Raw genomic sequence first — 57671 nt, 5'->3', positions numbered from 1 at the left:
AGGGCGTCGAGCCGGTCGTGCCGTCTGTCCTCGAGCCCTCGTGCTGCGAGCCACCGGACGCTGGCCCCGGCATGCGAGGGGCGGCGGGCCTGCGCCAGCGCTGCTGCCACCACGTCCAGGACCCGGGGGACGTCGGTGCCCTGGAGCGCGCCCGGCGCGTCGACGAGCGCGGTGACCCGGCGAAGGCGCCCCACCGAGGTAGTGGTGGTCCCGTCCTCGTCGACCAGCTCAACGGTGCCGGTGGGTTCGGGGTGACGGCCGGAGACCGTCAGCGCCAGCGCCGTGTGCCCCGGCCCCGGCGCCCCGGCCATCAGGACGCACTCCCCCGTGGCGAGCCGCAGGGGTGCCAGCGGGGTCTCCGCGGACCGGGCCTCCGCGGACTGTTGGCCGGACACCCGCAGGCCGGTCACCGTGAGCTGCACGTGCCATCACTCCCCCGCCGGGTCCGGTCGATACCGCGTCGCGGGCGCACGAGGCCCCGGCTAGGTCCGCTTGAGGAAGGAGAAGGAGGCGCCCACCACCAGCAGCACCCAGGTGGGGAGGATGTAGGGCCAGGTGTAGTGAGGGAACGTCGTCGCGTCGTTCATCAGGAGGGTGACGACCGCGGTGACGACCGCACCGAAGGCGGCGTAGAGCCACGACGCCGTGCTGGAGTGGTGGAAGGTCACGGCCAGCGCGATGGCGGTCAGCACACCGGCGTACCCGGCCAGGCCGGCGTCGAGGGTGGCGTTGGTCTCGCCCATGGCGAAGGCGCACAGGGTGCCGATCACGCTGCCCATCAGCGCCGCGAGCCCGACCTTCCAGGAGGAGATGAACAGCCCGATCAGGATCAGCGCGCCGCCCCAGGCGCTGTTGACCAGCACCACCTCGGAGACGTTGCTCAGGATCGAGCGCCAGAACGCCTCCCCCGTGCCGTCGGTGACGTGCTTGGCGGTGGAGTCCAGGTGCACGCTCGTCGAGGCTGCGTACATGATCGAGGCTGCCGTGCAGAACGGCGCCGTGGTGTAGGGCAGGTTGTAGGCCTTGAGCCCGTCCGAGGCGAGGAGCCAGGCGAAGAACGCGGTCAGCAGCGCAGCCACCACGGAGCCCACCGCCGTCAGCAGGTACGCCCAGCCCTGGGTGCCCAGCGCCGCGAACATCGCCGCACCCAGCAGGCACCCGTTGAACCCCTGCATGCCCAGCGCGACGTTGTCCGCGCTGAACCGCAGCACGCACCCGGAGAGGGTGGAGACGACGGTGCCGATCGCGGCCAGGACCGCCATCTGCCAGTCGGCCACCAGGAACGCCGCCATGATCAGCAGACCGGTCCACGGACTGCGCTGGAAGAAGATCTGGGCGGGTCCCCGGCAAAGCGCGCGCCACGTCACCGCCTCGAGACGGTCGGAGACCTCTCTGGTCACCCACATCCCGCATCCCTTCGCTCGGCCCGCGCGCCGGCGAGCCCCGTGGTCGATCGGCCGTGTGGAGGAGCTGTCCCCGGTGCCGCTCCTGCACGCCGCCCCGGCGCACCTCAGACCGGTGTCCGCACGTCGGCGGGTCCTGGCCCACCTCCGATCCTGCGGCCTCTCCCCCGCCGTGCCCATGGTCAAACGACCCTGTTCATCTCGGCTACCCATCCGCCGCGCTGGGCGCCTGTGTGCCCTGTCGTGCCGGGAGGCCCGGAGCTACGCTCGGCGGCATGACTGCCGACGGCTTCTCCTCCAGCCCGGGGCGACGAGGCGCGCCGATCGACCACGGCCCCGCCGACCACGAGCCACCGCGGCTGCACCGGCGGCCGGACTACCTGCACCTGCCCGCCATCGGCCTGGTGATGGTCGGCGGTTTCGTCGGGGTGGCGGCCCGCGAGGGGTTCGAACTGTGGATCCCCGACGTCGACGGCCTCCAGCTGATGGTGCCCGTAGTCAACGTGCTCTCCAGCTTCATCCTCGGCTTCCTGTACGAGCTCCTCGCCCGCACCGCCCCCGCGCCCCGGGTGGTCGGCCGCTACAAGCTCCTGATTGGCGCCGGCTTCTGCGGGGGACTCTCCACGTACGGCCGGTTGACCGCCGACACGGCGGTCCTCCTGAACGACTCGCGTCCCGCGGACGCCATCCTCTACGCGCTCGGCACTGTCGTTCTGGGCGCCTGTGCCGCGTTCCTGGGGATCGTGGCCGCCCATATTGGCTCTGGACGACCCGGCAGCAGGGCGGAGACCACCTCGCCATGACGTTCTGGCTCTTCATGCTCGTAGTCCTGGCGGGGGGAGCGGGTGCCGTCACAAGGCTCGTTCTGGACGGACTGCTCCGGCAGCACTTCACGTCGCCCTTCGCCTGGTCGACGGCGATCATCAACTTGTCCAGCTCCCTGATGCTCGGTGCGGTGACCGGACTCGTCGCCAACTACTGGGTCGCGACCGACGTCGGCGCGGTCGTCTCCACGGGATACCTCGGGGGCTACGGGACGTTCAGCACCGCCAGCTACGAGACTGTCGAGCTGATCCGGCAACGGCACTACGGCACGGCCGTGGCCTACGGTTTCGGCGTGCTGGTCGGCGGCGTGCTGCTGGCGTTCCTGGGCTACCGGTGGGGACTCGCCGTCTGACTGCTGGTGCGCATGCAGGGTCCCGACGCACACGCAGGCAGCGATCGGGCGCCGGGACCTCTCGGGGACGGGCAGGGGGGACGGCACGGGCGTCCCGTGCCGTCCCCGATCGTCCGCCGGGCTGCCCCCGGCGCCCCCTCCGAGTCAGCCGTGCGTCTCCTGGGTGGCGCCCTCGCGCTCGCCGTCGCCCTCGTCCTCGAGCATCTCCCGCAGCTTCGCCTCCTGCTCGGACGACAGGTTGGTCTCGATCAGCTCGCCGTGGATGCCCTGCTCCTTCAACGACTCGTGCACCCGGTCGAGCACCGCGCCCGAGGTCATCACGAAGAGCGCGGAGGTGCCCGGGGTGACCTTCGCCCGGATCTCCTTGATGAAGTCGTCGTCGATCCCGACGTCGGTCAGGGCGCCGACCAGCGCACCCGAGGCCGCGCCGACCACCAGCCCGATCAGCGGGATGAAGAAGATCACCCCGAACAGCAGACCCCAGAACATGCCGCCCAGGGTGGCGGGGGCCAGCAGGCTGTTGGCCTGTCGCGTCCTGGGCTTCTTCTTGCCCTCGGGCCACGACACCGTGGCCGCGTCGAGGACCTGGATGAGCTCCTTCTTCGCCAGGTCCGCCAGGGCGTCCTCGGCCTGCTGCGCCCCGTCGGGGGTGTCGAACTTCCATACGGTCAGAGTTGCCACGTCGTGCTCCTACGGTCGGGGTGTGGTCGCGAGGACCCGGGCCCCTCGCAGGGCCCGACGACACTGACGCTAGGAGCGCCATCCGGGCGGGCACAGAGGCCTTCGACCCGTCGCCGCGTGACGTTGGGGTCTTGCCCCGAGCCCACCCGCGAAGGGGCACGGGGGTCAGCCCAGGAACTGGTCCGGCGTCACCGGGATGGACCGGACCCGGACCCCGGTGGCGTGGTACGTCGCGTTGGCGACGGCCGCCGCGGTCCCGACGATGCCGATCTCCCCGATCCCCCGTGACCCCATCGGGTTGAAGGCCTCGTCGGACTCCTCCAGCCACTCGGCCTCGATGCCGAGCACGTCCGCGTGGGAGGCCACGTGGTAGGCGGCCAGGTCCTGGGTGACCACGTGCCCGAACCGCGGGTCCCGGTAGGACTCCTCGTGCAGGGCCGCGGAGAGCCCCATCACCAGTCCCCCGAGCAGCTGGGAACGCGCGGTCGTCGGGTTGATCACCCGCCCCACCGAGTAGACCCCCAGCAGCCGGGGCACCCGGATCTCCCCGGTCCAGCGGTGCACCCGGGCCTCGGCGAAGACGGCTCCGAAGGAGTGGAACGCGTACTTCTCGCCCTTCGGGTTGTCCGCCGCGGCCGCGGTCGTCTCCGCGCCCGCCGCCGGTGCGGCGCCGTGCTCCTGGCGGAACCGCTGCGCGGCCGCCACGATCGCGGTCCCCCACGAGCTCGTCCCGGAGGAGCCACCGGCCACCGACGCGGCCGGGAGCCGGGTGTCGGCGATCGCCAGGTCGATGCAGTCCGGCGGGACGCCGAGGGAGTCCGCGGCGATCTGGGTGAGCACGGTGCGCGCCCCGGTGCCGATGTCCACGGCACCGATGGAGACCCCGTAACGCCCCTCCCCCAGCGCCCGCACCCGGGCCGCGTTGCCCGGCATCCGGCCCGCCGGGTAGGTCGCCGAGGCGACCCCGGTCCCCACCCACCAGTCGCCGTCCCGGGTCGCCCGGGGGCCGGCGGGACGCTGGGACCAGCCGAAGCGGTCGGCGCCGCGACGCAGGCAGTCGGTCAGCCGCCGGTCGTTGAACGGCTTGCCGGTCTCCGGGTCCAGCTCGGGCTCGTTGCGCACGCGCAGCTCGACCGGGTCGAGTCCGCAGGCCACGGCGAGCTCGTCCATCGCCACCTCGTGGGCGTACATCCCCGGCATCTCGCCGGGCGCCCGCATCCAGGACGGCACCGCGACGTCGAGGACCGCGAGCCGGTGGCTGGTGCGGCGGTTCGCCGCGGCGTACATCATCCGGGTGGGCGAGGCGGTCTGCTCGGCGTACTCCCGCAGCGTGGAGGTCTGCTCCTGCACCCGGTGCTCGATCGCGGTCAGCCGGCCGTCCCGGTCGGCTGCGAGCCGCAGGTGCGAGATGGTCGCGGTCCGGTATCCCGTCAGGGCGAACATCTGCTGGCGGGTGACCGCCAGGCGCACCGGACGCCCCTGCGTCGTCCGGGCGGCGAGGGCCGCGGCCATCACGTGCGCGTGCGCCTCGCCCTTGCTGCCGAACCCGCCGCCCACGTACGGCGCCTGGACCCGCACCTGGTCTGCCTCGAGCCCCAGCATCGGGGCGAGTGCCTGGACCACCCCGTGCACCCCCTGGGTCGAGTCCACCAGCGAGAGCACCTCGGCACCCTCGCCGGCCTCCCGCCACGAGGCCAGCGTGGCGTGCGGCTCCAGCGGGTTGTTGTGCTCGTAGGCGGTGCGGTAGGTCTGCGAGACGACGACCGGGGCCGCGGCGATCGCCGCGTCCACGTCGCCTTCGTCGGTGTCGGTCTCCATGTCGGGGTTGACCGACTCGGGCCGGTGGGTGGCGTTGTCCTCGCGCAGCTCGGCCTCGTGGGCCTCCACGTCGTAGGTCACCTCCACCAGGGCAGCGCCCTCGCGCGCCGCCTCGCTGCTCTCGGCCAGCACGACGCCGACGATCTGGCCGCGGAAGTGCACCCCCGGGTCCTGGAGGATGGCGAGCTCGGCGTTCTCGGTGTCCGCGAGCCGGGGGGCGTTGGTGTGGTCGAGCACCGAGACCACCCCCGGATGCGCGAGCGCCGGCCCGGCGGCCAGCGCGCGGACGCGGCCCTTCGCCACGGTCGACTGGACCAGCCAGGCGTGCAGCAGGTCCTCGGGTGCGTGCTCCGCGGCGTACTGAGCTCGTCCGGTGACCTTCTCCACGCCGTCGACCCGCTCGAGCGGGGTGCCGACCGCGCGCGGAACCAGCGGCTCAGGGCGCTGCTCGGGGGGATCCTGCGTCTGTGTCATCGGTCCTCCCCGGCCAGGCTCAGGAGCGTGTGGATGGTCAGGTTGCGCACCAGGGGCACCTTGAAGGCCGACTCCTCCGCCACCCGGGCGGCTGCCAGCTCCTGCTCGGCCGCCTCGCGCACGGTCTCCTCGTCGAGCGTCCGCCCGAGGAGCGCGGCCTCGGCCCGCGCGGCCCGCCAGGGCTTGTGGGCCACCCCGCCCCAGGCCAGCCGGACCTCCCGGACCACCCCGTCCTCGACCACCAGGCCGGCCGCCACGGAGGCGAGCGCGAACGCGTACGACGCCCGGTCCCGCGCCTTGAGGTAGGTCGAGCGCACGGCGACGGCCTGCTCGGGCAGCTCGACCGCGATGATCAGCTCGCCGTGCGCCAGGGTCGTGTCGAGCTCCGGCTGGTCCCCCGGCAGCCGGTGCAGCTCACCGAGGGGAAGCCGACGCTCGCCCTCTGGACCCAGCACCACGACGGTGGCGTCGAGAGCGGCAAGGGCGACCGCGAGGTCCGAGGGGTGGGTGGCCACGCAGGACTCGCTCGCACCCAGCACCGCCTGGTAGCGCCCGTACCCGCCGATCGCGGAGCAGCCGCTTCCGGGCTCGCGCTTGTTGCACGGCGTGGTCACGTCCTGGAAGTAGACGCACCGGGTGCGCTGGAGCAGGTTGCCGCCCGTGGTCGCCTGGTGCCGCAGCTGGCCCGAGGCGCCCGAGAGCAGCGCCCGGGAGACCGCAGGGTATGACGTCCGGACCTCCGGGTGGGCGGCCAGGTCACTGTTCCGCACGTTCGCGCCGATCCGCAGGCCGCGGCCGTGCTCGTCGTCGTAGGCCTCCACCCGGTCCAGCGGCAGCCGGCTCACGTCGACCAGCCGCTCCGGGGTCGCGACCCGGAGCTTGAGGTGGTCGACCAGGTTCGTCCCGCCGGCGAGGAACCTCGCCCCCGGGTCACCCGCCACCAGCGCGACGGCCTCCTCGGGACTCTCGGCGCGGACGTAGTCGAAGGGCTTCATGCGCCCGCCCCCGTGGTCGGCTCCGTGGTCGGCTCCTGGGGCCGGGCGACGTCCCGGACGGCGTCGAGGATTCCTCGGTAGGCGCCGCACCGGCACAGGTTGCCGCTCATCCGCTCGCGGATCTCGTCGTCGGTCAGCTCGACGTCGGCGGCCAGGTCCTCGGTGACGTGACTGGGGTGTCCCTGTCCCGCCTCCTCCAGCATGCCGACCGCGGAGCAGATCTGCCCTGGCGTGCAGTACCCGCACTGGAGACCGTCGCGGTCCAGGAACGCCCGTTGCACGGGGTGCAGCGCCTGCTCGACAGCCACGCTCCCCGGCATCGAGTCCGCCCGCGCTGCCAGTCGCCCCAGCCCCTCGGCGGTGACCACCTCGGCCCCGTCGTGGGCCACGGCCAGCGTGAGGCACGTCAGGTGGCGGCGTCCGTCGAGGAGCACCGTGCAGGAGCCGCACTGCCCGTGGTCGCAGCCCTTCTTGGGCGAGGTCACGCCCACGCGTTCACGCAGAGCGTCCAGCAAGGTGGTCCGCACGTCGACCGCCACCGTGTGCTCGGTGCCGTCGACCCGGAGTCGGAGGGTCGCGTCCATGGCCACCGCGTACCCACGGCCACCTCAGGCCACACAGCTCAGCCGCGAGACGTCCCTGAACGCACGCGCTAACGTGCCGACAACGGCTCGCCAGGAGGTCCCGATGCTCGACCCGAGGTCTGCCGGCGGGGCCGACCAGGAACCGCCGCCGGAGGCTCCCGTCGCGTGGGTGCTGCACGTCGACATGGACCAGTTCCTGGCCGCGGTCGAGCTGCTCCGGCGACCGGAGCTGGCCGGGCTCCCCCTGGTGGTGGGCGGACGCGGTGACCCCACGGAACGCGCCGTGGTCTCGACCGCCTCCTACGAGGCCCGCGAGCACGGCATCCGCTCCGGCATGCCGCTGCGCACCGCACGCAAACGCTGCCCCGAGGCGGTCTTCCTGCCCGTCGACCGGCCGGTCTACGAGGCGGCCTCGGACGTGGTGATGGAGACCCTGCGGTCCTACCCCGGTGCCGTGGTGGAGGTGCTCGGCTGGGACGAGGCGTTCGTCGGGCTCCGCACGAGCGACCCCGAGGCCACCGCCCGCGAGCTCCAGGCGGGGGTGCTGAGAGCGACCGGGCTGCACTGCTCGGTGGGGATCGGCGACACCCTGCTGCGGGCCAAGATCGCCACCGACTTCGGCAAGCCCCGCGGCACCTTCCGGCTGGTCGAGGAGAACTGGTTCGAGGTGATGGGAGACCGACCTCCCACCGCGCTCTGGGGGGTGGGCCCACGGATCGGGTCGCGCCTGGCCGCGCTGGGCATCACCACCGTGCGGGAGCTGGCGCAGGCCCCGGTGGACCTGCTGGTGGCCGAGTTCGGCCCACGGATGGGACCCCACTACCTCCAGGTGGGCCAGGGGCGGGGCAGGTCCGTCGTGGACGACACCCCCTGGGTCCCCCGGGCGCACGGCCGCGAGACGACCTACCAGCAGGACCTGGTCACACCCGAGGAGGTCGCCGCCGCGATCCGGGTCCTGGCCGGCCAGGTCGTCGCGGACATCCGGGCCGAGGGCCGCGCGTGCGCCCGGGTCGGGCTCAAGGTCCGGTTCGTGCCGTTCTTCACCACCACCAGGATGCGCAAGCTCACCGAGCCCACGTACGACGCCGAGACGATCGCGCGGACCGCGCTGGCCCTGCTGGCCGACCTGGACGACGACCGGCCGATCCGGCTGCTCGGCGTCCGGGCGGAGATGGTGCCGCCCGCGGAGTGACCGGTCCCCGCCCGGGCTGCCTCGTCGCACGGACCCCACCGTCGCCGAGGTGACTCAGACGGGGCGCGGTACCGCCCCCAGGGGCATCGTGCCGAGCAGATCCTTGAGGCCCCGCGCCAGCGCGGGAGGCCCTTGCACGGTGAGCTCGTCCGCCCGCTCGGCGTCCCGCCAGGCACGGTCGCCCCGCCACAGCTCGACCATCGTCCGCAGTGACGTGAGCACGACCAGGTCGACGTCGAAGCCCGGGTCGACGTCGCACGCGTCGACCTCGCCCGACCCCACGCACAGCCACCAGCGGGCCGCCCGCGCGGGCACGTCGTGGAACCGGAACTCCACCACCGTCCGTCCAGGCGGCCACCGGGAGGCCGTCACTGTGCGCTTGACGTCCCACATGAGCAGGTGCGGGTCGAGGTCCTCGGCGCCGAGCTGGCCGATCCACCGCATCCCCCACGCGCCGAGCCCCTCGACGACCGGGCGCAGCTCCTCGCCGCACGAGGTCAGCCGGTAGCTGCCGCGGCCGTGCTCGTCCACCAGCCGGTCGACGACACCGACCCGTTCGAGGGTGCGCAGCCGGGTGGCCAGCAGCGCCGAGGACATCTTGGGGTTGCCCCGGCGCAGCTCGTTGAACCGCGTGCTCCCCGCGAGCAGCTCGCGCACCACCAGCAGGGTCCACCGCTCGTCGAGGATCTCCATCGCCTTGGCGACCGGGCAGAACTGGCCGTAGGACGTCATGATGCCTCCCGCTGCGTGGGCGCTCTCCCCGCTCCTCACAGTAGACCCCTGAACCCGCCCGGGGGCCGCCCGTCGACGGGGCCCTGTGCCAGCGGACGCGGTTCAGATCTGGAACTGGAGCCGCGCGGTGTCCCCGCGCAGGCTGGTCGGGACGACGCCGGAGGTCGGCGTCGACCCACCGGACGGAGGCACCACCATGTCAACGGACTCACACACCTCGACGAGCTCGACACCCGCCGCGACCCAGGAGCTGAAGCAGCGGCACCGGGCGATGTGGGCACTCGGCGACTACCCCTCGGTGGCCGCCGAGGTGATCGGGAGCCTCGGACAGACCCTGGTCGACGCCGTCGGGATCCGACCCGGGGAGCGCGTCCTCGACGTCGCCGCGGGCTCGGGGAACGCCTCCCTGCCGGCGGCACGGGCGGGCGCGGAGGTCGTGGCCAGCGACCTCACGCCGGAGCTGCTCGAGGTGGGGCGTCGCCTGGCCGCTGCGGACGGCCTCGAGCTCGCCTGGGACGAGGGCGACGCCGAGGACCTGCCGTACCCGGACGCGTCGTTCGACGTCGTCCTGTCCTGCGTCGGCGTGATGTTCGCGCCCTTCCACGAGCGCAGCGCGTCGGAGCTGCTGCGGGTCCTGCGCCCCGGTGGACGGGTCGGGCTGATCTCGTGGACGCCCGAGGGCTTCATCGGGCAGATGTTCGCCACGATGAGGCCTTTCGCCCCCGCTCCGCCACCGGGGGCGACGCCTCCTGTGCGCTGGGGGGACGAGACCCACCTGCGCCACCTCCTGGGCGACGCGGTCGAGTGGGACGCCGTACGCCGCGACCGGCTGGGGGTGGACACCTTCGACCGGGCGGAGGCGTTCCGCGACTTCTTCAAGGAGCGCTACGGCCCGACGGTGGCCGCCTACCGGTCGATCGCCGACGAACCGGAGCGGGTGCAGGCTCTCGACGACGCGCTGGCCGGCCTCGCCGGCGAGCACCTGACCCCTGAGGGGACCATGGACTGGGAGTACCTGGTGGCGACGGGGCGCCGCACTCACGACTGAGGCTGCCCTTACGCCCGACCGGCGAGACAGCCCAATGGTCCCCCGGGACCAGGGACGGAGTGCTCTGACGCGGCCGGCGGCGACCCGCGCACGGTGGTGGTGACCCCTTCACCGCAGGGACGAGGAGACCGATGTCCACCGTGGCCGAGTCCACCCCGTATCCGGTCCGGGTCGAGGCGACCCTCGACCCGAACCTCAGCCGAGGACTCTGGCTGGTCAAGTGGCTCCTGCTGGTGCCGCACCTGGTCGTCCTGGCGTTCCTGTGGTGCGCCGCCGCGGTGTGCACCGTGCTGGCCTTCTTCAGCATCCTGATCACCGCGCACTACCCGCGGGTGCTCTTCGACTTCAACGTCGGAGTCATGCGCTGGACCTGGCGGGTCTCCTTCTACTCCTACAACGCGCTGGGCACCGACCGATACCCGCCGTTCAGCCTGCAGGACGTCCCCGACTACCCCGCCCACCTGAGCGTCGACTACCCGCCGCGTCTCTCCCGCGGGCTGGTGCTGGTCAAGTGGTGGCTGCTGGCCATCCCGCACTACCTCGTGCTCGGACTCCTGCTCGGCGGCGGTGGCTACGCGGTGAGCGGGAGCGACGGGGTGGGCCTCGCCGGTTCCCTGGGGCTGATCGGCCTGCTGGTCCTGTTCGCGGGGGTGGCCCTGCTCTGCACCCGGCGCTACCCCCCGCGGCTCTTCGACCTCGTCCTGGGCCTGGACCGCTGGTGGCTGCGGGTCTCGGCGTACACCGCCCTGATGACGGACCGCTATCCTCCCTTCCAGCTCGACCAGGGTGGCCAGGAGCCGCTCGCGGAGACCACCCGGGACGCGGCGCTGCCTGAGGGGCCGGGCCACGGGCGGTCGGTCTGGTCCGGCGGGCGGGTGACCACGCTGGTGGTGGGGTCCGTGCTGGTGTTCAGCGCCCTGGGCCTGCTGGTCGTGGGCCTGCTCGGGGCTGTGCTGGACCAGGAAGAACGCGACGCCGACGGGTTCTTCATGACCCCGTCGCTGGCCCTGAGCACCGACTCGTACGCCATCGCCTCCGAGCGGCTCGACCTGCACACCGAGTCCGCCACCGACGTGGTGCCCGACCAGCTCCTGGGAGACGTCCGGCTGCGGGCCGACCCGCGGAGCAGCGAGCAGGTCTTCATCGGCATCGGCCCGACCTCGGCCGTCCGTGACTACCTCAGCGGCGTCGGGCACGTCGTCCTGGTGGACCTGCGCGACGGAGACCCCGTCTACCGCACCAGCCCGCGGGAGACACCCGGCAGTGCACCCGCGGAGGCACCAGGTCTGCAGGACTTCTGGGCGGCCAGCGCCAGCGGAGGGCAGGACACCACGCTGACCTGGACCCCCGAGGACGGCGAGTGGACCGCCGTGGTGATGAATGCGGATGCGGCCCCCGGGGTGGCCGCGCGGGTCTCGGTGGGCACCAAGCTGCCCGCTCTCCAGGTCGTGCTCGGCACCCTGCTGCTGCTGGCCGGGGCGCTCTTCGTGGTGGGCGCGCTGCTGGTGCTGCTCGCGATCCTCTCCGCGGCCCGAGCCGACCGGGCCGCGAGGAGCAGGTCGTGAAAGCAGCGGTCGTCCCGGCGCTGGGGGCGCCACTGCAGATCCGCGACGTCCCGGTGCCCGAGCCCGGCCCCGGTCAGGTGCTGGTCCGTATCGAGACCTGCGGCCTGTGCCACACCGACATCCACGCGGCCCGGGGCGAGTGGCCGGTGAAGCCCAAGATCCCGCTGATCCCCGGGCACGAGGGGGTCGGCGTCGTGGTCTCCGTGGGGCCTCCCCTCGGCGATCACGAGCCACCGGTCCGGCTCGGACAGCGGGTGGCGCTGCCCTGGCTCGGGCACGCGTGCGGGATGTGCCGCTACTGCATCGACGGCTGGGAGACCTACTGCACGGCACCGGAGTACACCGGCTACACCATGGACGGCAGCTACGCGGAGTATGCGGTTGCCTACGCCAACCACGTCGTCCCCGTGCCGCACGGCGTCACCTCGATGGACGCCTCGCCGCTGACCTGCGCCGGGGTGACGACCTACAAGGCGCTCAAGGTCGCCGAGCCGCAACCCGACGAGACGGTGATGGTGGTCGGCGTCGGAGGACTCGGGCACCTCGGTCTCCAGTACGCCCGGGTCTTCGGCGCGCGGACCGTGGCGGTCGACATGTACGACGCCAAGCTCCAGCTCGCCGCCGATCTCGGAGCCGACCACGTGGTCGACGCGCGCGGGGACCAGCAGGCGGCGCTGGCCGCGCTCGGCGGCGTCGACGTAGCCCTGGTCACCGTGCCCTCGACGCACGCCATGCGGGCCGCCCACGCGGCGCTCAACCCCCGCGGCCGGATGGTCCTGGTCGGCATCCCGGCGGACAACCGGCTCGAGCTCCCGGTCTTCGAGACGGTGCTGCGCGGCAGGTCGGTGCTGGGCTCCCTGGTGGGCACCCGCAACGACCTGGCCGACGTCTTCGACCTGCACGCCCGCGGCCTGACTCGGGTGATCACCGCGGCCCGGCGGCTCGAGGACGTCAACGCCTGCTTCGACGAGGTGCTCGCCGGCAAGGTACCGGCCCGCCTGGTCTTCCAGATGTGACCGCTCGGCGGCCCACGTCTCAGGACTGCGGCCCGCTGGACCGCCCCCGGGCCCTGGTCCTGGTCCTGAGCACGAGCTTGCGCAGCTCCTCGACCCACAGCACCGAGGACGCGACCGCGACCGCGATCCCCCACTGGGCGAGCGTCAGGTCGGTGGTGTCGAACGGTCCCCGACCGGCTTCGAGGTGGACCACCGCGACCTGGAGCACCACGATCACCACCAGCGCTGCCCACAGTCTCGCGTTGGTGGCCGTGTAGCGGCTGAACACCGACTTCGTGGCGTCCCGGACGTTGAGCAGGTTGAAGACCTGGAACAGCACGAACGTGGTGAACGCGAGCGTGCCCGTGACGGTCGGCTCTCCCGCGACCGCCTCGTCGGGACCCAGCAGCAGGACGCCGAGGGTGCCGACGGCCATCACCACCGCAGCCAGCATGATCCGCGCCATCCGGGTGCGGGTCAGGATCGGCTCGCCGACCCGTCGCGGCGGTCGTCGCATGACCCCTTCGTCGGGCCGGTCGAAGCCGAGCGTCATCGCCGGCGGTCCGTCCATGATGATGTTGACCCACAGCACCTGCAGGGGGGTGAACGGCGCACCCGAGGCGATGCCGAACGAGGCGGCCCCGAGGAAGACCAGCACGAAGCCCCAGGCCGTGGCGATCTGGAAGCGGACGAACTTCACCACGTTGGCGTAGATGCCCCGCCCCTCCCGCACGGCCGCGATGATGGTGGCGAAGTTGTCGTCGGTCAGGATCATCCGGGCAGCGCCCTTGGAGACCTCCGTGCCGGTGATCCCCATCGCGATCCCGATGTCGGCCTGCTTCAGCGCCGGGGCGTCGTTGACCCCGTCCCCGGTCATCGCGACCACGGAGCCGTCGGCGCGCAGGGCATCCACCATCCGGATCTTGTGCTCGGGACTCACCCGCGCCAGGACGGCGACGTGCTGCGCCCGAGCCGTCAGCTCCTGGTCGTCGAGCCGGTCCAGGTCGGCCCCGGAGAGCGCCTCCCCCTCCAGTCCGAGGTCCCGGGCGATCGCCGAGGCGGTCACGACGTGGTCCCCGGTGATCATGTGCACGCTGATCCCGGCCCGGTGCGCGTCGGCGATCGCGTCGCGCGCCTCGGGCCGGGGTGGGTCCACGATCCCCACGCAGCCCAGGAAGGTCAGTCCCTGCACCGCCTGGTCGAGCTCTGCCGGCGACGACTCCCGCGCCCGGGCCAGCTCGTCGTCGTCGAGGCCGCGGGCCGCGACCGCCAGCACCCGCAACCCCCGCTCCCCCAGGTCGTCGACGACCCGTCCGACCTCCTCCCGGAGCCGGTCGTCCAGCGCTCGTGCCCCGCCGGGAGCGTCCACCTCGCGGGAGCGGGCGAGCAGGACGTCGGGGGCCCCCTTGACGTACATCCGGGCGGCACCGGGACCGTCCCACCCGTCCTCCGAGCCGGCGGCCCAGCGCGCCGTCGGCGAGGCGGGGTCCACCGCGTCCACGGCGTGCACGGTGGCCATGTACTTGCGGTCGGAGTCGAAGGGGACCTCCGCGGCTCGTGGCACGTCCCGCCGGGCTGCCGCCACATCCAGCCCGCCCTTGGCGGCCAGCACCACCAGGGCCCCCTCCGTCGGGTCCCCCACCAGCACGGCGTCGTCGACCACCGCGTCGCTGGCCAGAGCCATCGCCAGCAGGGCCTCGCGCAGGTCCGGGGCCGGCTCCGGCCCTTCGGCGGAGATCTCCCCGTCCGCGGCGTACCCGTGCCCGGAGACCTGGAAGCCGCGCAGGTCGACGTAGAGCTCTCGGGCGGTCATCTCGTTGAGGGTGAGCGTGCCCGTCTTGTCCGTGGCCACGTGCCGGGTCGCGCCCAGGGTCTCCACCGAGGACAGGTCCTTGAGGATCGCTCCGCGGCGCGCCAGCCGGTTGGCGCCCATCGCCAGCGTGAAGGCCACCACCGCGGTGAGTCCCTCGGGGATGGTGGCCACGGCGAGCGCCACGGCGCTCAGGCCCAGCTCCTCCAGCGGCGCCCCGCGGGCCAGGCCGGCGAGGAAGACCACCCCGACCACGACGCCCGCGATGATGCTCAGGGTCCGGGCCAGGCCGGCGATCTGCCGCTGCAGCGGCGTCGTCTCCTGTCCCGCCGACTCCAGCAGGTCTGCCACCCGGCCGATCTCGGTCCGCGGGCCGGTGGCGCAGACCACCAGCACGCCGCGACCTCGTGTCACCGCCGTGGTCATGTACGCCGTTCCCGGCCGGTCCCCGAGTCCGGCGTCGCGGGCGGCCTTCGCCTCCGCCCGCTTGGTGACCGGGCTGGACTCCCCCGTCAGGGCGGCCTCCTGGACCTCCATCCCGGCCGTCTCGACCAGGCGTCCGTCGGCGGGTACGACGTCACCGGCCTCGAGCAGGACGACGTCGCCGGGCACCAGGTCAGCCGCGTCGACCACCTGGAGCCGTCCGTCGCGGCGTACCCGCGCGCGCACCACGGTGAGGTCCTGGAGGGCCTGGAGGCTGTGCTGGGCCCGCCGTTCCTGGGCGAGGTTGAGCACGGCGTTGACCACCACCACCACGAGGATCACGATCGGCGTCTCGAGCTCCCGGGAGACGACCGCACTGACGACCGCCGCGAGGATCAGCACGAGCGTCATCGGCTCGACGAGCAGCCCGACGACCTTGCGCCACAGCGGCACGGGAGGTGTCTCGCGCAGCGCGTTGGGTCCCCGCTCGTCGAGCCGTCGGGCCGCCTCCGCCTCGCTCAGCCCGACCGCGGGGTCCACCTCGAGCTCGACAGCGACGTCCCCGGCGTCCTGGCTGTGCCAGCCGGCGACGTCGGCGCTCCTCGTGGTGGGCGGCTGCGCCGGGTCAGTGCTCATCGTCCAGGGCGCGCGGCTCGGCGGTCGTGCTCGGCGACCCCGCAGGGCCCGGGGCGGCTCCGGGGTGCCAGGCCCAGTCCCGCACCGACGGCATGTCCTCCCCGTGCCGGCGGGTCCACTCGCGGGCCTGGCGCCGGGTGTCGACCATCAGCTGGCGCAGGGAGGCGGCGCGCTGTCCCAGCCCGGGCACCCGGTCGATCACGTCCACGACCAGGTGGAACCGGTCCAGGTCGTTGAGCATCACCATGTCGAAGGGCGTGGTGGTGGTGCCCTCCTCCTTGTAGCCCCGCACGTGGAAGTTCCGGTGGTTGGTGCGCCGGTAGATCAGCCGGTGGATGAGCCAGGGGTAGCCGTGGTAGGCGAAGACCACCGGGCGGTCGGCGGTGAAGACGCTGTCGAAGGTGGGGTCGGTGACGCCGTGCGGGTGCTCGGTCGGGTCCTGCAAGCGCATCAGGTCCACCACGTTGACGAACCGGACGCGCAGCTGCGGCAGGTGCTCGCGCAGGATGCTGGCGGCGGCCAGCGCCTCGACGGTCGGCACGTCGCCGGCGCTGGCGAGGACGACCTCGGGGTCCTCGCTCTCGTGCGAGGCCCACTCCCAGATGCCCAGACCCCGGGCGCAGTGCAGGTCCGACTCGTCCCCGGTGAGCCAGTCGAAGGTCGGCTGCTTGCCCGTGACCACCACGTTCACGTAGTGCGAGCTGTCCAGGCAGTGCCGCATGGTGGAGAGCAGCGTGTTGGTGTCCGGCGGGAGGTAGATGCGGACGACCTCGGACTTCTTGTTCACCACGTGGTCGATGAATCCCGGGTCCTGGTGGGAGAACCCGTTGTGGTCCTGGCGCCACACGTGCGAGGTGAGCAGGTAGTTGAGCGAGGCGATCGGCGGACGCCACTCGATCGAACGCGTCGTCTTGAGCCACTTCGCGTGCTGGTTGACCATCGAGTCGACGATGTGGATGAACGCCTCGTAGCAGTTGAAGAACCCGTGCCGGCCCGTCAGCAGGTACCCCTCGAGCCAGCCCTGGCACTGGTGCTCGGAGAGCATCTCCACCACCCGGCCCGAGCGGCCCAGGTGCTGGTCGAGGGGCAGCAGGTCGCCCTCGAAGACCTTGTCGGTGACCTGGTAGACGGCCCCGAGCCGGTTGGAGGCGGTCTCGTCGGGCGCGAAGATCCGGAAGTTGTCCGGGTTCTGGTGGACCACGTCGACCAGGTACTCCCCGAAGACGCGGGTGGCCTCGTGGACCGACGCGCCGGGAGCCCGGACCTCGACCGCGTGCGTGCGGAAGTCCGGCAGGTGCAGGGGTCGCCGCAGCAACCCGCCGTTGGCGTGCGGGTTGTCGCTCATCCGGCGGGTGCCGCGCGGTGCCAGCGCCCGTAGCTCGGGAACCAGCCGACCCTCCTCGGTGAAGAGCTCCTCGGGGCGGTAGGAGCTGAGCCACTCCTCCAGCAGCAGCCGGTGGGCCGCGTTCTGCCGGGTCTCGGCCAGCGGCACCTGGTGGGAGCGCCACGTCCCCTCGACCTGGACGCCGTCCACCTCCCGGGGACCGGTCCAGCCCTTGGGGGTGACGAGCAGGATCATCGGCCAGGGCCGCCGCTCGAGGTCGCCCTCCTCCCGTGCCAGCCGCCAGATGTCGAGGATCCGGTCGTGCGCGACCTCGAGCGCCGCGGCCAGCTGGCGGTGCACGTCCGCGGGGTCGTCGCCCTCCACGGTGATGACCTCGTGCCCGTAGCCCTCGAGCAGGCTCAGCAGCTCGGGCCGCGAGATCCGCGCCGGCACCGTGGGGTTGGCGATCTTCCAGCCGTTGAGGTGCAGGACCGGGAGCACGGCCCCGTCGTGCACCGGGTCGACGAACTTGTTGCCGTGCCAGGAGGTGGCCAGCGGACCCGTCTCGAACTCCCCGTCGCCGACCACGGCGGCGACCACCAGGTCCGGGTTGTCCATGGCCGCGCCGTACGCGTGGGAGAGCACGTAGCCCAGCTCCCCGCCCTCGTGGATCGAGCCCGGGGTCTCGGGGGCCACGTGGCTGGGGACCCCGCCGGGGAAGGAGAACTGGCGGAAGAACCGGCGCAGGCCGTCGGCGTCCGGTCCGACCTGGGGATAGACCTCGGAGTAGGTGCCCTCCAGCCAGCTGCTCGCCAGCACCGCAGGACCACCGTGCCCGGGGCCGGCGAGGAAGATCGCGTTCACGTCCCGGGTGCGGATGAGCCGGTTGAGGTGGGTCCACAGCAGGGTCAGCCCCGGCGTGGTCCCCCAGTGGCCCAGCAGCCTGGGCTTGATGTCGTCGGGCTCCAGCGGGCGGCGCAGCAGGGGGTTGTCGAGGAGGTAGATCTGCCCCACCGAGAGGTAGTTCGCCGCTCGCCACCAGGCGTCCAGGAGCCGCACCTCCTCCTTGCCGAGGACGGAGACGGTCGGGTCGTGCGCGGCTTCGGTCACGGGTGTTTCCCCAGGGGTAGGCGGGTCTCAGGCCAGGATCACCCCCTGCGGCCCCGAGGTCGACGGGCCTTGGTCCCGGCCCGCTCGGGACCCCTCGTGCGTTACGTTCACGTGAACGCTGCGCGGATGGCTGGTCCGGCGTCCGGATCCTGTGTTGGATCGCTCGCATGCCCCTGCCTCCCATCCCCGTGCGCGTCTCGACGCCCGACGTGCTGCAGCCCGGGTGCGGGCCGATCCGCTCGGCCACGTACCTCCCCGCGGAGACCGGGACGGTCCTGTGGGGTCGGCTGCCCTGCGCAGACGACGCCCCGGTGCTCACCGTCGACCCGGGGACGGAGGTGACCGTCGACACCGTCTCCCACGAGGGCATCCTGGAGGACCAGGGACGGGACCCGGAGCGGTTCTTCGCGGCGTACGGCGTGAGCGAGGTGCTCGAGGACGCGGTGGCCCTGGCGGCGAGCGACCTCCCCCGCACTCCCGGGGTGGACGGACCGCACGTGGTCTCCGGCCCGATCGCGGTGCGTGGTGCCGAGGTCGGCGACCTGCTGGCGATCACCGTGACCGAGACCGTGCCCCGGGTCCCCTACGGGGTGATCTCGAACCGGCACGGCCGCGGGGCCCTGCCGGGGACCTTCCCGCTCGACGGGGTCCCGGTGCACAGCGAGTTCTGCGAGGTCGTCGACGGCCTGGGGGTGCTGGGCCCGGCCCGGTTCCCGCTCGCCCCGTTCCTGGGGATCATGGGCGTCGCGGTGCCCGGCTCGCAGCGCCCGCACAGCGTCCCGCCCGGCGCCCACGGCGGCAACCTGGACATCCGGCTCCTGACCGCCGGCAGCACCCTCTTCCTGCCCGTCCAGGTCCCGGGGGCGCTGGCGTACGTCGGCGACCCGCACTTCGCCCAGGGCGACGGCGAGGTCAGTCTCACCGCGTTCGAGGCCAGCCTGCGTGTCAGCCTCACCCTCGACGTGGTCGCCCGCGAGCAGGCGGTCGAGATGTTCGGCGAGCTGGTCGGCCCGCTCGCCGCCACCCAGGAGTGGCTCGTGCCCACGGGGCTCGACGAGGACCTCGACGTCGCCGTGCAGCAGTGCGTCCGGGCCGCCCTGTCCATCCTCCAGGCGCGCTACGGGATGTCGGCGCCCCAGGCGTACGCCTACCTGAGCGCGGCCACTGACTTCCGCATCTCCCAGGTGGTAGACGTGGTCAAGGGCGTCCACGCGACGGTCCGCCGGTCCGACTTCGGCGACCGGGGGCCCCTGATCTGACCTGATCTGACCCAGCCAGGGACGGGAGCGGCGATGAGCAGCTCGGAGCCCGTCGCGTCCCGCCCGGACCGGTCACCGCAGGCCGCACACACCTGGCTGATGCTGAGCCTGACCTTCTCCACCGGGATCAGCGACGGGGTCGCCTACTTCGGGCTGGGTGGGACCTTCACCGGCAACATGACCGGGAACGTGCTGCTGCTCGGCATCGGCCTGGCGCCCGGGACCGCCCTCGCCGTGCTGGGTCCGTCGCTGGCCGTGGCCGGCTTCACCGTCGGAGCGGCGCTGGCCGGCCGAGCACTGCGCGACGAGGTCGGGGCCTGGCCTCGACGCACCACGTGGTTGCTCGCCGCGGTGGCCGGGACGTTGCTGGTGCTCGGAGCCGTCGTGGTGACGCTGGACCCGGTCCCGCGGCCGGCGCAGGTGAGCGCGACCACCGTGGCGGCCACCGCGATGGGGATGCAGGCGGCGGTCGCGCGGCGGGTCGCGGTCAAGGACGTCAACACCGTCGTGGTGACCAGCACCCTCACGGCGCTGGCCTCCCAGCCGTTGTCCGGTGCCGACCACACGGCGGGCGCGTTGCGGCGGTTCCTGGCGGTGGTACTGCTGCTGGTCGGCGCCCTGCTGGGCGCTTGGACCGTGCTTGCTCGTCCCGGGCTCGGGTTCGTGCTCGCCGGGCTCGTGGTGGCGTTCGTGACGGCGGCCGGCGAACGGCGTACTCACCGCGGCTGAGGTGGTCCCGACGGCTCCGGGACCCGCGGACGCGACGAGGGCCGGAGGCGTGTTGCCCCCGGCCCTCGCCGTCTCCTGCGGTGCGGCTACGACGCCGCGCGGGTCACTGCACCCGGATCCGCATGGAGGTGCCGTCCTGCTTGAGCACCCGGATCTTCACCCCCACGCCCGCGACCTTCACGCCGGTCCGCGGCTGACCCGCGTCCGCGAAGGGCTGGTAGTACCGCAGCGGGTCGGAGTCGTCGAACAGCGGGTTGGCTGCTGCTCCCCGCACGTAGCTCCGGCGACCGCCGGCGGTGAGGTAGAACGAGTCCGAGCGCTCCAGCCCGAACGGGGCGTCGTACGTCTGGATCCGTCCGCGCCACGCCTGACCCTGCAGGTTGTAGTGCACCTGCGGGTTGGCGTCCACCGGCAGGACCAGGCCCTCACCGGGGTGCTCGCTGGTGTTGTTGTTCCTGTACGAGGCGTCCCAGTAGTTGACGAGCAGGCCGTTCTGGTAGGGGAACTTCTCCACGAAGTCCGGCCGGTCCGGGAAGCTGAAGTTGTACGGACCGGTCTGGAGGTACTTGTCGTAGGAGACGTACGCCCGGTTGCTCGCCAGGTAGAACCGGTCGGTCGCCGCGGTGATGGTGTTGCCCACCGAGGTGAACCCGTCCAGCGTCCACCCGTTGGGCGAGGACTCCGCGCCGTCGGCGAAGAGAGTCTGGCCGCCCGCGGTCACCTGGATGTCGTCGACGAAGATGCCCGACCACGGCAGCCCCGGGTCCTGACCCTGTGCCCCGCCGTCGGTGAGGTAGCGGGCCCGGAAGCCGATCGTCTGACCGGCGTACGGCGTGAGGTCGTAGCTGACCGGCACGTAGCCGGCGCTCACCCCGTCGATCCCGATCTCGTCGGCGTCCGCGTCGGGGTCCGCGTCGAGCGACGCGGTCGGCAGCTGCGTCCAGGTGCCGCTGCCGGCAGGTGACTCCACCTCGAAGTAGGCGTAGTCGTAGTCCTCCTCGATGTTGAACTGCGTCTTGAAGGTCAACGTCGCGCCGCCCGCGGGCACCGCCAGGTCGGCCCGGGACATCGAGGACTCGAAGTTGTCGCCCTGGCCGCTCCACCACTGCTGGGTGCCCTGGGGCGAGATCGGCAGCTGGGTGACGGTCTGCTTGTCGGGGAGCACCACGGCGACGCCCTGGGCCTTGTTCGAGTTGTACTCGTGCGGCCCGAGGTCGATGGTCCGGTTCTGGCCGGCCACCACGGTCTCGTAGTCGAGCCAGCCGAGCTGCAGCTTGTCCCAGACACCGAGGTCGGCGGCGCGGGTGCCGATGCCCTGGTCGCCGGGTGCGGAGACCCGGCTCTGAGCCATCAGGGTCCACCAGTTCACCGGGTTGTCGCCGGAGGCGGCGGTGTCGTAGTGGTCCGGAAGGCCCAGGTCGTGGCCGTACTCGTGGGCGACGACCGAGATGCCGCCGTTCTCCGGCTGGATGGTGTAGTCGGCCACCCAGATCCCGGTGTTGCCGATCTGCGTCCCGCCGTCCAGGTTGCCCTCGGGGCCGAAGACGCCGTCACCGTTCTGGAACGCCTTCCACCGGTGGCTCCAGATGGCGTCCTCACCGTAGATCGGGTCGCCGTCGGCCTGGTCGCCGCCGGCGTGCAGGATCTGGAACCGGTCGATGTAGCCGTCCGGCTCGTCGAAGTTGCCGTCGCCGTCGTAGTCGTAGCGGTCGCGGATGTCGTACTGCGCCACCGTCCGACGGATCTGGGCGTCGGTCCTGCCGGCCGCCTTCTGGTCCGCGACCCACTGGGTCAGTCCGTCGGCGACCAGGTTCCAGGTGTTGCTGCAGACGTTTCCGCCGCACGGAAAGCCGTTGCTGCGCCCGTAGCGCGCCTGGTTGTAGGGCACGACCGTGTAGTCGGTGACCATGCCCTCGACCGTGTAGCGCCCCGAGGACTGACGCTCGTAGTAGGTCTTGAGCGACTCCACGCCCTCGCCCTCACCGAAGTAGAGGTCCTTGAAGTACTTCTTCGTGTACTTCTTCCGCCACTGGGTGGAGTTGTCGTCGGGTCCCGGCTGCGGGATCTCGTTGAACAGCGGCCCGTCGAAGCGCGCCGGTCCCTCCGTGCCGGGCGCGGTGTCCCGGTCGGGGTAGTCGGGGTGCCGCTGGTTGCCGAACTCCACCAGGAAGACGAAGACCTTGTCGGTGCGCTCGTTGGAGAGCTCGACGTACTGGTCCTGGGTCTCGGCCGCGGTCACTCCGCGGGCATTGACCTGGGCAGCTGCCGCGGGCTCCTGGCCCACCTTCAGCACCGAGCTGCCGTTGATCGTGCGGGGAGTCGCCTCCCCGCTCAGCACGTCGGCCCAGGCCTGCTGGCGCAGGCCTTCCTGCTTCTCCGCCTTCGGGTTGGGCAGCACGTGATCGGGGTTGGCCGCGCGGGGTTCGCCCGCGTTGCCGGAGGTTGCAGCCGGTGGGGCCGCAGCCGACGGGAGGGCGAGGATGCCCACCCCCGCCATCAGAGCCAGGCTCAGCCCGGCAGTCGTGGTTCGCACGAGGATCGTTCCTTCCGAGAGACAGGGACGGACCCCGAGCGAGCCGACTCCCCTGTGCTCCAGGACACTAGGGCTCAGCGGCGTCCCTGCACAGACCCAAGTCGAGGCAAATCCCTCCGCGGTCCCGCGACGAACCGACGGCGATCTCGGGACCTTCGACCATGGAGGATCCGCGGCCTGTCGGGCACGCTGCGGGAATGGAGCCACCACGTCTTCCCCCCGACGCCGTCGCGGTCGCCGTCGACGGATCGGACGGTGCCGCCCGGGCGACCGCCTGGGCCGTCGAGCACGCCCGGACCGCTCGCCTGCCCCTGGTCCTGGTGCACGCGGCGCCGGCGGCCGACGCCTACGGGGGTGCGGTCTGGACGGAACGCCCGGAAGCCGGTCACGTGCTCTCCCGCGAGGACGAGGCAGCCCTGGGGGCGGAGGCGACGCAGGTGCTCGACGCCGCCGAGTCGGCCGTGCGGAGCGCGGACGGGGAGCTGCCCGTCGTCCGGGCGCCCATGCTGGGGGACCCCCGCGTCGCACTGCTCGACGTCGCGCGGCACGTGGGACTCGTGGTCCTGGGTTCGCGGGGACGGGGTCCGGTGCGGAGTCTGCTGCTGGGATCGGTGAGCGCCTCCGTGGCGCGGCACGCTGCGTGCCCCGTCGCCGTCGTGCGGGACCACGACGCAGATCCCACGGTCCGCCGGGTGGTCGTCGGGGTCGACGGGAGCGAGGGATCCCGGCAGACCCTCCGCTATGCCTACGGCTTCGCCTCCCTGCGCCGAGCGCCTCTGCTGGTGGTCCACTGCTACTGGGACGTCGTGGCGGCGGTCAACCGGTCCCTCGACCGGTCGATCAGCGACGAGGAGGTCGCGGACCTCGGGGTCGTGGTGGCGGAGCTCGTCGCCGGGCTGGCCGAGGACTTCCCCGACGTCGACGCACACGTCATCCTCCGCCAAGGGCTCGTCGACACGGTGCTCACGAACGAGGCCATGCCCGGCGACGTCATCGTCGTCGGACACCGCACCCACCGCTCACCCCAGCAGTTCCTGTACGGCTCGGTCGCCATCGCGGTGCTCGAGCGCGCGGAGTCCACCGTGCTGGTGGTGCCCCTGGACACCGCCCCCTCCTGACGAGGACGGGAACCTCTGCCCACACTCGGGGACCACGTGAAGCGCGACATCGCAACCCTCACGGAAGGCATCCGCCATGACCGAGAGCCCACGCACGCACAGCGGCGGAGCGCCCGACCCCGACGACGCGTCGAAGCCCGACTCCCCCACCGACCTGAAGAAGCCCTCCTGGCTCTACGTGGCGCGCAAGACCATGCGCGAGTTCTCCGACGACCAGTGCACGGATCTCGCCGCCGCACTCACCTACTACGGGGTCCTGGCCCTGTTCCCCGCCGCGATCGCGCTGCTGTCCCTGGTGGGGCTCCTCGGTCAGGGCAAGAAGACCGTCGACACCCTGATGCAGATCCTGACCGACGTCGGCGCGTCCTCGGTGGCCGACACCCTCGAGGGTCCGCTGACCGAGCTGAGCAACACCCCCGGCGTCGGGGTGGCGTTCCTGATCGGACTCGCCACCGCGTTGTGGTCGGCGTCCGGGTACGTCGGTGCGTTCGGCCGCGCCATGAACCGCATCTACGAGATCAGGGAGGGCCGTCCCTTCTGGAAGCTCCGGCCCACGATGCTCCTCCTGACCCTCATCGTCATCCTCCTGACCGCGGTGGTCGCCCTCGCCCTGGTCCTCACCGGCCCAGCGGCCTCGGCGGTGGGCAACGCCATCGGGGTCGGGTCGTGGGCGATCACCGTGTGGAACATCGCGAAGTGGCCGGTCATGCTGGCCTTCGTCGTCCTCATCGTCGCCCTGCTCTACTACGCCACCCCGAACGTGAAACAACCCAAGTTCAAGTGGATGAGCATGGGTGCCTTCATCGCCATCGTGGTGTGGGTCGTGGCCTCCGTCGCGTTCGGCTTCTACGTGGCCAACTTCGCCAGCTACAACAAGACGTACGGATCCCTCGCCGGCGTCATCATCTTCCTGCTCTGGCTCTGGCTCACCAATCTCTCACTGCTCTTCGGAGCCGAGTTCGACGCCGAGGTCGAACGAGGTCGGCAGCTCCAGGCCGGCATCGCGGCTGAGGAGAACCTGCAGCTCCCGCCACGCGACACCCGCAACATAGAGAAGGCCGAGGAGAAGGAGGCCGGCGACGTGCAACGCGGACGAGACCTGCGCCGTGCGCGCGGCGAGGAGGACCGAGACAGCCCGTGACCGCTCTCTCGGATGCGGACCCGGCCAGAACCACCCACGGCCGTCGGTATGTCGAGACTCGTCCCGGTGAAGCACGGCGATCACCCGCGAACATGACGAAGGCCCGAACCCACGTCCGTGAGTTCGGGCCTTGCAGATGTCCTGAGACATCACATCGGTCGGGCTGACAGGATTTGAACCTGCGACCCCTTGACCCCCAGTCAAGTGCGCTACCAAGCTGCGCTACAGCCCGATGGTCTTCGCGGGGAAGACCGGAGTGAACACTACCCCAGGCATCTGCCCCTCGTCGCATCGGCCTCCCGCCCAGGGCGCCAGAGGCCGAAGGTCCGCGCCCGGCCACCCGGACGCGCGCGACGGAATAGCCCCTCCGGGTCATCTGCGGCCGTTCCGCAGAACCTGGGGACGGCGCCGCCCACCATGAGAGCGACCCGAAGCCCCGAGGAAACGCTCATGCCCCCGAACACCGTGCCCAGTCGCGTGCCCGCCCGCGTGCCGAGCCACCGAGCCGCGCGACGGCACCGCCCCCTGCGTCTCCTGGCCGGAGCGGCAGGCGTCGCCCTGGCCGTGAGCGTCGTAGCCCTGGGGGCTCTCACGGTGCGCTCGGTCACTGCCACCGAGGCAGCGCACGCCGCGTACGCCGACGACGCACCTGCCCCCCGCGCGCCGGTCCTCGGCACTCCTGCGCCCAGCGCTTCGCACGACCCGGCGGAGGCCGCGCCGGTGCTCGACGTGCTCGACGCGCTTCCGCCGGCAACCGACGGGCCGGTCCTGTCGGCGCCCCAGGACTCGTCAGCTCACGACGGGTTGGGCCCGTCCCGCGCCGGGAGCCGCCTCGTCCCGGTGACGGCGCCCGTCGCCGACCGGGCGACCGCGCGGCTGCTCGACCGTCGGGTGGCGGCACGCCGACGGGCCCTGGCCACGCTCGAGCGCCAGGCCGCCGCCTGGTCCCGCGTGCTCGCGGACCGGTCCGCCACGCTCACCGAGCTCGGGTACTCCGGCGACCCGTCCGCGGTCTCCGTGGTGCTGCCGCTCGCGTCCTACCGCCTCTCCGCGTCGTTCGGCGCCGCCGGCGACCTGTGGGCGCGCGACCACACGGGTCAGGACTTCGGCGCCGCCTCCGGCACGCCCCTGCACGCCGTGGCAGAGGCCGAGGTGCTCTCGGTCGGCGACGCCGGGGCATACGGGCTGCGAACCGTCTTCGGGCTGCCCGACGGCACCCAGATCTGGTACTGCCACCAGCTCACCGCGCTGGTGGCGCCCGGAGAGACCGTCGAGGTCGCCGAGACCGTCGGCCTGGTCGGCTCCACCGGCAACTCGACGGGCCCGCACCTCCACCTGGAGGTCCGGAATCCCGCCGGGGTGCCGGTCGACCCGAGCGACTGGCTGGCCGCCCACGGCGTCACGCCCTGAGCGGCCGGCCAGACCTCAGCGCTTGCGCTTCTCGCGGGGGCGCTGCTGCAGCACGATCGGCGTACCGACGAAGCCGAACTCCTCGCGCAGCCGGCGCTCGATGAAGCGCTCGTAGGAGGCGTCGAGCTTGCCGCTGGTGAAAAGGACGAACGTCGGCGGCGCGGTGCCCGCCTGCGTGCCGAAGAGGATCTTCGGCTGCTTGCCGCTGCGCACGGGGTGCGGCTGCTCGGCGACCAGGCGGCCCAGGAAGTTGTTGAGGGCACCGGTGCCGATCCGGGTCTCCCAGCCCTCCAGCGCCTTGTCCAGGGCCGGCACGAGGCGGTCCACGTGCCATCCGGTGCGCGCGGTGATGTTGATCCGCGGCGCCCAGCGCACCTGCACCAGGTCGCGCTCGATCTCCCGCTCCAGGTAGTAACGGCGCTCCTCGTCGACCAGGTCCCACTTGTTGAAGGCGATGACGAGCGCACGGCCGGCCTCGCGGATGGTCTGGATGATCCGCATGTCCTGCTCGGAGATCGACTGCCCACCGTCGACGACCAGCACGGCGACCTCGGCACGGTCGATCGCGTTGTTGGTCCGCAGGGAGGCGTAGTACTCGTGGCCCGAAGCGGTCTTGACCCGCTTGCGGATGCCGGCGGTGTCGATGAACCGCCAGGCGCGGCCACCCAGCTCGATCAGCTCGTCCACGGGGTCCACGGTCGTGCCGGCGACGTTGTCGACCACCACCCGGTCCTCACCGGCGAGCCGGTTGAGCAGACTGGACTTGCCGACGTTCGGACGGCCGACGATGGCGATCCGGCGGGGTCCGCCGACCTCGTCGAACCGCTCGGGGGGCGGCTCGGGCAGCGCAGCCAGGATCGCGTCGAGCATGTCGCCGCTCCCCCGGCCGTGCAGCGCAGAGACCGCGAACGGCTCGCCCAGGCCCAGGTTCCACAGGCCGTACGCCTCGGCCTCGGTCCGCTGGTCGTCGACCTTGTTGGCGGCCAGGACGACCGGCTTGCCGGACTTGCGCAGCACCTTGACGACGGCCTCGTCGGCGTCGGTGATGCCCACCGTCGCGTCGACGACGAACAGCACCGCGTCGGCCAGGGTGACGGCCACCTCGGCCTGTCCGGCGATCTGCTCGGCCAGGCCCCGGGCGTCAGGGTCCCAGCCGCCGGTGTCGACGACGGTGAAGGAGCGGCCGTTCCAGTTCGCGTCGTAGGAGACCCGGTCCCGGGTCACCCCCGGGCGGTCCTCCACGACCGCCTCGCGGCGGCCGATGATCCGGTTGACCAGCGTCGACTTCCCGACGTTGGGCCGGCCGACGACGGCCAGGATCGGCACGGGTCCCAGGGAGGCCGAGGCCTCGGACGTCTCGGTCATGGTGTTCCTCGCTTCACGAACCCGGTGTCCGGGTCCTTCTCGGTCTGCCCGGCCGGGAGTGGTCCCGGCAGGTCGCGCCCCGTCAGGGCGCGGGCACGGTCCAGCTCGCGGCGCATGTGCTGAAGCAGCAACGCCGAGGCGTGGAGCACTTGTTCCTTCGTCCTCGGCCAGGGCTGCTGGTCAACCTGCCAGCTCTCACCGTGCACAAGGTCGATCCTGGCACCCCGGGGTGGGACGGAGTCAGACGACCCCCCTGGCAGGCGGGTGCCGAAGAAGGTCACCGGCACCACCGGGGCGCCGGTGACCAGCGCCAGGTACGCCGCGCCGTGGTGGAACCGGCGCAGGTCGCCCGGTCCGCGCTTGCCCTCGGGGAAGATCCCCAGCGTCCCGCCGTCGCGCAGCACGCGCAGCGACTGCCGGACGGCAGACATGTCGGTGCGGAACCGGTCCAGGGGGATCTGGCCGGCGCGGCACAACAGCTTCCCCGCAGCGCCGTGGAACATCTCGGTCTTGGTCAGCGCGTGCACAGGCCGCGGCGCGAGCGCCGCCAGCAACGGGCCGTCGAGCCAGCCGATGTGGTTGGCGGCCAGGATCACCGGGCCGTCGGACGGCACCTGGGGTGCGCCGGAGATCCGCACGTCGTACCAGGCGGAGACCAGGCGCCGGGCGACCGGACGCCCGAGGGCCAGCAGCCGGGTCGGAGGATGCCGCTCGCTGCTGGGGGGCAGCTCGGCGGAGGTCATCGCGGGTTCCCCACCGCCTGGGCGAGCGCGACCACCTGGTCCACGACCTCCGCCAGCGTGTAACCGGTGGTGTCGAGCTGCACCGCCCCGTCGGCCTGCACCAGCGGGGCGGTCTTGCGGGTCGAGTCGATCGCGTCCCGCGCGAGCAGGGAGGCCTCGGTGGCGGCCACGTCGGAGCCGCCCTCCTCGAGGGCCCGCCGGGCGGCCCGGGCCGCCGGGTCGGCGGTCAGGAAGACCTTCACGTCCGCGTCGGGGGCGACCACGGAGCCGATGTCGCGGCCCTCGACGACGATGCCTCCCTCGCCGATCACCTGCCGCTGCAGCTCCAGCAGCCGGGCCCGCACCTCGGGCACCGCGCTGACCGGGCTGACGGCGGCGTTGACCTCGTCGCTGCGGATCGCCACCGAGACGTCGACCCCGTCCACCGTGATGGAGGGGGCTGCCGGGTCGGTCCCGGAGACCACCTGCGGCTCCCCCGCGCTCACCGCCACCGCACCCGCGTCGTGGACGTCGACCCCGTGGTCGAGCATCCACCAGGTGATCGCACGGAACATCGCGCCGGTGTCCAGGTAGCGCAGGCCCAGCTGGGAGGCCACCCCGCGCGAGGTGCTCGACTTCCCCGATCCGGAGGGCCCGTCGATCGCGATGACGAGGCCGGGGACGGGTGCGTGCGACGTGCTCACCGCGGAGATGCTCCTTGCTGGGGACGGATGGTGCTGACCCCGCAGCCTACCGGTGGGTGACCCAGCCCCGGGATTCCAGAGACTCACGCAGCTGGGCCTCGCGCCGCTCCTCCACCACCAGCTCGACCAGACCGCCGGCCCGACCCGGGTCGTGGTCGATCCGCACGTCCTCGATGTTGACCCCGCTCTCGCCTGCGTCGGCGAAGAGCCGCGCCAGCACGCCCGGGGTGTCGGAGACCGCCACGAAGCACGACGTGACCGGGACCGCCGGCCCTCCGTGCTTGCCCGGGATGGCCCGGGTGCCCTCGACGCCGCGGGTCAGCACCGCACGCAACGTCTCCCGCTCCCCCGCCCGGACGGCGTCCAGGAGCGCGTCCAGCTGCTCGCGGACCTCGCCCAGGACCTCGAGCACCGCCTCGGAGTTGGCCGAGACGATCTGCTCCCACAACCGGGGGTCGCTGGCCGCGATCCGGGTCACGTCGCGGACCCCCTGGCCCGACAGCGCCAGGTCGCGACCCGGGGCGTCGCGCAGGCGGCCCGCCACCAGGACGGCCGCCAGGTGCGGCAGGTGGGAGGTGCGGGCCACGGCCCGGTCGTGCTCCTCCGGGCCCAGCTCGACGACCACCGCGCCGCACACCTGGGCCAGGTCGGCGACCAGGTCCACCGCTGCCGGGTCACTGCCCGGATGCCGCACCACGGCCCAGGGTCGCCCGTCGAACAGGGTGGCGGTGGCGGCCAGGGGGCCCGAGCGCTCGCTGCCGGCCATGGGGTGACTGCCGACGTACCGCGCGGACGTCGCAGGGTCGACGCGCGCGCGCACCTCGGCCAGGGGACGTGACTTGATGCTGCCCACGTCGGTCACCACGGCATCGGTGCGGCTCAGCGCCTCGGCGATGGTCTCGCCGAGCAGGTCCGGCGGCACGGCGACCACGACCAGCTGTGGCCGGTCCTCGGGGCGCCGCGGGCGTCCGGCGCCCAGGCCCGAGGCCGTGCGCAGGTTCACCACGGAGGTGTCGGAGAGCAGCACCTCGAGCCCCGCCCGGCGACAGGCCAGGGCGATGGACGTCCCGAGCAGGCCGGCACCGACCACCTCGACCGGACCGGACAGGGTCACCGGGTCTCGCCGCCCGGGACCTCGCGCACCTTGGCCAGGTCGCGGCGCAGCGCCGCGGCCCCGTGCAGGTAGATGTGGGTGACGTCGGCTCGTGCCAGGTCGGTCTCCACGTGCGCCATCAGCCGCACCACGCGGGGCAGCGAGCCGGCGATCTCCAGCTCCCGGGCGCACATGAGCGGCACGTCGGAGAAGCCGAGCTGACGGGCGGCGTACGCCGGGAACTCCGCGACCAGGTCGCTGGTCGCGGTGAAGAGGATCGAGATGAAGTCGTCGACGTCCAGCGCGTTGGCGGCCATCACCTCCTGGACCATCTCGGCCACCCGGGCACGCATGTGCTCCGGGGTGTCCTCGTCCAGCTGGGTGGCTCCGCGCACGGCACGCACGCTCACGTCACACTCTCCTCGTCCAGGGATCCGGGCGCCGTCAGCCTAGTTCGACGCATCCCTACAGCTGCACACGGTCCAGCAACGTCCCGAGCTCCGTGCGGGTCAGCTCCCGCATCTCCCCCACCGGCAGCCTGCCCAGCTCGACCGGACCGAACCGGGTCCGGGTGAGCCGACGCACCGGGTGGCCCACGTGGTCGAGCAACCGGCGGACGATCCGGTTGCGGCCCTCGTGGATCACCAGCTCGACGATGGAGCGCCCCTGGGCGGCTCCGCGGCCCGTCTCCACGACCTTGACCCGGCTCACCTGCACGGGTCCGTCCTCGAGCTCCACGCCTTCGCGCAGCTGGCGCAGGGTGGCCCGGGACACCTCGCCGTCGACCTCCGCGACGTAGGTCTTCTCCACCTCGTAGGAGGGGTGGGCCATCCGGTGCGCGAAGTCGCCGTCGTTGGTCAGCAGCAGCAGTCCCGAGGTGTCGGTGTCCAGACGGCCGACGTGGAAGAGGCGCTCGGGCCGGTCCGCGACCACGTCGCCGAGGTTCCGACGGCCCTCCGGGTCGGACATCGTCGAGACCACGCCCCGGGGCTTGTTGAGCACCAGGTAGACGTGGGCCGACTGCGGCGGCAGGCGCACGCCGTCGACCCGGATCACCGCGGTCTTCGGGTCGACCTTCGTGCCGAGGCGGCTGACGACCTCCCCGTCCACCTCGACGAGCCCGGCCAGCATCAGCTCCTCGCACTTGCGCCGCGACGCGACGCCGGACTGGGCGAGCAGCTTCTGCAGCCGCACCAGCCCGTCCTCGTCCGGGACGCCGCCCGGCAGCTCCTCGTGCTCGCTCATCCGATCTCCGTCCCGGCATCAGGCTCGGTCCCCGCGCCGCTGTGCGGGGAGTGGTGTGCCGCCTCGGCGGCGGTGGTCTCGGTGCTCTCCTGCACCTCGGCAGCCTGTGGCTCGGACGGGAGCGCCGACTGACCCGCCGCGGCCGCCAGCTCGTCGTCGAAGTCGTCCATGTCCGGCAGGTACGGCGCCAGCTCGGGCAGGTCGTCCAGGCTGGTGACGCCGATCCGCTCCAGGAAGTAGCTGGTGGTCCCGTAGAGATGAGCGCCGGTCGTCTCGTCCCGGCCGGCCTCCTCGACCAGGCCGCGGGAGAGCAGCGTCCGCATCACCCCGTCGACGTTGACGCCCCGGATGGCCGAGACCCGGGCCCGGGAGATCGGCTGCTTGTACGCCACCACCGCCAGCGTCTCCAGCGCCGCCTGGGTCAGCCGGGCCTGCTGTCCCTCGAGCACGAAGGCCTCGACCACGAAGGCGTACTCCTCGCGGGTGTAGAACCGCCATCCCCCGGCCACGTGCCGCAGCTCGAAGCCCCGCCCCTGCTCGGTGTACTCCGCGGCGAGCGCGTGCAGCGCGGCGTCCACCTCCTCCACGGGGTGCCCGACCGCGGTGGCCAGGGTCATCCGGTCCAGCGGCTGGTCGGCGACCATCAGCACCGCCTCCAGCGCCGGGCGCAGGGAGACCAGGGGGACGGCGAGCGTCTCCTGCTGGTCGGGCTGCTGGGCGGCGCCGGCCCCCTCCGGGGGGACCTGTCCGTCCTCTGGGTGGGTCATGCGTCCTCTTCCGACTTGTCTGCCGCGTCTGCCGCGCTCGTGTGTGCCTCCGCGCCGCCGACCTCAGTCTCCTCCGGCTGCGGAGCGCCGTCGAACTCGTCGACCGTGACCACGTCCACCTCATCCTCTCCCCCGGTCCACCGGACCGTGAGCTCGCCCAGGGGGCTCACCTGGTCGAACGCCACGGCGCCCTCCCGGAAGAGCTCGAGCAGCGACAGGAACCGGGCGACGGTGGTGAGGGTGTCGGGCGAGTCGCGGCACAGCGCCCGGAACGTCATCGTCTGGTGCTGGCGCAGCCGGCCTGCCACCAGTCGCGCCTGCTCACGGACGCTGACCTTCGCCGCGTGGATGTGCTCCAGCGAGACCTCCGGCACCACCTTGGGCTCGAGGGCACGCGCGGCGAGCGCGGCGAACTGGTCCAGGCCGATGCCGATCAGCACCTCCGGCAGCAGGGTGGCGAACCGCTCCTCCATCCCGACGGCTCGGGCGTGCCGCAGGCCCTCGGCCGTCAGCCGGCGCTCCAGGACCGAGGCCACCTGCTTGAACGCCCGGTACTGCAGCAACCGGGCGAAGAGCAGGTCGCGGGCCTCCAGCAGCGCCAGGTCCTCCTCGTCCTCCACGTCGCCCTGCGGGAGCAGCCGCGCGGCCTTCAGGTCGAGCAGGGTGGAGGCGACCAGCAGGAACGACGTGGTCTGCTCCAGGTCCCAGACCGGCCCGCCCGCCTTGACGAAGGCGATGAACTCGTCGGTGACCTGGGAGAGCGAGACCTCGGTGACGTCGAGCTTGTGCTTGGCGATCAGCGAGAGCAGCAGGTCGAAGGGACCCTCGAAGTTGTCCAGCCGGACCGCGAACGCGGGAGCCTCCTGGCCCGGCTCGGAGCCCGCGTACGACGGCGGGGTCGTCACTGCTCGGACAACCTCCGGACCAGGGCGCTGTCCTCGCCGTGGGCCTCCAGGTCGGCGAGCACCATCGCGACGGCTTCGCGGACGATCCGGCCACGGTCGACGGCCATCCCGTGGTGCCGCCGCAGGGTGAGCCGGGCGTGCTCGAGGTCGAGGAGCTCGTCGGAGGTGACGTAGACCGTCATCTTCTCGTCGTGCCGCACCCGACCGCTCGGACGCCGCGGTGCCGGGGTCTTGCGCGCAGGCGGACGGGCGGCCTCCTCGGCCGGGGGGCGGGGAGCCGACTCGTCGGGGCCGGCGACCGTGCTCTTCGCGGTGGGGCGGAAGAGCTCGTCGGCGGCCGGCAGGCTCACCCGTCGAGCCACCGGGCCAGCACCTCCTTGGCGAGCGTCCGGTAGGAGTCGGCACCGGCCGAGCTCGACGCGTAGCTGGTGATGGGCTCCCCCGCGACGGTCGAGTCGGAGAACTTCACCGTGCGGCGGATCACCGTGTGGAAGACCTTGTCGCCCCAGGCCTGCACCAGGCGCTGCATGACCTCACGGCTGTGCAGGGTGCGGCCGTCGAACATGGTGCCGAGCACGCCGTCGATCTCGAGCTTGGGGTTGAGCCGCTCGCGGACCTTGTCGATCGTGGTCTTGAGCAGGGCGACGCCGCGCAGCGCGAAGTACTCGCACTCCAGCGGCACGATCACCCCGTCGGAGGCGGTGAGGGCGTTGACGGTCAGCAGGCCGAGCGAGGGCTGGCAGTCGATCAGGATGACGTCGTAGTGCTCGAGAGCCGGCGCGAGCACCCGCTGGAGCGTCTGCTCGCGGGCGACCTCGTGCACCAGCTGCACCTCGGCGGCGGAGAGGTCGATGTTGGAGGGCAGCAGGTCCATCCCGGGCACGCCGGAGGCGACGACCACCTCGTCGAGGGTGACGTCGCGCTGCATCAGGAGGTTGTAGACCGTCAGGTCCATCTCGTGCGGGTTGAGCCCGAGACCCACCGACAGGGAGCCCTGGGGGTCGAAGTCCACGAGCAGGACCCGGCGGCCGAACTCGGCCAGCGAGGCCCCGAGGTTGATGGCGGTGGTGGTCTTGCCGACCCCACCCTTCTGGTTGCACATCGAGATGACCCGGGCGGGGCCGTGCTGGGTCACCGGCTGCGGCTCCGGGAAGACCGGCACGGGCCGGCCGGTCGGGCCGAGGACCTGCTCGGAGAGGCCGGCGCCCTCCGAGGCGGGGAACGGGATCGGTTCGCTCACAGAGGTCTCGTCTCCGGGGAAGTGGGGCAGGGAAGGCTGGGTGGTCAGGCGTGGGGGCATCGGGCCGGGAGTGCTGGTGGTGGGCCCCGGAAGGGAACCTTCTGTGCTCATCCGCCGCTCCTGCCTGTGTATCGACCGTCCGTCGGTCGACGAGCCGGGTGTCGACCTGTTCGTCGGCCCGTTTGTCGACTCGGCGACATCTCGATGCTGCGCGCGACCCTAGTCCCCGCCGTTCCCGGGTCACAAGGCGACTCCCCAACTCCCCAGGGCCGCACCCGGATCTGTGCACCCGACCGCGCCTGCCTGCACAGCCTGCGCGCGCCTGTGCACATGCCTGTGGAGAACCCGGTCATCCGCCGAGCCTGCGCATCGCGACGGTCTGGAGGACCAGCTCGCCCGCCTCGTCGGTGGCGTCGCAGTCGAGCACCGCCTCGATCACCCAGTCGTGGTGACCCTCGGGGTCGGCGAGCGTCTGGGTGACGCGGCGTAGCCGCGCCACCGTCTCCTCGGGTGCTCCGACCGGCTCCCCGACCTCCTCCTCGCCCACCTCGACGTACGACGGCCCGCGGGCGTCCGCGTCGATGCCGACCACGTCGTGCTCGGCGTAGTACTCCTCGAGCGCCGCGTCCCAGGCGGAGCGGGTCATCACCACCTCGCGCGGCGGGTCGATCCGGTCGGCGGCTTGACGCTCGGCGCGCACCAGCGCGTCGAGCTCGTCCCTGGCCACCCAGCGGACCTTGGCGAACATGGCGTTGCGGACCATCACCCGCAGCGCCTTGTCCTGCTTGCTCAGCGGTCGCGGGTGGGTCGGCGGTTCGTGGTGGGCGACCTGGCTCGGCACGTGGTTCGGGTCGTTGAGGGCCTCCCACTCGTCCAGCAGCGAGGAGTCGGTCTGGCGCACCGTCTCCCCCAGCCACTCCACCAGCTCCTCCAGCTCGGGGGTGCGGTGCGCCTCGGGCACCGTCTGGCGCAGTGCCCGGTAGGCGTCGGTGAGGTAGCGCAGCACCAGGCCCTCCGAGCGGGCCAGCTGGTAGCGGCTGACGAAGTCGGTGAACCCCATCCCCTGCTCGTACATGTCGCGGAGCACCGACTTCGGGGAGAGGCCGTCCTCGGGGAGCCACGGGTGGCTCTGGCGGTAGAGCTCGTAGGTGGCCTCCAGCAGCTCGGCCAGCGGCTGGGGCCAGGTGATCTGCTCGAGCCGCTCCATCCGCTCGTCGTACTCGAGGCCGTCGGCCTTCATCTCCGCGATCGCCTCGCCCCGGGCCACGTGCTGCTGGGCGAAGAGCACCTGCCGGGGTGCCTCCAGCACCGCCTCGACCACCGAGACCACGTCCAGCGTGTACGTCGGCGCCTCCGGGTCGAGGACGTCCAGCGCGGCCAGCGCGAAGTGCGAGAGCGGCTGGTTGAGCGCGAAGTCCTCGGGCAGGTCGACGGTCAGCACGTAGCGCCGCCCGAACCCGTCGAGCTCGTCGAGCCGGGTCAGCACCCCGGTGCGCACCAGGCTGCGGGCCAGCCGCAGCGCCCGGCGGGAGAGCCGCAACTGGCTGCGCCGGTCCTCGTGGTTGTCCTGCATGAGGCGCCGCATCACCGGGAAGGCGTCCTCCTCGCGGGCCACCACGTTGAGCAGCATCGCGTTGTCGACCTTCATCCGCGAGGCGAGCGGCTCGGGACGGGAGGCGACGAGCTTCTCGAACGTCTGCTCCGTCCACACCACCGAGCCCTCGGGCGGCTTGCGCAGCTGCGCCTTGCTGCGCCGCTTGGCCCGCTTCTCCTCGCTCATCGCGGCGTTCTTCGCCTCGGCCTTGGCCTTGGCCCGCTCGTTCTCGATGACGTGCTCGGGCGCCTGCACGACGACGTAGCCCTGGGTGTCGAACCCGGCCCGGCCGGCGCGCCCGGCGATCTGCAGGAACTCGCGGCTGCGCAGGATCCGCTGCTTGCGGCCGTCGAACTTGGCCAGCGCGGTGAACAGCACCGTCCGGATCGGCACGTTGATCCCCACACCCAGGGTGTCGGTGCCGCAGATCACCCGGAGCAGCCCTGCCTGGGCGAGCTGCTCGACGAGCCGGCGGTACTTCGGCAGCATCCCGGCGTGGTGCACGCCGATGCCCTGGCGCAGCAGCTGGGCCAGCGTCTTGCCGAAGCCGGCACCGAAGCGGAAGCCGGCCAGCCGCTCGCGCAGCTCCTCGGCCCGGTCCGTCTTCTTCAGCTGCTTGACCACCTGGGTGGCGTGCTCCACCGCTGCCGCCTGGGTGAAGTGGACGACGTAGACCGGCGTCTGGTGGGTGTCCACCAGCTCCTGCAGCGTCTCGTCCAGCGGGGTCAGCGCCCAGCTGAAGCTCAGCGGCACCGGCCGCTCCGCGTCGTCGACCACCGCGGTCTCGCGCCCGGTCCGGCGCGACAGGTCCTCGGCGATCGGGGTGACGTCGCCCAGGGTCGCCGACATCAGCAGGAACTGGGCGCGCGGCAGCTCCAGCAGCGGCACCTGCCAGGCCCAGCCCCGGTCGTGCTCGCCGTAGTAGTGGAACTCGTCCATCACCACGAGCCCGACATCGGCGCTCGCGCCCTCGCGCAGCGCGATGTTGGCCAGCACCTCCGCGGTGCAGCAGATCACCGGGGCATCCGGGTTGACGGCGCCGTCACCGGTGAGCATGCCGACGTTGTCGGCGCCGAGCACCTCGCAGAGCGCGAAGAACTTCTCGCTCACCAGCGCCTTGATCGGGGCGGTGTAGAAGGAGACCCGGTCCTCGGAGAGGGCCGCCAGGTGCGCGGCCAGCGCCACCAGCGACTTCCCCGAGCCGGTGGGGGTGGCGAGCACGACGTTGCTCCCCGAGAACAGCTCCAGCACCGCCTCCTCCTGGTGCGGGTAGAGCGGCGTCCCGCCGCGCTCCGCCCAGGCCGTGAAGGCGTCGTACAGCTCGTCGGGGTTCTGCGGGTGCTCCCACCAGGCGCCGGCCATCATGCCCTCGCCCGCGGGTGTGCGGTCGCGAAGACCTCGCGCAGGTTGTCGACCGTGACCAGGGTGTAGATCTGGGTGGTGGTCACCGAGGCGTGCCCGAGCAGCTCCTGGACCACGCGGACGTCGGCGCCGCCATCGAGCAGGTGGGTCGCGAACGAGTGCCGCAGGGTGTGCGGCGAGACGTCCTGGGTGACCCCGGCCCGCTCGGCGGCCTTGACCAGCACGGCCCAGGCGCTCTGCCGGGAGAGCCGGCCGCCGCGGGAGTTGAGGAAGAGCGCGCCGCCCGGTCCCGGGGAGGAGCCCTCGCTCAGGGTGGGACGCCCCCGGGTCAGGTACGCCGAGACCGCCTCCAGCGCGTACGAGCCGACCGGCACCAGGCGCTCCTTGCTGCCCTTGCCGCGCAGCAGCACGGTGCCCTCGACCCGGTCGACGTCGTCGACGTCGAGGCCGACCGCCTCGGAGATCCGGGCCCCGGTGCCGTAGAGCAGCTCCAGCAGCGCGCGGTCCCGCAGGGCCAGCGGGGTGCCGGCGGCCCCGGCGGCGTCCAGCAGCGACTCGACGGCCGAGAGCGGCAGCGCCTTGGGCAGCCGCTTGGTGGGGGTCGGCGGGCGGACCGCGGAGGCTGGGTCCGAGGAGGCCAGCCCGTCACGCACCGCGAACTTGTGGAACCCGCGGACTGCGACGACCGTCCGGGCTGCCGAGGTGGCACTGAGCGGGGGGTGGTCCTGGTCCCCCTCGCGGAGCCGGACCAGGAAAGAGGCCACCGTCTCGTGCGTGATCTGGTCGAGCCGCTCGATGCCCTCGTGGCCGAGGAACTCGGCGTACCGCCGCAGGTCGCGCCGGTACGACGAGAGGGTGTTGGCGGCCAGGCCGCGCTCGACCCCGAGGTGGTCCAGGTAGCTGCGGATGGCGGGGGTCAGGTCACCGGAGCCCATCGTCCACCGACCCGTGGAGCTCGGGGCGACGGACCTGGTAGGCCAGCACCGCCTGCACGAGCGGCCCCTCGCGGACGCGACCGTCCAGCACGGCGGCCAGGAGGTCGTCGAACGGCACCCAGAAGGGCTCCATCTCCGCCTCCTCGTGCTCGAGCTCGAAGTCGCCCCGCGAGGCGTGCGAGAGCCCGCGGGCCAGGAAGATCTCGTGCACCTCGTCGGTGATGCCGGCCGAGGGGAAGGTGCTGAGCAGGTGCGTCCACTCGGTGGCCGCCAGCTCCGCCTCCTCGCGCAGCTCGCGCTTCGCGGTCTCGAGCGCGGGCTCCCCGTCGGCGTCGCGCAGCCCGGCCGGCAGCTCGACGAACTCGTGCCGGGCGGTGTGCCGGTACTGACGCAGGCAGAAGACCCGCTCCTGGTCGTCGACGGCCAGCACCACCACGGCGCCCGGGTGGTGCACCGCGAGCCGGGAGAAGGTCTCCTCCGGATGCCCGGGACGGGTGACCACGTCCTCGGTGACCACCACGACCCAGTTGTCGCGGTGCACCTCCCGGCTGGACAGCACGGGCCAGGTCAGTGGCCGGTCCGCGAGCTCTTCGCTCACGCGCCCTGCATCTCGTCGTCCGCCAGAGGGATGAGGAGCTCCTTCTGGCGGGTCAGTGCGGCACCCACCAGGCCGGCGAAGAGCGGGTGCGGCCGGGTCGGCCGCGACTTCAGCTCGGGGTGGGCCTGGGTGGCCACGTAGTACGGGTGCACCTCCCGCGGCAGCTCCACGAACTCGACCAGGTCCAGGTCCGGGTTCGTGCCCGAGACCACCAGGCCCGCCTTCTCCAGCTTCGCGCGGTAGGCGTTGTTGACCTCGTAGCGGTGACGGTGCCGCTCCTCGACCCGGGTCTGCCCGTAGGCCTCCGCGACCACGGAGCCGGGCACGAGCTCGGCCGGGTAGGAACCCAGGCGCATGGTGCCGCCCAGGTCGCCGGCGCCCTCGACGAAGGACTTCTGCTCCTCCATCGTGGCGACCACCGGCTCCGGGGAGTCCGGGTCGAACTCGGTGGAGTCCGCGCGGGTCAGGCCGGCCTCGTTGCGGGCGTACTCGATCACCATCGACTGCAGGCCCAGGCACAGGCCCAGCGTCGGGATCCGGTGGGTGCGGGCGTAGGTCAGGGCGCCGAGCTTGCCCTCGAGGCCGCGGATGCCGAAGCCGCCCGGCACGCAGACCGCGTCCACGTCGGCCAGGTGGCGCGCCGCACCGGCGGGGGTCTCGCACTCGTCGCTGGGGATCCAGCGCAGATTCACCTTCGCCTCGTGGGCGAAGCCGCCGGCGCGCAGCGCCTCGGCCACCGACAGGTAGGCGTCGGGCAGGTCGATGTACTTGCCGACCAGCGCGACCGTGACCTCCTCCTGGGGGTGGTGCACCCGGCGCAGCAGGTCGTCCCACAGGGTCCAGTCCACGTCCCGGAAGGGCAGGTCGAGGCGGCGCACCAGGTAGGCGTCCAGGCCCTCGCGGTGCAGCACCTTGGGGATGTCGTAGATCGAGGGCGCGTCGGCGCAGGTGATGACCGCCTCGTCCTCCACGTCGCACATCAGCGCGATCTTGCGCTTGATGCCCTCGGGCAGGTCCCGGTCGGCGCGGCAGACGATCGCGTCGGGCTGGATACCGATGGAGCGCAGCTCGGCGACGGAGTGCTGGGTCGGCTTGGTCTTCAGCTCGCCCGACGGGCCGATGTACGGCACCAGGGAGACGTGGATGAAGAAGCAGTTCTCGCGGCCGATCTCGTGCCGCACCTGCCGGGCCGCCTCCAGGAACGGCAGCGACTCGATGTCACCCACGGTGCCGCCGACCTCGGTGATCACCAGGTCGACGTCCGGGCCGCCCATGGCCAGGATCCGGTCCTTGATCTCGTTGGTGATGTGCGGGATCACCTGGACGGTGTCGCCCAGGTAGTCACCGCGGCGCTCCTTGGCGATCACGCTGGAGTAGACCTGTCCGGTGGTCACGTTGGCGATCGCCGACAGGTCGGTGTCGAGGAAGCGCTCGTAGTGGCCGATGTCGAGATCGGTCTCCGCGCCGTCCTGGGTGACGAACACCTCACCGTGCTGGAACGGGTTCATGGTGCCCGGGTCGACGTTGAGGTACGGGTCCAGCTTCTGCATGGTGACCCGTAGACCGCGAGACTTCAGCAGGCTCCCCAGGCTGGAGGCGGTGAGCCCCTTGCCGAGCGAGGAGACGACGCCTCCGGTGACGAATACGTGCTTGGTGGGCGTCGGGTTCTTCACGGGCTTCAATGCTACCCGAGAGGGAGCGCGCCGTCCGCACCCGACGCACCGAAGGCTCCGCCCCGGGTGGTCAGGCTGCGGATCAGGGCGAGTCCGGCGGCCACCTGCCCGGGGGCCCGGTCGACCCCGTCCACGGAGGTCAGCGCCGCCAGGTCGTCACCCTCCCGGAGGCGCGCCAGCTGGCTGTCGGCGTCCGCGGACTCCCCCGCCACCACCACGCCGACCGCAGCCGCGGCCAGGCCGCGCAGCAGCCCGCCCAGGACCGTGTCGCCACCCTCACCGTCGACCTCGTCGCCGAGGACCACCAGCACCAGCGGAGCGCGGCGCTCGCGCGCCGGGGCATCGGGCAGCAGCTCGGCGCCCACCAGTCCGTCCAGCACCGCCTGGGTCTGGGCGTTGGTCTGGCTGCCCGCCACGTCGGTGGAGGCCAGGGTGAGCCCCAGCAGTTGGCCCATCCGGTCGTACGTCGTGGCCTCGGCGGCGACGCTGCCCGCGGGCAGCTGCTCGACCAGCTGGCTGCCCAGGGTGTCGACCAGCGACTTCTCCGTCGGGTTGAGCAGGGACTCCGAGACCGCCTGCTGCACGCTGATCGTGCCGCCGGCCAGGGCCACCTGCTCGCCCAGGGCGGTGACGACCTCGGGGTCGGCCCCGGGCAGGGTCAGCACGGCCACCTGGCGCTCGGCCAGCCTGCCGCCGTACAGCGGGGCCGCAGCGCCGGCCGCGAACGCCTCCCCCGCCTCGGCGCGCGCGCCGGCGTCGGAGGTCGCGGAGGTGGGCTCCTGGTCTCCCGAGCGACCCACCTCGCTGAGCGGGCCGCCCCCGAGGACGACGCCGATCGCGAGCGCCAGGAAGACTGAGACCAGGGTGAGCAGATGGGTGCGGAACGAGATCACGAGAAGATTCCCTGCAGGTAGTCGACGAGGTCACCGGTGGACGAGGCGAAGGCCTCGGCCCACTCCTGCCCCACGGGGGTGGTCCCGATGGCGGCGAAGAGGGCGAGGAGGCCGACCAGCCCGACGGTGAAGAGGTCACGCGGTCGGACCCGACCGGAGTAGAGCGTGGGGACGGCGGTGGCGTCCACCAGCTTGGGTCCCAGCTTGAGCCGGGTCAGGTAGGTGCTGGCGATGCCGGCGTTCTGCCGGTCCAGGAAGTCGGTGAGGGTCGCGTGCATCCCGACCCCGACGATCAGCGAGGCGTGCCCCGCGTCGGCGAGGATCAGGGCGGCGTCCTCGGCGGTGGCCGAGGACTCGAAGCGCAGCGGCCGCAGGCCCAGCTTGGAGAACGACTCGGTCACCGCGCTCGAGGCGCCCCGATCGACCCGGACCACCACGTCCGTGGCGGCGCGCAGCGCCTTGGCCGAGGGGCGCTGCTCCTCGGCGGCGGAGACGACCACCACGTCGGGCTCCATGCCCTGGGCGAGCAGGACGTCCGCGCCCGAGTCGATCCCCACGAGCACCGGCCGCATCTCCTTGACGAAGCGCCGGACCAGCCGGAGCTCGGCCTCGTGGTCGGCGCCGGGCGCCACCACGACCACTGCGCGGTCGGTGAAGCTGGTGCTGGGCAGCGGCACCCCCTGCCCGTGCAGGAGCAGGTCCTGCTCGCGGCGGAGGAACTCGCTGCTGTTGTGGGTGAAGCTCTCCAGCTGGTGGGCCAGGCCCTGGCGTGCGTCGTCGAGCTGCTCGGCGATCGCGTCGGCGTCCAGGAGCCGGCCGGTGAGGACCGTCTCCTCGCCCAGCACCAGCGCGTCGTCGACCAGTCGGGCAGCGGCTCCGTCCTTGACCCGGACGAACAGCTCGGGGCCGAGGAGGTCGACCATGGGGATGCCCGCCGCGGCCAGCACCGCCGGACCCAGGTTGGGGTAGCGACCGGAGATCATCGCGGAGGCGTTGAGCACCGCTCCGACCTCGGCGTCGACGAGGGCCTGCGCGGTCGCTCGGTCGAGGTCGACGTGGTCGATCAGGGCAAGGTCGCCGGGACGGAGCCGGGGCAGCAGCCGTCGGGTACGCCGGTCGGCGCGGACGGTGCCCGCGACGCCCGGGAGGGCGGGTGTGGGACGGTTCCTGGTCGCAAACTTCATGGCCGAACCATGGTGTCAGGACGGCCCCGCCCACCCGGGGACCACGCTCGCCTCAGCGCGTCGCACCCCGGGCGGTCTCCAGCAGCTCGCGAGCGTGCGCCAGCGCGGTGTCGGAGTCGTCCAGGCCGGCCAGCATCCGGGACAGCTCGCGCTCACGCTCCGAGGCGCTCAGCGAGGTCAGCCCGGAGGTGGTGACCGACCCGTCGCTCGACTTCGCCACCACGATGTGCCGGTCGGCGAAGGCCGCGACCTGCGGCAGGTGGGTGACCACCAGGACCTGGGCGTTGCGGGCCAGCTGCGCCAGCCGTCGGCCGATCTCGATCGCCGCCCGGCCACCCACGCCGGCGTCCACCTCGTCGAAGACGAAGGTGGGGACCGTGGTGGTACCCGCCAGGGCGACCTCGACGGCCAGCATCACCCGGGAGAGCTCGCCGCCCGAGGCGCCCTTGTCCAGGGGACGTGCCCGCATGCCCGCGTTGGCCGCCAGCAACAGCTCGACCTCGTCGACCCCGGTGGTGGTGTAGCGCAGCAGTCGCCCGTCGACCTCGAGCGGCGCCCCCGGGGCGACGGCCCCGTCCGGCGTCCCCGCCGCGTCGCGGCCGCCCGCCTCAGCAGCCGCGCGGTCGTCGGCACCCACCTCCTGCTGCGAGACCTGGATCTCCAGCGTGGCGTGCGGCATGGCGAGCAGCGTCAGCTCCTCGGTGACCTTCTGCCCGAGCCGCGCGGCGGCCTCCTGACGCGCGGCGGAGAGCTCCGAGGCGATCGCGGCGAGCTTGCGCCGCAGCTCGACCTGCTCGGCACGCAGTGCGCTGATGGTGTCGTCGGTGTCCTCGAGCTCGACCAGGCGCATCGCCGAGACACGGGACCACTCCAGCACCTCGTCGATGCTCTCGCCGTACTTGCGGGTGAGCCCGAGCAGCGCGGCACGCCGCTCGCTGACCGAGGCCAGGCGCAGCGGGTCGGTCTCCAGGCGAGAGGCGTACGACGCCACGTCGGCGGCGAGGTCCGAGAGCAGGTAGGAGAGCTCGGCGAGGCGGTCGGCGAGCTGCCCGGCCTCGGCGTCGTGCTCCCGCACCCCCTCCAGGGCCGCACGCGCGGCCGAGACGGTGGCCAGCGCGTCCGGGGACCCCTGGTCGCTGGAGAGGGACTCACGGGCCGTCTCCGCGGCGGTACGCAGGGTGTCGGCGAAGCCGAGCCTGGTCTCCTCCGCGGCGAGGGCGACGTCCTCCCCGGACTCCGGCGAGACCGACTCGATCTCCTCCAGGGCGTGCCGCAGCTGAGCCGCCTCCCGCGCCCGCTCCCGGGCTGAGGAGACGACCTCGTGGAGGCGCCGTTCGACGGTGTGCAGCTCGTCGTGCACCGCACGGTAGCGACCGAGCAGCGCGGCTACCGGCTCTCCGCCGAAGCGGTCGAGCGCCTCGCGCTGCGCAGCAGGGCGCAGCAGCCGGTGCTGGTCCGACTGCCCGTGCACGGCGACCAACGGCTCCGCGACCGAGGCGAGCTTGGCGGCCGGGACCCCGGCACCGCCGACCCAGGCGCGGGATCGGCCTTCGGCGGAGATGTTGCGGGCCAGCACCACCCGCCCGTCCTCCACCTCTCCCCCGGCCTCCAGCACCTCGTCGGCGAACGCCTCGAGCGTCCGGACGTCGACGACGCCCTCGACGCGGGCGGTCGCGGCCCCGGTGCGGACCGCGCCACTGTCGGCGCGCCCGCCCAGCAGCAGGCCCAGGGCCGTGACGACCATGGTCTTGCCGGCGCCGGTCTCACCGGTGATCACCGTGAGGCCGGGCCCGAGCTCCAGCGTGGAGGACTCGATGACGCCCAGCGACCGGATCCTGATCTCCTCAAGCATCCTGGTCCCTCTCCATGTCCCCTGAGTCCCCGGTATCCCCGGAGTCCTCCGACTGGTGCGCCAGCTGGCGGCGCCGCCGGTCCGCCGAGCCACGCCACCCCTCCACCGAGAGGCCGAACTTCGCGACCAGGCGGTCGGTGAACGGCGCCTCGTGCAGTCGGGCGAGGCGGACCGGACGGTCCCCGCGCCGGATCTCGATCCGCGCCCCGGGCGCCAGGTCGACCGTGCGCCGACCGTCGCACCACAGCACGCCCGCGGCCTCGGTCTCGCTGAGCACCTCGACGGCCATCACCGAGGAGGGTGCCACGACCATCGGCCGGGCGAAGAGCGCGTGCGCGGAGATCGGCACCATCAGCAGCGCCTCGACGCCGGGCCACACCACGGGTCCGCCCGCGCTGAAGTTGTACGCCGTGGACCCGGTGGGCGTGGCACAGACGACGCCGTCACAGCCCCACCGGGAGAGCGGACGTCCGTCGACCTCGACGACCACCTCGATCATCCGCTCGCGGGCTGCCTTCTCCACGCTCGCCTCGTTGAGAGCGAACGTGGTGGCCACCAGCTCCTTGTCGGCGAAGATGCTCACCGCGAGGGTGAGCCGCTCCTCGGTGGTGTACCTGCGCTGCACGACCGCGTCGATGGTCGAGGAGACGTCGTCGACCTCCGCCTCGGCGAGGAACCCGACGTGCCCCAGGTTGACCCCGAGCAACGGGGTCCCGGTCTCGTAGGTGAGCTCCGCGGCCCGCAGGATCGTGCCGTCGCCGCCGAGCACCAGGGCGAGCTCGCAGCCCTCCCCCGGCCGTTCCTCGCCCTCGTCGACGAGCTCGAGCGGCGGTGTGAACGAGGCTGGGTCCATCAGCAGCTCCGAGGCCTCGTCGGCGAGCAGCCGGACGATGATGCCGTGCCGGGTCAGCGCCTCCACGAGCTCGCAGGCGACGTCCCTGGCCTCGCGGCGTCCCGTGTGGGTCAGCAGGAGCACCCTGCGCGTCTCAGGTGCGGTCTCATCAGCCACGCTCACTCCTTCTCACCGGGCGCTCCCAGCGAGGCGCTCCGCTCGACCTCGGCACGGATCTCGGACGGTCCGATCTGCGCTGGCCCGCGGCGCAGCAGCAGGAAGAACTCCACGTTCCCCGAGGGACCGGGCAGCGGGCTGGTGGTCACGGCCACCGCACCCCAGCCCCGGGCGGCCGCCTCGGCGGCCACCTTCTCCACCGCCTCGGCCCGGAGGGCCAGGTCGCGGACGACCCCTCCCCGGCCGACGCGGTCCTTGCCGACCTCGAACTGGGGCTTGACCATCAGCGCCAGCTCACCGTCGGGCGAGGTCACCGAGAGCAGCGCGTCCAGCACCAGCGTCAGGGAGATGAACGAGAGGTCGCCGACCACCAGGTCGACCGGCTCGCCCACCAGGTCGAGATCGAGGTCGCGGATGTTGGTGCGGTCGTGCACCTCGACCCGGGGGTCCTGCCGCAGGGCCCAGACGAGCTGGCCGTAGCCGACGTCGACCGCCAGCACCTGCCTGGCACCGGCCCGGAGCAGGACGTCGGTGAAGCCACCGGTGGAGGCGCCGGCATCCAGGCACCGCTTCCCCTCCGCCGTGAGGCCGTGCGGAGCGAACGCCTCGAGCGCGCCGGCCAGCTTGTGTCCTCCCCGGGAGGCGTAGTCCGGCCGGTCCGGGTCCTGCGTCACCAGCAGTGCGACGTCCGTGGTCACCCCGGTGGCCGGCTTGGAGGCGACGACCCCGGCGACCTTGACCCGGCCCTCGCCGACCAGTGCGCTGGCGTGCTCGCGGGAACGGGCCAGGCCTCGGCGTACGAGCTCCTGGTCCAGTCGAAGGCGACGCGGCGGCACGGGGACCTCAGGCCCCGGCCACGGCGCGCGCGACGTCCGCCGGACCGGCAGCAGGGGTCTCCAGGGCGCGTCGCAGCTGCTCGTGGGCACGCTCGTAGACGGCGACCTGGTCCGCGACGGGCAGGTCGCCCACGGACTCGATCTCCTCGAGCACCGCATCCACCGCGGGGACGCCCACCCTCTCGGTGGCCGCCGGACGACGCTCCGTCGTCGGCGTCTCGCCAGGACCGGACGGCCCTTCACCCACGGTGTTCTCGCTCATGGACCTGAGGTTACCGGTCGGCACCGACGTCACGGGGAGGGCGGACACAGGCCCGTGGTCTCCGCCACCTCGCCGGTCGCGTCCGCGTGCTGCCAGGCCGTGACGGCGACGGTGCGCCACCAGTCCGCCTCGCTGCCTGCACCCTCCATGGTCAGCGCCCCGGCCCGTACCTGGCCGTGCCAGCCGCCGAGCCCGAATCCCTCGCCCTCCGCCGTGGGTACCGGGTGCGGCTCGAAGAGCCCCTCCAGGGTCGGTGCCACGAACGTCGGACGGTGCTCGGCCGTCGCCGAGACGAGCTCCGAGAGCCCCGTCACCCCGGTGAGGACCAGCAGCGAGGGGAGCCCCAGCGCACGCGCGCCGGCGATGTCGGTGTCCAACCGGTCCCCCACCATCAGCGGGCTCGTCCCGCCCACCCGAGCCACCGTCTCCTCCAGCAGCGGAGCCGCCGGTTTGCCGGCCACCACCGGGCTGACACCGGTGAACTCCTCGAGCATCCGCACCTGGACACCGTGGCCCGGTGCCACCCCGAACGCCGTGGGGATGGTCATGTCCGTGTTGCTGGCGACCCACGGGAGACCGTCGCGGACCGCGACCGCGACCCGCATCACCTCGCGCCAGAGCACGTCGGGCCCGTAGCCGGTGACCAGCGCGGAGGCCTGGTCCGGCGTGCTCGACGGGTCCAGAGGCACGAGACCGGCAGCGCGGGTGGCTTCCCAGAGTCCCGGACCGCCGAGGACCAGCACCCCGGCCCCGGTACCGAATCGCTCCACCAGGACCGACGACGCCGCTTGCGCCGACGTCACCACGTCCTGCGGGCTCGCCTGGACCTGCATCGACTGCAACCGGGCGGCGACCTCCTCGGGCGTGCGCGAGGCGTTGTTGGTGACGAACGCGACCCGTACGCCGGACTCCTGCAACCGCACCAGCCGTGCGGGGACTCCCGCTACCGCCTCCTCGCCGATGTAGACGACCCCGTCCAGGTCGAACATCACCAGGTCGTGGGCTTCCAGCAGGGGCCGAGGGGCTTCTTGCAGCATCGCGCGGGATCCTTCCGGTCGGGTCAGGCGAAGATCGGGCACACAGCCGATTCGCGGGTGCCTGTTGCGTGGGATGCCTACGATTCAGTCGTGACTGATGAGGCGGGCACGATCGGGGACATCGCGGTTCCTCAGTCGCCTGCCCGACCTGCTCGCCTGCATCCGTTCCGGGCCCTCCGGCTCGCCCCCGACCAGGTCGCCGACCCGGGCGCTCTGCGTCCCATGAGCCGACCCTACCGCCAGGCCCTGCGACGTCTGGCCGAGTGGGAGCAGCAGGGACGGCTGGCGCGAGACCCCGAGCCGGCGCTCCACCTGCACGAGTACACCGTGCAGGGAATCACCGTGCGCGGTCTCGTCGGTGCCCTTGATCTCTCCACGCGAGGGACGTCGCTGAGCGACCGTGCGGTCCTGCCCCACGAGGCGATCCACCCCGACCAGGCCGACGACCTGGCCCGCCGGATGAGCGAGCTCGCGCTCAACCCCGCTCCGATCCTGCTGGTGCACCGCGGTACCGCGCAGAGCCGCGCGCTGCTGTCGACGATCGCCTCGGGCGCACCGGACCACGAGCTCACCGACCGCACCGGCCAGCACCACCGGCAGTGGCGGATCACCGATCCGGACCAGGTCGCCCTGCTCGGGCGCGACTCGTTGGACCGGCTCCTGCTGGCGGACGGCCACCACCGCTTCGAGGCGTATCTGCGCCTCCAGCAGCAGCACCCTGGGACCGGGTGGGACCACGGTCTCGCCATGGTCGTGGACCACGACGACACCCCGCTCTTCCTCGGTCCCATCCACCGGATCCTCTCCGGCGTCTCCCTGGACGAGGTGTGTGCCGCTGCGGAGGCTGCGGGCGGCAAGGTCGTCCCGCGCGACCGCGAGCACGCCGTGGCCGTGCTGGGACCCGGCACCTGGGTCCTCACGGACGGTCGAAGATGGCACACGGTGGAGCATGACTGCACCGGAGGGCCGGACGTGGCCCACCTGCACGAAGATGTCCTCGCGCGTCTCGCTGTACGCGGGACCCTCACGGTGGGCTATCGCCACTCGGTGGAGGAGGCCCTGGTCGAGGTCCAACGCTCCACGGCGCTCGCGGTCCTCCTCCCGGCGCCCCACCTCGAGCAGCTCGAACACGCTACGACCGCCGGCCGCCTCCTCCCGGAGAAGGCGACGTCCTTCCAGCCGAAGCCGAGCTTCGGGGTGTTCATGCGCGCCGTCCCGGAGTAGGCACGTTCCCGAAGGGAGCCAGGGGTACTGGGACGACCAGCAGACCGTCCCGCTCACGTGACCTGACGAGCCCCGCTTGGTGGTGAAATGCGAAGAGGGACCGCCCATGGGGTGGTCCCTCTTCTAAGTGTTGTCCGGCGGCGTCCTACTCTCCCACAACCTCTCGGTTGCAGTACCATCGGCGCTGAAAGGCTTAACTTCCGGGTTCGGGATGGGACCGGGTGTTTCCCTTTCGCTATGGCCGCCGTAACTCTTGTGGTCTCCCACCCGCATCACCAGCCCACGTGTGTGTGGGTTGGGTGCTGGGTGGGGCCAAGCTCATTGTTGTGTTGTGTGTTCGCAGAAACCATCGCCCCCACAGTTCGTGGTGGTTTGTTGGTTGGGAACTGGTTAGTGGACGCGGGCAGCTTGTGCTCTTTTGTTGTGCGCAGTGGTGCTTGTCACCGTTGAGTGGTTTTGTACGGTGTTGGGACAAGCCCTCGGCCTATTAGTACCGGTCGGCTAGGCATTACTGCTGTACACCTCCGGCCTATCAACCCAGTGTTCTGCTGGGGGCCTTACCCACTTACGTGGTGGGAAACCTCATCTTGAAACGTGCTTCCCGCTTAGATGCATTCAGCGGTTATCACTTCCGAACGTAGCCAACCAGCCGTGCCCCTGGCGGGACAACTGGCACACCAGAGGTTCGTCCATCCCGGTCCTCTCGTACTAGGGACAGCCTTTCTCAAGTTTCCTGCGCGCGCGGCGGATAGGGACCGAACTGTCTCACGACGTTCTAAACCCAGCTCGCGTGCCGCTTTAATGGGCGAACAGCCCAACCCTTGGGACCTGCTCCAGCCCCAGGATGCGACGAGCCGACATCGAGGTGCCAAACCATCCCGTCGATATGGACTCTTGGGGAAGATCAGCCTGTTATCCCCGGGGTACCTTTTATCCGTTGAGCGACGCCGCTTCCACATGCTGGCGCCGGATCACTAGTTCCGACTTTCGTCCCTGCTCGACATGTCTGTCTCACAGTCAAGCTCCCTTGTGCACTTACACTCGCCACCTGATTGCCAACCAGGCTGAGGGAACCTTTGAGCGCCTCCGTTACATTTTAGGAGGCAACCGCCCCAGTTAAACTACCCATCAGGCACTGTCCCTGATCCGGATTACGGACCTAGGTTAGACATCTAGTACGACCAGAGTGGTATTTCAACGATGACTCCCCGACCACTGGCGTGGCCGGTTCACAGTCTCCCACCTATCCTACACAAGCCGAACCAAACACCAATACCAAACTATAGTAAAGGTCCCGGGGTCTTTCCGTCCTGCCGCGCGTAACGAGCATCTTTACTCGTAGTGCAATTTCGCCGAGTCCATGGTTGAGACAGCGCCCAAGTCGTTACTCCATTCGTGCAGGTCGGAACTTACCCGACAAGGAATTTCGCTACCTTAGGATGGTTATAGTTACCACCGCCGTTTACTGGGGCTTAAGTTCTCAGCTTCGAGGATTGCTCCTCTAACCGGTCCCCTTAACCTTCCAGCACCGGGCAGGAGTCAGTCCGTATACATCGTCTTACAACTTCGCACGGACCTGTGTTTTTAGTAAACAGTCGCTTGGGCCTGGTCTCTGCGGCCATCACCGCTTCCCCACGAAAAGTGGTTCACGGATCCGGCCCCCCTTCTCCCGAAGTTACGGGGGCATTTTGCCGAGTTCCTTAACCATGGTTGTCTCGATCGCCTTGGTATTCTCTACCTGATCACCTGAGTCGGTTTGGGGTACGGGCGGCGCATAGCTCGCTAGAGGTTTTTCTCGACAGCATAGGATCATCCACTTCCCCCATACGGGGTCCCCATCAGGTCTCAGACACATGAGCGGCGGATTTGCCTGTCCGCTCGTCCTACACCCTTAGCCGTGGACTACCATCGCCACGGTTGGACTACCTTCCTGCGTCACCCCATCGCTTGACTACTACCAGCTCGGGTCCCACGCTCTGCCACATCGCCTCGCCCCGAAGGGTCCGGTCAACATGGTTTCGGATGGTTAGCATCACCAGGTTCGTCATGGGCGCTACTTTGCCGGTACGGGAATATCAACCCGTTGTCCATCGACTACGCCTGTCGGCCTCGCCTTAGGTCCCGACTTACCCAGGGCAGATTAGCTTGACCCTGGAACCCTTGATCATTCGGCGGAAGAGTTTCTCGCTCTTCATTCGCTACTCATGCCTGCATTCTCACTCGTGTAGGCTCCACAACTAGATCACTCTGCTGCTTCACTGCCCACACGACGCTCCCCTACCCATCCACACACCTGAACCAACACCCGAAGATGCGGCTTAGCTAACGTATGAATGCCATAGCTTCGGCGGATGACTTGAGCCCCGCTACATTGTCGGCGCGGAATCACTTGACCAGTGAGCTATTACGCACTCTTTCAAGGGTGGCTGCTTCCAAGCCAACCTCCTGGTTGTCAATGCGACTCCACATCCTTTTCCACTTAGTCACCGCTTAGGGGCCTTAGCTGATGGTCTGGGCTGTTTCCCTCTCGACTACGGAGCTTATCCCCCGCAGTCTCACTGCCGCGCTCTCACTTACCGGCATTCGGAGTTTGGTTAACGTCAGTAACCTTGTAGGGCCCATTAGCTATCCAGTGCTCTACCTCCGGCAAGAAACACGCGACGCTGCACCTAAATGCATTTCGGGGAGAACCAGCTATCACGGAGTTTGATTGGCCTTTCACCCCTATCCACAGGTCATCCCCTCAGTTTTCAACCTAAGTGGGTTCGGTCCTCCACGCGGTCTTACCCGCGCTTCAACCTGCCCATGGATAGATCACTCCGCTTCGGGTCTTGATCGCGCTACTGAAACGCCCTATTCGGACTCGCTTTCGCTACGGCTTCCCCACACGGGTTAACCTCGCAACACAACGCAAACTCGCAGGCTCATTCTTCAAAAGGCACGCCGTCACAACCCACAAGGGATCGCTCCGACGGATTGTAGGCACACGGTTTCAGGTACTATTTCACTCCCCGCCAGGGGTACTTTTCACCTTTCCCTCACGGTACTTGTCCGCTATCGGTCACCAAGGAGTATTTAGGCTTAACGGGTGGTCCCGCCAGATTCACACGGAATTTCAGGGGTTCCGTGTTACTTGGGGTCACGCTCCAGAGTCTGCAGCTTACGTCTACGGGGCTATCACCCTCTACGGCCCGGCTTCCCAACCGGCTTCGACTTCACTGAAGATTTCTTACTCTGTACCAGACCGGCAGATCTGATAGAACGGCCCCACAACCCCACACCTGCAACCCCTGCCGGGTATCACACAGGCATGGTTTGGCCTCATCCGATTTCGCTCGCCACTACTCTCGGAATCACTGTTGTTTTCTCTTCCTGAGGGTACTGAGATGTTTCACTTCCCCTCGTTCCCTCCACTCACCCTATGTGTTCAGGTGAGGGTAACTGGACATGACTCCAGCTGGGTTTCCCCATTCGGACACCCCCGGATCACAGCTTGGTTGCCAACTCCCCGGGGCTTATCGCAGGCTCCTACGTCCTTCATCGGCTCTTGGTGCCAAGGCATCCACCATGTGCCCTTCATAGCTTGTCTCAACAACGTCAAAACAACTCAACTACAAAGACCACTGCCACCCACCCCAATCAAAGGCAGGCAGCACAAAAAATCACACAGACACCCACACCACACACCCCAACACAGCACACCAACCCACCCCCTCAACAAGGGAACGAACCAGCACACCCCACCAGGGCACGCATGCGGGCATCAGATGCTCGCGTCCACTATCCAGATCTCAAACAACCCCACCAACCCCCACCAACCCCGAACCGGGACCAGCAGACAAAGGGAGGACAAGAAGAACCAACCCACCACCCCAGACCCGCACCCAACGGCACACGCCCAGACCAGCAGCCCTGATCCCTCAGGACCCAACAGTGTGTCACGACCCAACCACCGGACTCCCCACCCCAGGTTCCACACCACCACCCCCACCCAAAGGCAGAAGACAGCAGCAGTACTGAGGAGCAGAACAACCCTGCACCAGACCATTCATCGACGATTCCACTAGTGAACACCACCATGCGCCCCCACACGAACGGTGAGGGTCGGGGCGTGTGCTCCTTAGAAAGGAGGTGATCCAGCCGCACCTTCCGGTACGGCTACCTTGTTACGACTTCGTCCCAATCGCCAGCCCCACCTTCGACAGCTCCCTCCACAAGGGTTGGGCCACCGGCTTCGGGTGTTGCCGACTTTCGTGACGTGACGGGCGGTGTGTACAAGGCCCGGGAACGTATTCACCGCAGCGTTGCTGATCTGCGATTACTAGCGACTCCGACTTCATGGGGTCGAGTTGCAGACCCCAATCCGAACTGAGACCGGCTTTTTGGGATTCGCTCCCCCTTACGGGATCGCAGCCCTTTGTACCGGCCATTGTAGCATGCGTGAAGCCCTGGACATAAGGGGCATGATGACTTGACGTCATCCCCACCTTCCTCCGAGTTGACCCCGGCAGTCTCCTATGAGTCCCCACCATAACGTGCTGGCAACATAGGACGAGGGTTGCGCTCGTTGCGGGACTTAACCCAACATCTCACGACACGAGCTGACGACAGCCATGCACCACCTGTATACCGACTAAAAGGGGCTCTATCTCTAGAGCTTTCCGGCATATGTCAAACCCAGGTAAGGTTCTTCGCGTTGCATCGAATTAATCCGCATGCTCCGCCGCTTGTGCGGGCCCCCGTCAATTCCTTTGAGTTTTAGCCTTGCGGCCGTACTCCCCAGGCGGGGCGCTTAATGCGTTAGCTGCGGCACGGAATCCGTGGAATGGACCCCACACCTAGCGCCCAACGTTTACGGTGTGGACTACCAGGGTATCTAATCCTGTTCGCTCCCCACACTTTCGCTCCTCAGCGTCAGGTAATGCCCAGAGAACCGCCTTCGCCACCGGTGTTCCTCCTGATATCTGCGCATTTCACCGCTACACCAGGAATTCCGTTCTCCCCTGCATACCTCTAGTCTGCCCGTATCGGAAGCAAGCTCAGAGTTAAGCCCTGAGTTTTCACTCCCGACGCGACAAACCGCCTACGAGCCCTTTACGCCCAATAATTCCGGACAACGCTCGCACCCTACGTATTACCGCGGCTGCTGGCACGTAGTTGGCCGGTGCTTCTTCTGTACCTACCGTCACTCTCGCTTCGTCGGTACTGAAAGAGGTTTACAACCCGAAGGCAGTCATCCCTCACGCGGCGTTGCTGGATCAGGCTTTCGCCCATTGTCCAATATTCCCCACTGCTGCCTCCCGTAGGAGTCTGGGCCGTGTCTCAGTCCCAGTGTGGCCGGTCACCCTCTCAGGCCGGCTACCCGTCGAAGCCTTGGTGAGCCATTACCTCACCAACAAGCTGATAGGCCGCGAGCACATCCTTCACCGCCAGAACTTTCCACCCACCCCCATGCAGGGACAGGTCATATCCGGTATTAGCCACCGTTTCCGGTGGTTATCCCGAAGTGAAGGGCAGATTACTCACGTGTTACTCACCCGTTCGCCGCTCGTGTACCCCCGAAAGGGCCTTACCGCTCGACTTGCATGTGTTAAGCACGCCGCCAGCGTTCGTCCTGAGCCAGGATCAAACTCTCCATTGAAAAACAAACCCCACACACCTAAGCATGCGAGAAAAAGAGAGCCACATCCCCTGACGGACAACACACTAACGATAAATCGTCAGAAACTATTGTCAACCAAAGAAACCACCAACACGACAAACCACATCATGTTGACGGGGCATAACAAACTAATTCGTCGACTATGACACACTGTTGAGTTCTCAAGGATCAGACGCACCCGAGGCCAGCCCTTCCGGACCTTTTCTCGGCGCAACCTCGCCAACTTTACTTGGCTGGACCACCCCAGTCAAACCGGGGCGATCCGAGTGGCCACCCACGACTTGCCCCCCTGCTTCGGCCAAGAAGGCCAGTGGCGGAGAGCCGCTCGCGGCGACAGGAGAAACATTAACCCAGGGACTCCACAACCACCAACTCAGGGTGGGCCTCCACGCATACCCGCAGGTCAGAGGCCCTGAGAGCCTGTTCAGTCCAGCGTCGGCCGAGGCCTGGCGACTGCCGGGCGGTAGGCGGAGACAGTCCGGTCGCCGGCGATCGAGTACCGCCAGGGCAGCTCCGCTCCCCCGCGCAACCCCACCCGGGGGCCCGCGACGACGGAGGCAGCAGGCAACGGCGGGGCCAGCCCGAGGTGTCCGGCCAGTGACAGTCCGTCGTCCTCGGTCTCCAGACCGAGGACCCGGACGAGGTTGGCCGGTCCCCGGGCGAGGTGCTCCTCGGGGAGCTCCCGGCCTGGGGACTCGCGGCGCGACCGGGCGAGCTCGGCGCCGTCGACCACCTGTCCCGCCCGGAGCAGGACCGCGGACGCGGTGCCGTCGGTGCCGCAGACGACGTTGGCGCAGGTGTGCAGCCCGTAGATCCGGTAGCAGTACAGGTGGCCGGGAGGCCCGAACATGGTGGCGTTGCGCGGCGTACGCCCGCGGAACGCGTGCGATCCCGGGTCGCGAGCGCCTTCGTACGCCTCGACCTCGGTGATCCGTACCGTCACCCCACGCAGGGAGACGGTGCTGCCGAGCAGCCGGGGCGCCGCGTGCAGCGCCCCGGCCGCCAGGACCTCGAGGGCCTCAGCCCAGTCGGGCACGACTCTCCCGGAGCCGCTCCCCCACCTCGGTGAGCTGCTCGCGGACCCGCTCGGGCGCCGTACCGCCCCGACCTCGCCGGGCAGCCACGGACCCCTCGACGGTCAGCACCTCACGGACCCGAGGGGTCAGGTCAGGTGAGATCTTGGCGAACTGCTCGTCGGTGAGCTCGTGCAGCTCGATCCCCTGCTCCTCGCACTCGCGGACGCAGGCGCCCGCCACCTCGTGGGCGACGCGGAACGGCGTCCCTTCACGCACGAGCCACTCGGCGATGTCGGTGGCCAGCGAGAAGCCCTGGGGTGCCAGCTCGGCCATCCGGGCGGTGTTGAACGTCAACGTGGCGACCATCCCGGTGAACGCGGGGAGCAGCACCTCGAGGGTGTCGACCGAGTCGAAGACCGGCTCCTTGTCCTCCTGGAGGTCCCGGTTGTAGGCCAGCGGCAGGGCCTTGAGGGTCGCCAGCAGACCGGCGAGGTTGCCGACGAGCCGGCCCGCCTTGCCCCGCGCGAGCTCGGCGATGTCGGGGTTCTTCTTCTGCGGCATGATGCTCGACCCGGTGGACCAGGAGTCGTGGAGCGTCACGAAGCTGAACTCCCGGGTCGACCACAGGATGACCTCCTCGGCCAGCCGGCTCACGTCGACCCCGATCATCGCGGTGACGAACGCGAACTCCGCGACGAAGTCACGCGACGCCGTCCCGTCCAGCGAGTTGGCCGTCGACCCGGTGAAGCCCAGCTCGGCAGCCACCGCCTCGGGGTCCAGCCCCAGGGTGCTGCCGGCCAGCGCGCCGGAGCCGTACGGCGAGTCGGCGGCGACGCGGGCGTCCCAGTCGCGCAGCCGGTCGACGTCGCGCAGCAGTGCCCACGCGTGGGCGAGCAGGTGGTGGGAGAGCAGGACCGGCTGGGCGTGCTGCAGGTGCGTGCGGCCCGGCATGATCACGTCGAGGTGGTCCTGCGCCTGGCCGGAGAGCACCTCGACCAGGTCGAGCACCTGGTTCGCCAGGATCCGCGCGTGGTCACGCAGGAAGACCTTGAACAGCGTGGCGATCTGGTCGTTGCGGCTGCGGCCGGCCCGCAGCCGGCCACCCACGTCCGGGCCGACCTCCTCGAGCAGCAACCGCTCGAGCGCGCCGTGGACGTCCTCGTCGCTGGGATCGGGCGCCAGGGACCCGTCCGCGAACCGCTGCCCCAGCCGGTCCAGACCAGCCTTCAGCGCCGCGTGGTCCTGGTCGCTCAGCAGCCCCGCGGCGTGCAGCGCGTTCGCGTGGGCCCGAGAGCCGGCCAGGTCGTAGGGCGCCAGGCGCCAGTCGAACTGGGTCGAGCGCGAGAGCTCCTCCAGCTCCGGGGACGGACCCCCTGCGAACCGTCCGCCCCACAGCTTTCCGGTGTTGGTGCCACCCGATGACGTCACGTGCCTCATCCTCTCCCTCCGGGCCGACGTCAGTCGGTCCCGGACTCCATCGCCGCGTGGTCCAGCGCCAGCTCGGTGGGGTCGTTCTCGGCCTGCGGGTTCTTCGCGATCCGCGTCGACGCACCCCGCTCGATCGAGCCGAGCAGGTGACCGTTCTCGACCAGCACCTGGCCCTCGTCGAGCGGCTGCGCGGCGTAGAGCTCGAGCTTGGCCCGCGAGTCCGCGATGTCCAGGTTGCGCATCGTCAGCTGACCGATCCGGTCGGTCGGGCCGAACGCCGCGTTGTCGGTGCGCTCCATCGACAGCTTGTCGGGGTGGTAGGAGAACGCCGGACCTTCGGTGCGCAGGATCGAGTAGTCCTCACCCCGGCGCAGACGCACCGTCACCTCGCCGGTGACCAGGGAGGCGACCCAGCGCTGGATGGCCTCACGCAGCATCAGCGCCTGCGGGTCCAGCCAGCGGCCCTCGTAGAGCAGCCGGCCCAGCCGCCGGCCCTCGGCGTGGTAGTTCGCGATGGTGTCCTCGTTGTGCACGGCGTTGAGCAGCCGCTCGTAGGCGATCCAGAGCAGCGCCATGGCGGGCGCCTCGTAGATGCCGCGGGACTTGGCCTCGATGATCCGGTTCTCGATCTGGTCGGACATCCCCAGCCCGTGGCGGCCGCCGATCAGGTTGGCCTCGTGCACCAGGGCGACCGGGTCGTCGTACCGGGTGCCGTTGATCGCGACCGGACGACCGCCCTCGAACCGGAGCGTCACGTCCTCGGTGTCGATCCGCACCGACGGGTCCCAGAACTTCACACCCATGATCGGCTCGACGGTCTCCAGGGAGACGTCGAGGTGCTCCAGGGTCTTCGCCTCGTGCGTCGCACCCCAGATGTTGGCGTCGGTGGAGTACGCCTTCTCCTTGCT

At 70.9% G+C, this 57671-nt stretch carries 46 protein-coding genes, 1 tRNA gene and 3 rRNA genes (2 of these 50 cut by a window edge); 12 read left to right on the top strand and 38 right to left on the bottom strand.

The annotated features are described in order from the left end of the window. Positions 1-422, bottom strand: partial view of an ABC transporter ATP-binding protein gene (locus H8838_RS09505; protein WP_185996216.1) — the 5' portion only. Its footprint begins 346 nt before the window's first position; the window shows 422 of its 768 coding nt (coding positions 1-422); its start codon is at positions 420-422; its stop codon lies beyond the left edge, outside the window. Positions 423-482: 60 nt separating this feature from the next. Then, on the bottom strand, positions 483-1406 hold the full coding sequence (locus H8838_RS09500) for an urea transporter (protein ID WP_181310937.1): 924 nt from the start codon (positions 1404-1406) through the stop codon (positions 483-485). 272 nt (positions 1407-1678) lie between these two features. Between H8838_RS09500 and H8838_RS09495 the strand changes: the two genes are divergently transcribed. Both H8838_RS09495 and H8838_RS09490 read left to right on the top strand, forming a co-directional pair. Continuing rightward, positions 1679-2206 carry a fluoride efflux transporter FluC gene (locus tag H8838_RS09495; RefSeq protein ID WP_185996217.1) on the top strand — a complete coding sequence of 176 codons (528 nt, stop codon included), beginning with the start codon at positions 1679-1681 and terminating at the stop codon, positions 2204-2206. Further along, positions 2203-2580: a fluoride efflux transporter FluC gene (locus H8838_RS09490; protein ID WP_181310935.1), complete on the top strand. Its 378-nt coding sequence runs from the start codon at positions 2203-2205 to the stop codon at positions 2578-2580. The genes H8838_RS09495 and H8838_RS09490 overlap by 4 nt, the downstream gene beginning before the upstream one ends. A gap of 144 nt (positions 2581-2724) precedes the next feature. On the opposite strand, the gene H8838_RS09485 is transcribed toward H8838_RS09490, so the two are convergent. The 4 genes from H8838_RS09485 to H8838_RS09470 all read right to left on the bottom strand — a co-directional run bounded on the left by H8838_RS09485 (position 2725) and on the right by H8838_RS09470 (position 7132). Continuing rightward, a complete protein-coding gene (locus H8838_RS09485) occupies positions 2725-3261 on the bottom strand; it encodes a DUF1269 domain-containing protein (protein ID WP_181310934.1) in 537 nt (178 codons plus the stop codon). A 165-nt stretch (positions 3262-3426) separates the two neighbouring features. Then, a complete protein-coding gene (locus H8838_RS09480) occupies positions 3427-5553 on the bottom strand; it encodes a xanthine dehydrogenase family protein molybdopterin-binding subunit (protein WP_185996218.1) in 2127 nt (708 codons plus the stop codon). Then, positions 5550-6548, bottom strand: a complete 999-nt coding sequence (locus H8838_RS09475) for an FAD binding domain-containing protein (RefSeq protein ID WP_185996219.1) — start codon at positions 6546-6548, stop codon at positions 5550-5552. The genes H8838_RS09480 and H8838_RS09475 overlap by 4 nt, the downstream gene beginning before the upstream one ends. Further along, complete coding sequence (locus tag H8838_RS09470) at positions 6545-7132, bottom strand: 2Fe-2S iron-sulfur cluster-binding protein (RefSeq protein ID WP_185996220.1); 588 nt, start codon at positions 7130-7132, stop codon at positions 6545-6547. Before H8838_RS09470 ends, H8838_RS09475 begins: the two co-directional genes overlap by 4 nt. 103 nt (positions 7133-7235) lie before the next feature. Between H8838_RS09470 and H8838_RS09465 the strand changes: the two genes are divergently transcribed. Beyond that, a complete protein-coding gene (locus H8838_RS09465) occupies positions 7236-8324 on the top strand; it encodes a DNA polymerase IV (protein ID WP_185996221.1) in 1089 nt (362 codons plus the stop codon). A gap of 54 nt (positions 8325-8378) precedes the next feature. On the opposite strand, the gene H8838_RS09460 is transcribed toward H8838_RS09465, so the two are convergent. After that, positions 8379-9056: a winged helix-turn-helix transcriptional regulator gene (locus H8838_RS09460; protein ID WP_185996222.1), complete on the bottom strand. Its 678-nt coding sequence runs from the start codon at positions 9054-9056 to the stop codon at positions 8379-8381. A gap of 196 nt (positions 9057-9252) precedes the next feature. On the opposite strand from H8838_RS09460, the gene H8838_RS09455 reads away from it, so the two are divergent. The 3 genes from H8838_RS09455 (at position 9253) to H8838_RS09445 (ending at position 12685) form a co-directional block, all read left to right on the top strand. After that, on the top strand, positions 9253-10104 hold the full coding sequence (locus tag H8838_RS09455) for a class I SAM-dependent methyltransferase (RefSeq protein WP_181310928.1): 852 nt from the start codon (positions 9253-9255) through the stop codon (positions 10102-10104). A 131-nt stretch (positions 10105-10235) separates the two neighbouring features. Further along, the gene (locus tag H8838_RS09450; protein WP_185996223.1) at positions 10236-11669 is read left to right on the top strand and encodes a DUF4389 domain-containing protein; all 1434 of its coding nucleotides are present in this window, start codon (positions 10236-10238) and stop codon (positions 11667-11669) included. Next, positions 11666-12685, top strand: coding sequence for an alcohol dehydrogenase catalytic domain-containing protein (locus tag H8838_RS09445; protein ID WP_181310926.1), 1020 nt, complete (start codon positions 11666-11668; stop codon positions 12683-12685). The genes H8838_RS09450 and H8838_RS09445 overlap by 4 nt, the downstream gene beginning before the upstream one ends. Positions 12686-12704: 19 nt before the next feature. Here the strand turns inward: H8838_RS09445 and H8838_RS09440 are convergent, their stop codons facing one another. Both H8838_RS09440 and H8838_RS09435 read right to left on the bottom strand, forming a co-directional pair. Continuing rightward, complete coding sequence (locus tag H8838_RS09440; protein ID WP_185996224.1) at positions 12705-15533, bottom strand: cation-translocating P-type ATPase; 2829 nt, start codon at positions 15531-15533, stop codon at positions 12705-12707. Beyond that, positions 15523-17967: a phosphoketolase family protein gene (locus H8838_RS09435; RefSeq protein ID WP_185996225.1), complete on the bottom strand. Its 2445-nt coding sequence runs from the start codon at positions 17965-17967 to the stop codon at positions 15523-15525. The genes H8838_RS09440 and H8838_RS09435 overlap by 11 nt, the downstream gene beginning before the upstream one ends. A 167-nt stretch (positions 17968-18134) precedes the next feature. Between H8838_RS09435 and H8838_RS09430 the strand changes: the two genes are divergently transcribed. Together H8838_RS09430 and H8838_RS09425 are read left to right on the top strand one after the other, a co-directional pair. Then, a complete protein-coding gene (locus tag H8838_RS09430) occupies positions 18135-19226 on the top strand; it encodes an acetamidase/formamidase family protein (RefSeq protein ID WP_181310923.1) in 1092 nt (363 codons plus the stop codon). Between the two features lie 33 nt (positions 19227-19259). Further along, positions 19260-19955, top strand: coding sequence for a YoaK family protein (locus H8838_RS09425; RefSeq protein WP_185996226.1), 696 nt, complete (start codon positions 19260-19262; stop codon positions 19953-19955). 103 nt (positions 19956-20058) lie between these two features. Here H8838_RS09425 and H8838_RS09420 read toward each other — a convergent pair whose 3' ends face one another. Then, positions 20059-22488, bottom strand: a complete 2430-nt coding sequence (locus H8838_RS09420; RefSeq protein WP_224766499.1) for an immune inhibitor A domain-containing protein — start codon at positions 22486-22488, stop codon at positions 20059-20061. Positions 22489-22685: 197 nt separating this feature from the next. Between H8838_RS09420 and H8838_RS09415 the strand changes: the two genes are divergently transcribed. Together H8838_RS09415 and H8838_RS09410 are read left to right on the top strand one after the other, a co-directional pair. Further along, positions 22686-23606, top strand: a complete 921-nt coding sequence (locus H8838_RS09415) for a universal stress protein (protein WP_185996227.1) — start codon at positions 22686-22688, stop codon at positions 23604-23606. A 76-nt stretch (positions 23607-23682) separates the two neighbouring features. Continuing rightward, complete coding sequence (locus tag H8838_RS09410) at positions 23683-24747, top strand: YihY/virulence factor BrkB family protein (protein WP_185996228.1); 1065 nt, start codon at positions 23683-23685, stop codon at positions 24745-24747. Between the two features lie 158 nt (positions 24748-24905). Here the strand turns inward: H8838_RS09410 and H8838_RS09405 are convergent. Continuing rightward, positions 24906-24979: transfer RNA gene (locus tag H8838_RS09405), tRNA-Pro, on the bottom strand. 218 nt (positions 24980-25197) lie between these two features. On the opposite strand from H8838_RS09405, the gene H8838_RS09400 reads away from it, so the two are divergent. Further along, positions 25198-26157 (top strand): peptidoglycan DD-metalloendopeptidase family protein, encoded by a 960-nt coding sequence (locus tag H8838_RS09400; RefSeq protein WP_185996229.1) that lies wholly within the window; start codon positions 25198-25200, stop codon positions 26155-26157. A gap of 15 nt (positions 26158-26172) precedes the next feature. On the opposite strand, the gene der is transcribed toward H8838_RS09400, so the two are convergent. The 21 genes from der to H8838_RS09300 all read right to left on the bottom strand — a co-directional run bounded on the left by der (position 26173) and on the right by H8838_RS09300 (position 47433). Further along, positions 26173-27522: a ribosome biogenesis GTPase Der gene (der, locus tag H8838_RS09395; RefSeq protein ID WP_181310914.1), complete on the bottom strand. Its 1350-nt coding sequence runs from the start codon at positions 27520-27522 to the stop codon at positions 26173-26175. Beyond that, positions 27519-28265 (bottom strand): lysophospholipid acyltransferase family protein, encoded by a 747-nt coding sequence (locus H8838_RS09390; RefSeq protein ID WP_185996230.1) that lies wholly within the window; start codon positions 28263-28265, stop codon positions 27519-27521. Before H8838_RS09390 ends, der begins: the two co-directional genes overlap by 4 nt. Beyond that, positions 28262-28948 carry a (d)CMP kinase gene (cmk, locus tag H8838_RS09385; RefSeq protein WP_185996231.1) on the bottom strand — a complete coding sequence of 229 codons (687 nt, stop codon included), beginning with the start codon at positions 28946-28948 and terminating at the stop codon, positions 28262-28264. The genes H8838_RS09390 and cmk overlap by 4 nt, the downstream gene beginning before the upstream one ends. 46 nt (positions 28949-28994) lie before the next feature. After that, on the bottom strand, positions 28995-30062 hold the full coding sequence (locus tag H8838_RS09380) for a prephenate dehydrogenase (RefSeq protein ID WP_185996232.1): 1068 nt from the start codon (positions 30060-30062) through the stop codon (positions 28995-28997). Beyond that, positions 30059-30451, bottom strand: coding sequence for a chorismate mutase (aroH, locus tag H8838_RS09375; protein ID WP_185996233.1), 393 nt, complete (start codon positions 30449-30451; stop codon positions 30059-30061). Before aroH ends, H8838_RS09380 begins: the two co-directional genes overlap by 4 nt. Before the next feature lie 55 nt (positions 30452-30506). Next, positions 30507-31286, bottom strand: coding sequence for a pseudouridine synthase (locus H8838_RS09370; RefSeq protein WP_181310909.1), 780 nt, complete (start codon positions 31284-31286; stop codon positions 30507-30509). Continuing rightward, on the bottom strand, positions 31283-32053 hold the full coding sequence (gene scpB, locus H8838_RS09365; RefSeq protein ID WP_185996234.1) for an SMC-Scp complex subunit ScpB: 771 nt from the start codon (positions 32051-32053) through the stop codon (positions 31283-31285). Before scpB ends, H8838_RS09370 begins: the two co-directional genes overlap by 4 nt. After that, positions 32050-32958, bottom strand: coding sequence for a segregation and condensation protein A (locus H8838_RS09360; protein ID WP_185996235.1), 909 nt, complete (start codon positions 32956-32958; stop codon positions 32050-32052). Before H8838_RS09360 ends, scpB begins: the two co-directional genes overlap by 4 nt. Then, entirely contained in the window at positions 32955-33320 is a 366-nt protein-coding gene (locus tag H8838_RS09355) for a hypothetical protein (protein WP_181310906.1), read from the bottom strand. The genes H8838_RS09360 and H8838_RS09355 overlap by 4 nt, the downstream gene beginning before the upstream one ends. Then, positions 33305-34198, bottom strand: a complete 894-nt coding sequence (locus H8838_RS09350; protein ID WP_224766498.1) for a ParA family protein — start codon at positions 34196-34198, stop codon at positions 33305-33307. The genes H8838_RS09355 and H8838_RS09350 overlap by 16 nt, the downstream gene beginning before the upstream one ends. Before the next feature lie 349 nt (positions 34199-34547). Continuing rightward, positions 34548-37157 (bottom strand): DEAD/DEAH box helicase, encoded by a 2610-nt coding sequence (locus H8838_RS09345; RefSeq protein ID WP_185996237.1) that lies wholly within the window; start codon positions 37155-37157, stop codon positions 34548-34550. Continuing rightward, the gene (xerD, locus tag H8838_RS09340) at positions 37154-38089 is read right to left on the bottom strand and encodes a site-specific tyrosine recombinase XerD (RefSeq protein ID WP_185996238.1); all 936 of its coding nucleotides are present in this window, start codon (positions 38087-38089) and stop codon (positions 37154-37156) included. Before xerD ends, H8838_RS09345 begins: the two co-directional genes overlap by 4 nt. Next, positions 38076-38687, bottom strand: coding sequence for an NUDIX domain-containing protein (locus H8838_RS09335; protein WP_181310903.1), 612 nt, complete (start codon positions 38685-38687; stop codon positions 38076-38078). The genes xerD and H8838_RS09335 overlap by 14 nt, the downstream gene beginning before the upstream one ends. Next, positions 38684-40360, bottom strand: coding sequence for a CTP synthase (locus H8838_RS09330; RefSeq protein ID WP_181310902.1), 1677 nt, complete (start codon positions 40358-40360; stop codon positions 38684-38686). The genes H8838_RS09335 and H8838_RS09330 overlap by 4 nt, the downstream gene beginning before the upstream one ends. Before the next feature lie 11 nt (positions 40361-40371). Then, positions 40372-41253 (bottom strand): copper transporter, encoded by an 882-nt coding sequence (locus H8838_RS09325; protein ID WP_181310901.1) that lies wholly within the window; start codon positions 41251-41253, stop codon positions 40372-40374. Next, a complete protein-coding gene (steA, locus tag H8838_RS09320) occupies positions 41250-42437 on the bottom strand; it encodes a putative cytokinetic ring protein SteA (protein WP_181310900.1) in 1188 nt (395 codons plus the stop codon). Before steA ends, H8838_RS09325 begins: the two co-directional genes overlap by 4 nt. Before the next feature lie 52 nt (positions 42438-42489). Beyond that, on the bottom strand, positions 42490-44289 hold the full coding sequence (gene recN / locus H8838_RS09315) for a DNA repair protein RecN (RefSeq protein ID WP_181310899.1): 1800 nt from the start codon (positions 44287-44289) through the stop codon (positions 42490-42492). Beyond that, positions 44282-45304, bottom strand: coding sequence for an NAD kinase (locus tag H8838_RS09310; RefSeq protein ID WP_373562883.1), 1023 nt, complete (start codon positions 45302-45304; stop codon positions 44282-44284). The genes recN and H8838_RS09310 overlap by 8 nt, the downstream gene beginning before the upstream one ends. After that, complete coding sequence (locus H8838_RS09305) at positions 45301-46134, bottom strand: TlyA family RNA methyltransferase (RefSeq protein WP_224766496.1); 834 nt, start codon at positions 46132-46134, stop codon at positions 45301-45303. The genes H8838_RS09310 and H8838_RS09305 overlap by 4 nt, the downstream gene beginning before the upstream one ends. 7 nt (positions 46135-46141) lie before the next feature. Next, a complete protein-coding gene (locus H8838_RS19945) occupies positions 46142-46396 on the bottom strand; it encodes a hypothetical protein (RefSeq protein WP_224766495.1) in 255 nt (84 codons plus the stop codon). A 29-nt stretch (positions 46397-46425) separates the two neighbouring features. Further along, positions 46426-47433, bottom strand: coding sequence for an HAD-IIA family hydrolase (locus tag H8838_RS09300; RefSeq protein WP_185996239.1), 1008 nt, complete (start codon positions 47431-47433; stop codon positions 46426-46428). Here H8838_RS09300 and H8838_RS09295 point away from each other — a divergent pair. Continuing rightward, a complete protein-coding gene (locus tag H8838_RS09295) occupies positions 47395-48657 on the top strand; it encodes a DUF1015 family protein (protein ID WP_397182110.1) in 1263 nt (420 codons plus the stop codon). The two genes, H8838_RS09300 and H8838_RS09295, sit on opposite strands and share 39 nt — an antisense overlap. Positions 48658-48789: 132 nt before the next feature. Here the strand turns inward: H8838_RS09295 and rrf are convergent. The 6 genes from rrf to argG form a co-directional block, all read right to left on the bottom strand. Beyond that, a 5S ribosomal RNA gene (rrf, locus tag H8838_RS09290) occupies positions 48790-48906 on the bottom strand. Between the two features lie 218 nt (positions 48907-49124). Beyond that, positions 49125-52246 (bottom strand): 23S ribosomal RNA (locus tag H8838_RS09285). Between the two features lie 535 nt (positions 52247-52781). Beyond that, a 16S ribosomal RNA gene (locus H8838_RS09280) occupies positions 52782-54298 on the bottom strand. The 16S, 23S and 5S rRNA genes sit together here, the layout of an rRNA operon. 445 nt (positions 54299-54743) lie before the next feature. Then, positions 54744-55355: a DNA-3-methyladenine glycosylase gene (locus H8838_RS09275; protein ID WP_185994787.1), complete on the bottom strand. Its 612-nt coding sequence runs from the start codon at positions 55353-55355 to the stop codon at positions 54744-54746. Next, positions 55339-56772, bottom strand: coding sequence for an argininosuccinate lyase (gene argH / locus H8838_RS09270; protein WP_185994788.1), 1434 nt, complete (start codon positions 56770-56772; stop codon positions 55339-55341). The genes H8838_RS09275 and argH overlap by 17 nt, the downstream gene beginning before the upstream one ends. A gap of 20 nt (positions 56773-56792) precedes the next feature. After that, positions 56793-57671, bottom strand: partial view of an argininosuccinate synthase gene (argG, locus tag H8838_RS09265; RefSeq protein WP_181310811.1) — the 3' portion only. It continues 555 nt past the right edge of the window; only the last 879 of its 1434 coding nucleotides appear in the window; its start codon lies off the right edge, out of view; the stop codon is at positions 56793-56795.

Source organism: Nocardioides campestrisoli, assembly GCF_013624435.2.
GTDB classification, from domain to species: Bacteria; Actinomycetota; Actinomycetes; order Propionibacteriales; family Nocardioidaceae; genus Nocardioides; species Nocardioides campestrisoli.
This window is presented reverse-complemented; position numbering and strand designations above follow the sequence as displayed.

Bases quoted from the DNA above. Each gene is read 5' to 3' on its own strand.
- H8838_RS09450 (WP_185996223.1), top strand. From the start codon at position 10,236: ATGTCCACCGTGGCCGAGTCCACCCCGTATCCGGTCCGGGTCGAGGCG.
- H8838_RS09440 (WP_185996224.1), bottom strand. From the start codon at position 15,533: ATGAGCACTGACCCGGCGCAGCCGCCCACCACGAGGAGCGCCGACGTC.
- H8838_RS09370 (WP_181310909.1), bottom strand. From the start codon at position 31,286: ATGAGCGAGCACGAGGAGCTGCCGGGCGGCGTCCCGGACGAGGACGGG.
- steA (WP_181310900.1), bottom strand. From the start codon at position 42,437: ATGAAGTTTGCGACCAGGAACCGTCCCACACCCGCCCTCCCGGGCGTC.
- H8838_RS09475 (WP_185996219.1), bottom strand. From the start codon at position 6,548: ATGAAGCCCTTCGACTACGTCCGCGCCGAGAGTCCCGAGGAGGCCGTC.
- H8838_RS09470 (WP_185996220.1), bottom strand. From the start codon at position 7,132: ATGGACGCGACCCTCCGACTCCGGGTCGACGGCACCGAGCACACGGTG.
- argH (WP_185994788.1), bottom strand. From the start codon at position 56,772: ATGAGGCACGTGACGTCATCGGGTGGCACCAACACCGGAAAGCTGTGG.
- H8838_RS09480 (WP_185996218.1), bottom strand. From the start codon at position 5,553: ATGACACAGACGCAGGATCCCCCCGAGCAGCGCCCTGAGCCGCTGGTT.
- H8838_RS09410 (WP_185996228.1), top strand. From the start codon at position 23,683: ATGACCGAGAGCCCACGCACGCACAGCGGCGGAGCGCCCGACCCCGAC.
- H8838_RS09460 (WP_185996222.1), bottom strand. From the start codon at position 9,056: ATGACGTCCTACGGCCAGTTCTGCCCGGTCGCCAAGGCGATGGAGATC.
- H8838_RS09430 (WP_181310923.1), top strand. From the start codon at position 18,135: ATGCCCCTGCCTCCCATCCCCGTGCGCGTCTCGACGCCCGACGTGCTG.
- recN (WP_181310899.1), bottom strand. From the start codon at position 44,289: ATGCTTGAGGAGATCAGGATCCGGTCGCTGGGCGTCATCGAGTCCTCC.
- H8838_RS09500 (WP_181310937.1), bottom strand. From the start codon at position 1,406: ATGTGGGTGACCAGAGAGGTCTCCGACCGTCTCGAGGCGGTGACGTGG.
- H8838_RS09455 (WP_181310928.1), top strand. From the start codon at position 9,253: ATGTCAACGGACTCACACACCTCGACGAGCTCGACACCCGCCGCGACC.
- H8838_RS09425 (WP_185996226.1), top strand. From the start codon at position 19,260: ATGAGCAGCTCGGAGCCCGTCGCGTCCCGCCCGGACCGGTCACCGCAG.
- H8838_RS19945 (WP_224766495.1), bottom strand. From the start codon at position 46,396: ATGAGCGAGAACACCGTGGGTGAAGGGCCGTCCGGTCCTGGCGAGACG.
- H8838_RS09490 (WP_181310935.1), top strand. From the start codon at position 2,203: ATGACGTTCTGGCTCTTCATGCTCGTAGTCCTGGCGGGGGGAGCGGGT.
- H8838_RS09300 (WP_185996239.1), bottom strand. From the start codon at position 47,433: ATGCTGCAAGAAGCCCCTCGGCCCCTGCTGGAAGCCCACGACCTGGTG.
- H8838_RS09465 (WP_185996221.1), top strand. From the start codon at position 7,236: ATGCTCGACCCGAGGTCTGCCGGCGGGGCCGACCAGGAACCGCCGCCG.
- xerD (WP_185996238.1), bottom strand. From the start codon at position 38,089: ATGGGCTCCGGTGACCTGACCCCCGCCATCCGCAGCTACCTGGACCAC.
- H8838_RS09390 (WP_185996230.1), bottom strand. From the start codon at position 28,265: ATGACCTCCGCCGAGCTGCCCCCCAGCAGCGAGCGGCATCCTCCGACC.
- H8838_RS09400 (WP_185996229.1), top strand. From the start codon at position 25,198: ATGCCCCCGAACACCGTGCCCAGTCGCGTGCCCGCCCGCGTGCCGAGC.
- H8838_RS09345 (WP_185996237.1), bottom strand. From the start codon at position 37,157: ATGATGGCCGGCGCCTGGTGGGAGCACCCGCAGAACCCCGACGAGCTG.
- H8838_RS09415 (WP_185996227.1), top strand. From the start codon at position 22,686: ATGGAGCCACCACGTCTTCCCCCCGACGCCGTCGCGGTCGCCGTCGAC.
- scpB (WP_185996234.1), bottom strand. From the start codon at position 32,053: ATGACCCACCCAGAGGACGGACAGGTCCCCCCGGAGGGGGCCGGCGCC.
- der (WP_181310914.1), bottom strand. From the start codon at position 27,522: ATGACCGAGACGTCCGAGGCCTCGGCCTCCCTGGGACCCGTGCCGATC.
- H8838_RS09495 (WP_185996217.1), top strand. From the start codon at position 1,679: ATGACTGCCGACGGCTTCTCCTCCAGCCCGGGGCGACGAGGCGCGCCG.